Consider the following 55,475-nt stretch of genomic DNA (forward strand, 5'->3'; position numbering starts at 1 on the left):
AAGGACCGTGCTCAAAGGCCGGACATATGGACGCAAGCGATCGAAAACGACGCAAAACAACCGTTGCAGGCAGGGCGCCGTCCACATATGGATCCCAGGGTCTTCGCGACGTCGCTTCGCGCCTGCTCCGCCCTGGGATGACGAAGCTGGGGAGGTTTGGCCAATCTCGAAGGTTTTCAATCCCGTCCGATGACACTATGAATGACCGGCCGGGGCGGCTCCAGCTTCAAACAATCACGAGGACATCATGACAATACGCGCTGTCGTCTGGGGCGAGAACATCCATGAGCGGACCAACGAGGTGGTCGCCGGCATCTATCCCGAGGGCATGCATGCGACGATCGCCAATGCACTGAAGCTCGACCCGGAGATATCAGTGTCCTGGGCAACGCTGGAGCAGCCGGAGCATGGGCTGCCGGCCGACCGTCTGGCCAAGACCGATGTCTTGCTGTGGTGGGGGCACAAAGACCATCGCGCCGTCGCCGACGAAGTGGTCGAGCGCGTGGCGCGCCGCGTCTGGGAAGGCATGGGGCTGATCGTTCTCCATTCCGGCCATTTCTCGAAAATCTTCAAGAGGCTGATGGGCACGCCCTGCACGCTGAAATGGCGCGAGGCGGGCGAGCGCGAACGGCTCTGGGTGACCAGCCCCAACCACCCGATCGCTGCCGGGATCGGCGAGTATTTCGAGCTCGAGAACGAGGAGATGTATGGCGAGCAGTTCGCCGTGCCGGAGCCGCTCGAGACCGTCTTCATCTCCTGGTTCCAGGGCGGCGAAGTGTTCCGGTCAGGGCTGACCTATCGCCGCGGCGCCGGTAACATCTTCTATTTCAGGCCCGGCCACGAGACCTATCCGACCTATCACGACGCCAACGTCCATAAGGTGCTGCGCAATGCGGTGAGATGGGCGCACAACCCGCAAGGCTCCAATCCAGCCATCCTCGATGCGCCGAACGTGCCGGTGGAAAAGGCGCTCGAGCCGATCGTCGAGCGCGGCGGAAAGCTTCATTCCGCCGGCGAAACCGGCTTCCGCTAGACGACAAATCCATGATCGAACAAGAAGATAAAGCCCTGTCCTAAGGATAAGAATCATGCGTCTGTTGATACTCGGAACCGGCTGGATGGCGGAGGAGCACGCCAGGCAGTTCGGCAAGATCGAGGGCGTCGAACTGATCGGCGCCGTCGATCTCGACCGTATGCGTGTCGACAAGTTTTCGGACATCTACGGTATCCCCAACCGGTTCGCGTCGCTGGACGAGGCGCTGGCATGGGGCAAGTTCGACGCGGTCGCGAACGTGACGCCCGATCGCATCCACCATCCGACCACCATGATGCTGATCGCGGCGGGCAAGCCGGTGCTGTGCGAGAAACCGCTGGCCGAAAATTACCAGAAAGCCAGTGAGATGGCCGCTGCCGCCGAGCGGGCCGGCATCATCAACATGGTCAACCTGACCTATCGCAATGTCGCGCCGCTGCAGAGAGCGCGCGCCATGGTGCTGGCAGGCGAGATCGGCACGGTCAGGCATGTCGAGGCGTCCTATCTGCAGAGCTGGCTGATATCCAAGTTCTGGGGCGACTGGCGCACCGATCCGAAATGGCTGTGGCGGCTGTCGCGCGGCCACGGCTCCAATGGCGTGCTGGGCGACGTCGGCATCCACATTCTCGATTTCGCCAGCTATGGCGCGGCGCTCGACATCGACCATGTGTTCTGCCGGCTGAGATCCTTCGACAAGGCGCCCGGCAACCGGATCGGCGAATACGAGCTCGACGCCAACGACAGTTTCACCATGGCGCTCGATTTCAGCAATGGCGCCTTCGGCGTCGTCCATGCCAGCCGCTGGGCAACCGGCCATTTGAACGAACTCCGCCTGCGCATCTACGGCGACAAGGGCGGCATCGAAGTCGTGCACAATCTGACCGGCTCGGAGCTGAAAGCCTGCATCGGCGACGATATCGAGAACGCCAAATGGCAAGTTCTGAATGCCGGAACGGTGCAGACCAACTACCGGCGCTTCGTCGATGCGGTCCGCAACGGCGTCCAGGCCGAACCGTCGTTCCGCCATGCGGCCGAATTGCAGAAGGTACTCGACCTCGCAGTCGTGTCGGATGAGAAGCGGGCCGAATTGAGCACCGATACGCAGTGATATCGTTCAGGGAATCTTGAGAGGAGCCAGCCATGGTCACGCGGCGCGCCGAATGTTCCTGCGCTCAGCTGTCAGCCACCTGCTCGGGCGAGCCGGTACGCGTCTCGCTCTGCCATTGCTTGGCCTGCAAGCGACGCACCGGCAGCGCGTTCAGCTTCAACGCGCGGTTTGCGGACGGTGACGTTTCTGTCCAGGGCCGCTCTGCGGAGTTCACGCGCATTGGCGACGAGGGCGGCCGCGTCATCTACAGCTTCTGCCCGATTGCGGCACCACCGTCCATTACCGGATCGACACGCAGCCCGGTCTGACCGCCATCCCGGTGGGCGCTTTCGCGGACCCTGCGTTCCCGCCGCCCTTCCTGTCCTTCTACCACGAGAGCCGGCGCTGCCAGTGCGTCGAGGTCCGAACCGAACCTTTGGCGACGTTCGGCTGAAGGCGCTGGTCGCCTCCAGCTGACGTTTCAGGATCAAACCCAATCACTCTGAACGATCGAGTTCGACCCGGTCCGACCGTACAAGGCATTTCAGGCGACGAAGTCGATCCATCACCGTGCGTGACTCGATCGCGCCAAAACAAGGCGTTGTGCGTCGGTTGAGCAAGCTCCGTCACAGTTGCGCTCAAACGGGGCGCGACAAGCGCCGACCATCCAATTGATCGCTGATGGTACTACGTGCTGGCCATGCTAGAATTCAGCGTCCTCGACGTGGTTAAAATCGGGGAATTGCGACCGGTTGACGGCGCGGGAGGTCGACGGACAAACACGAACAGATCACAGGGAGGAAGCAATGTTTCGGACACCAGTTCATCTTGCATTCTTGACAGCGTCGATTGTTGCCCTGCCATCTTACGCGGCCATGGCCGATGACACACAGATCGCGCGCGGCGAATATCTGGTTACGATTGCCGGCTGCAGCGACTGTCACACATCCGGTTATTTCTTCGGGAAGCCCGACATGTCGCGCTTCCTCGGCGGTTCGGACGTGGGCTTCGAGATTCCTGGTCTTGGTGTCTTTGTCGCCCGTAATATCACGCCTGACAGGGAGACCGGTATCGGAAGCTGGACCCCGGAGCAGATCGTCACCGCGATCCAGACCGGCGAACGGCCGGACGGCCGCATCCTGGCGCCGATCATGCCTTGGCGCGATTTTGCGCATCTCACCGCGGATGACGCCATGGCGATCGCGGCATTCCTCCAAAGTGTGAAGCCGGTCAGCCACCAGGTTCCCGGCCCGTTCAAACCCGGGGAAGCGGTGTCGACGTTCATGATGCGGATTATGCCGCCGGGGGAAGCCGCAGCCGCTGCAACGAAGTAGGGCGGCTTTGATCGGAACGAGATTTTTCGTCGAATAATGGGTGAATGTCCGCCTTGGAGATGATGAGGCCGATATCCGAACGGCAGAAATGGGTCGATCGAGCCGTTGCGCGAGGGGAGCTTTTGAGAAGCGCCATGAATGTCGCGATATTGGCGCTACCTACTCGTTCTCGTCGACGAGACGAATGGCAGCATTCCACCCTTCCCGGTCCTCGGCGGCGGACGCGATGAACGGCTCGTTGAGCCCGAAACGAACTTCTGTCACATCGGTAATCTGCCGTCACCTCCTCAGCAAAATATGTGCTATTCTGAGGCTATGCCCGCGCCCTCCGACCGATCGCCCGACAAGTCGCCGGAAGACGGTGCAGTTGCATCGGATCCGTATGGGGAGCTAGCCAATCGCGGCGATTGGTCCAGGCTTCACCGCGAACTGTCAGACAGAAACCGCTGCAGTGAACTTGGCGGCGCCGAGCTCCAGCGCCTCGGGGAAGCCGCCTACATGCTTGGGCGCGAGGAGGAATTCGTTCGGGACTACGAGAGGGCCTTCGAAGAGCATCTCCGGAACGGACGCGAACGATCCGCGGCGCGTTGCGGCTTCTGGATCGGGCTCACCCTGATGTTTCGCGGAGAATTCGCCCAAGGCAGCGGATGGCTGACCCGCGCCAACCGGCTGGTCGAGGATCATACGCAGGAATGTGCAGAACAGGGTTACCTTCAGCTCCCAATGGTCGAACAACGTCTCGCCGCCGACAGGCCGGACGAAGCATTCGCGCACGCAACACGTGCCGCGGAGATCGGACAGCGCTGCGAAGATCCGGACCTCTTGGCTATCGCGCGCCACCTTCAGGGCCGGATATTGATCCTGCGCGGCGACTATGTGCGCGGCTTCGAACTGCTGGACGAGGCGATGGTTTCGGTCACCTCGGGCCGGCTCTCACCGATCGTTACCGGGCTGGTCTACTGCAGCGTGATCGAGATCTGTCAGAAATTTCATGCCACGGGCCGGGCGAGGGAATGGACCTCGGCGCTGGTCGGATGGTGCGCGGGACAGCCCGACATCGTTGCCTTCACCGGCAGATGCCTGATCCACCGGGCCGAAATTCTGATCCTCGACGGCCACTGGGACGAGGCCGGCCGCGAGGCCGGTGTCGCCAGCATCCGCCTTCAGCAGGGGCCCTCGAAACACCACGCCGGTCCGGCATTCTACCAGAAGGGCGAGGTATTTCGACTCCGCGGCCAATGGAACGAGGCCGATGCCGCCTATCGCGCGGCGAGCAGGCTCGGGTTCGATCCGCAGCCGGGGCTGGCGCTTATGCGATTGCAGCAGGGGCACGAGCAGCCGGCCCTTTCGGCGATCCGCCGCGCACTGCAGTCCGTCGACGACCTGCCGGGCAAACTCCGCCTCTTGCCGGCTGCGGTGGAAATCACTCTCGCCGTCGGTTCGGCCGATGACGCTTGGGAGCTGTGCGAAACACTGCACGACTGCGCGCGCCAATATTCCGCGGATGCAGTCCGCGCCGCAGCCGCCGAGGCTACCGCGCGGGTGCTGATCCATGCTGGTCGAGCCGCGGAGGCATTGGCCCATATCCGGCGCGCGGTAGCGATCCTCTGGGACCTTCGGGCGCCCTATCATCTTGCCCGGATGCGGGTGCTGACAGCGCGGGCCTGTCTCGCAACCGGCGATACTGAAGCGGCGCAGACCGAACTGGACGAAGCGATAAGACTTTTCCGCGAGCTCGGCGCGCGCCCCGACGAAGCCGTTGCCGGCAAGCTGCGGGTCACCATGACGGCGACAGGCGGCGAAGTTCTCACCCCCAGACAGACGCAGGTTCTGCGCCTGATCGCGTCAGGCCTGACCAACCCGGAAATTGCCGGCGAGCTCGGTCTGAGCCAGCGGACGGTAGACCATCACGTTAGCGATATCCTGACGCGGCTGAACGTGCGCACGCGCGCGGCAGCCACGGCCTATGCGGTCGAGCACGGCCTGATCGGCATGGTCGTATCTGGGTAATCCTACCCAGGCCAAAATTTCTCGTTGCGTGGGTACTTACGCCGAAGCGGGCAACCGTGGCGCGGGTCTAAACCTCATGGCGTGGTAAAGGCCACAGGAGGTTTTCCCGATGCAAACGAATAATAACAACATGAGCGGGCCGGGCGGTGTCTGGCTCGCCACCGGAACGCTGCTGCTGGCGGCTGCGCTCGTCTTTCACGGGCCACCGGACGCGGATTTGTCTGTTCAGATGCAGAATATCGCCGAGGGCCATGGGCGATGGGCTACGGTCCATTGGACGGCGGCAGCGGCGCTGTTCCTGATCGCCGGCGCTTCGTTCCTGAACCTGGCGCTCAACCCCCGGGTCCGGCATTCGCCGATGCTGAGTTCTGCCTGGATGGTGATGGCTCTCGGCGCCCTGACCACGTTCTCCACCGCAGTCGCCGAGGCATCGGTGGTCGCGGTCGCGGCCGACCGGGGTGACACCAGCGCCTTCATGACCTGGTGGGCGTTTTCCGGCGGCATGGGTAACGGATTCTGGGCGCTCGCCCTGGCGACAGCGCTTGTCGCGTATCACGACGCCCGCGATGACGTCGGGATACTGCCCCGATGGGCCGCGATCGTCGGCTCGGCGTTCGGTATCCTTTCGGCAACCGGGTGGACACTCGGTGAGCAGCTCGGGATCGGCATCGGAGGTCCGATCTGGCTGATTTCCTCGCTTCTCATGTGCCTGTGGCTCGCGTGGTACGGGCTGTCCTCAAGGAGCGCCCGGTCGGGCAAGCCACAGCACAAAGCGCCTGATCCAGCATCATCTTAAGACAGGAGGAAAAAATGTCCCTTCAAACGAAGGAAATCGAAGCGACGATCCACGACGTCCACGAATTCTTCACCGACTGGGTGACGGGCCGATGCCGTGGCGACGATGCGACGTTCAAGAAGAACGCGCTCGACCGGATCAGCGAAGATCTGGTCGCCATCATGCCAGGCGGCAGGGCGTTCGGGAAAAAAGACTTCGCAGGTTACATGAAGAGCATCTACGGATCGAATCCGGCCTTCCGTATCAAGATACGCGACATCCGGATCAGCCATCAAAGCGCCGACCTGGCGGTCGTGAACTACCACGAATGGCAACGCGACGCGAAGGACTCCGATCAACCGAACAATGGCCGGGTCACGACGATGGTGGTCCGCGATCGCGGCTACAGCCGGGGGCCCGAGATCTTGCAAGTTCATGAAACCTGGCTCCCAGCCGATGTCGTTCAGTCCGCGGATTTCGCGTTCTGAGAAGCGTCGGTCCGAAACGGGCAGAGAAAGGAATTGCGCTGGCGGGACCATCGGCTCTGCCGGCGTCATGGAGCCAGAACTGTGCTTCTTTTCAGCCCGTCGGCTGGGTCGAGATCAGCGCCGACCCTCTGGCGACGTTTGGCTGAAGACGCCGGCCACGGCCGGCTGACGTGTTAGGTCAAAACCCAATCATTCTGAACGACCGAGTTGAACCTTCTGCAGACCTCTCGGCATGCTGTGTAAACCACGTCCGTTAGTTGACATTGAGGGCCAGGGACTCGGCCGCTATATTGAAAGCGTGATGCGCTTTCTCTAATTCGCAAGTTGCTTCTTCCGCCTGCTTGCTCGCTATTAACAATATTCTTGTCCGGCTTTTTCGTTTGGGAGGCCGGCATGTCAAGATTGTATATCAATCAATTAGAGCGCCTAAAGACGGCGAAAGGGGAAGAGCTTTTGACTGCGGATCGGTTAGAGGATGGAAAGATTGCTAACGTAGCTCCACCGCCTATCCCGAGTGACAAGCGCATTAAGATTGAGCGTGGCGACAGAGCTGTGACCAAGGTCACGGTGCGCGAGTCCTAAGGTCGATTTCCACTCATCTCGGTCGCAGCCGGCAGTCAGCTAATTGAGTTGTTAGCCCTAATGCCGCAGGATCTTGCTGAGAAAAGCGCGGCTGCGGTCGGTCTTCGGGTGCGAGAAGAACTCGTCCGGCGTGCCGCTTTCGACAATGGCGCCGGCGTCCATGAACACGACGCGCTGGGCGACCTTGCGGGCAAAGCCCATCTCGTGCGTCACCACCATCATGGTCATGCCTTCCTCCGCCACCGCGACCATGACGTCGAGCACTTCCGAGATCATCTCGGGATCGAGCGCCGAGGTCGGCTCGTCGAACAGCATGATCTTGGGGCGCATGCCGAGGCAGCGCGCGATCGCCACGCGCTGCTGCTGGCCACCAGACAGCTGCGCCGGATAGGCGTTCACCTTGTCGGCGAGGCCGACCTTGGCGAGCAATTCGCGCCCGGCCTTCTCGGCTTCAGCGCGCGGGATCTTGCGGACATGGATCGGCGCCAGGGTGACGTTCTCGAGCGCCGTCTTGTGCGGATAGAGGTTGAACGACTGGAAGACGAAGCCGATCTCGGTGCGCAGCCGCGTCATGTTGGTGGCGGGGTCGCCGAGGCGCTGGCCGTCGACCGTCAGGTCGCCGTCGCGGATCGTCTCCAGCCCATTGATGCAGCGGATCAAGGTGCTCTTGCCCGAGCCGCTCGGGCCGCAGACGACGACCACTTCGCGCGGCTCGACGCTCAACGTAACATCCCTGAGCACGTTGAGCTGGCCGAACCATTTGTTGACGCCGCGAAATTCGATCATGCCGGTGCCATTTTTGCTAGGGTTCGACATCACAATTGCACCTCGCCATGCGCCGCGCCCATGCGCTGCTCCAGCCGGCGGGCCAGCATGATCAGGGGGTAGCAGACGATGAAATAGCCGAGGCCGACCAGGAAGAAGACGAGCAGGCCGTTCGGCACACGCTGCACCACCAGCCAGCCGACGCGGGTGAGGTCGGTGAGGCCGATGGCCGAGACGACCGAGGAATCCTTGATCAGCAGCACATATTGCCCGACCAGCGGCGGCAGCACGATGCGCATCGCCTGCGGCAGCACCACCTGGCGCATGCGCTGCCAGCGCGACAGGCCGGACGCAAGTGCTGCCTCGACCTGGCCGGTCGGCACCGAGCGGATGCCGGCGACGACGATCTCGCAGATGAAGCAGGCGGCCAGGTTGGTCAGCGCGATGATGCCGGCGGTGAAGGCGTCGAGCTCGATGCCGAGTTCCGGCAGGATGAAGAAGATCAGGAAGATCTGCACCAGGAACGGCGTGCCGCGGATCAGGTCGACCCAGGCGCCGATCGCGCCGCTGATCAGCCGGTTGCCGCCGGTGCGCAGGATGCCGAGGCCGAAGCCGAGCAGCGTGCCCAGCACCAGGCTGATCAGCGACAGCACCACGGTCATGCCGAGGCCGCGCAAGGCGAGGGGATAGCTGCCGGCGATGCTTTGCAGCTGCTGCCAGATCATGTCCGTGCCCCCGCCAGGCCGAGCCAGCGCCCGGAGAGCGCCGCCAGCCCCTTCAGCCCGTAATAGAGCAGGAGGTAGAAGGCGGCGATGGTGATGAAACCTTCCGCCGGCATGAAGCGGTCGGAGGCGAGCAATTGTCCGGCGCGCGTCAGCTCGGCAACCGAGATCAGCGACAACAGGGCGGAATCCTTGACCAGCACGATTGCCTGGCCGAGCAGCGGCGGGATCGTCACCTTGAACGCCTGCGGCAGGATGACGAGGCGCATGCGCTGGACATAGGTCATGCCCGAAGCAACGCCGGCCTCCACCTGGCCGCGCGGGATCGACAGGATGCCGGCGCGGATGATCTCGGCGACATAGGCGCCGCTGTTCAGCGACAGGGCCAAGATGCCGACGACGAGCTCGGGCAGGACGAAGCCGAGCCGCGGCAGGCCGAAATAGAGGAAATAAAGCTGCGCCAGCAGCGGCGTGGCGCGCACCGCGTCGATATAGGCCTTGGCCGGGACGCGGAACAGCCGGCCGCGCTGCAAATTCATCGCGGCGAGCACGATGCCGACGGCGAGCGCGCCGGCAAAGGAGAGGACAGACAGCCGCGCGGTCGTGATGAGGCCCTGCCCGAACAAGGGCAGATATTCGACGATGGTGCGGAAGCTGAAGTTTTCGAGCATGGTGGGGCGGTGAATGTGAATAGTGAATAGTGAATAGTGAGTAGGGCGTAAGCGAGTAGCGAGTAGCGAGTAGCGAGTAGCGAGTAGCGAGTAGCGAGTAGCGAGTAGCGAGTAGCGAGTAGCGAGTAGCTCTTCCCTACTCCCTACTCCCTACTCCCTACTTACTATTCACCATTCACCATTCACTCTACTTAGTGATCCTTCTTCCAGGCGTCGGAATTCACCCAGTAATCGAGGTTCTTCTGCAGGCGGCCGTCGAGGCTGACCTGGTCGAGGAACAGGTTCATCCAGACCAGCAGGTCCTGCTCGTCATAGCGTGTGGCGAAGGCCAGTGGCTCCTTCGACAGCATATCCGGCATGATGGTGAAGCTGCCGGCCGGGTAAGCGGTCGACTGGCCCTTGACCGCCGAGACGTCGTTGACGCCGCAATCGGCCTGGCCGTTGTTGACGGCGTCGAGCAGCAGCGGGCCGCCGCCCTTGTAGCTCTTGATATCGGCATCGGGGAAGGCGGCCTTGGCTTCCTTCTCGCCGGTGGCGCCGAGCAGCACCGCGATCTTGGTGCCCTTGGCCTTGCAGTCCTCGGTGGACTTGAAGGCGGTCCCAGCCTTGGTGAAGACTGTGCTGCCCGTGTACATGTAAGGCTTGGTGAAGGCGACCTTCATGCCACGCGCCAATGTCGGCGTCATGTCGGCGACCAGAAGATCGGCCTTGCCCGACAGCAGCGCCGGGATCAGGCCGTCCCAGTCGAAGTCGAGGAAGGTGATCTTGACGCCCATTTCCTTGGCCATCAGTTCGGCGAGTTCGACCGAACTGCCGGTGCGCTCGCCGGCAGCACCCACCAGCGAGAAGGGTGGTCCTTGCGTCTGCACGGCGACGCGCAACTCACCGCGCTTGGTGATCTCGTCGAGCGTTCCCGCACTGGCGGCAGCGGTGAGGCCGGCGAGCGCAAGTCCGGCGATGAAAAGCTTGGCAATGTTCATTTGGGCATTCCTCCTTGTTGTCGTTTGTTGTTCCACTTGTTTGCTTCACCCCCATCGAGGTGCTTTTTGAGCGGCAGCGCCGTTGCCGGCGGCAACCACCGTTCGAAAATCTTCAATCCCAGCTCACCGTTTCGGCGACCTTGATGCCGCGCCTGGCCAGCTCATCGAGGAAGCGGCCATCGGGCACATGCAGCAGCGGGTTGAGCAGGCCGGGCGTGGCGATCTCACGCCGTGCCAGCATCTGCGCCACGATGCTGGCGGGATAGCCGACGCCAAGGCTCATGCCGAACAGGCCGGAGGCGAGGTCGCGTTCGATGACCAGCTCTGAGGTCACCGTCTTGCGGCGGCCGCCTTCGCTGCCGACAAAGACGTTGCGCATGACGCAAAGGTCCTTTTCGTCCGCGCCATATTGCAGTTGCGGGCCAAGCAGCCGGCCGAGGAATTCGCGTGGGCTAACGCCGGTGCCGGGCACCTTGTCCTCGGACAGGAGGCCGAGCTGCTTCAGCGGCGCCCAGAACGCCGACCAGCCGGGCCAGCGCAGCGAATAGCGGCCGGAGCGCTGCAGCCCTTTGGCGGCGGCGAGCATGCCGGCATAATGCAGCGCGTCGCCATTGGGAAAGGCCTCCAGCCTGCCCAGCCCGGCGATCTCGATGTCGTGGATGAAACGATTGTCGTGCTGGCGGGCGGCCGGCACATCGACCCGTTTGCCGTCCTCGACCAGTACGCTGTCGCGGTTCTGGCTGACCAGAACCATGTCGAAATTCCAGCTCACCTTGTAGCGCAGCGGCTCGACCACCGCCTTCGGCTCGGGAATGCCGCCGCAGTAGGAATCGATCGCGGTGATGGTGTCGAACTGGCTTGCGGCGCGCGCGTAGAGCACAAGGTCGATGCCGGGGTCGAGCCCGCATTCGGTGACGATCGAGACGCCGGCCTTTTCGGCCTCGGGAGCGAGATCGGCGATGGCCTTGCCGTAATTGGTGGTGACCAGCGGCGTGCGCGTCGCGATCGCCGCCTGCACCGCCTCGCGCATCAGCGGCTGCGGCAACAGGTCGATGACGGCGTCGACGTCCTTCATCACATCGGCCAATGCTGGGCCGATCGCGCCCTCCGGCACGACGAAACGCACCCGGGCAAGGTCGGTCAGGCCGCCAAGCCGCGCAGCGCCGTCGGTTGCGGTGTCGAGGCAGACCACTTGCTCGACGCCGTCGCTGGCAACGAGATCGGCGATCGCCGCCCGGCCTTGCAGGCCGAGGCCGCCGAGAACCGCGATCTTCATGCCATTTCCTTCCGCGTCTCGTCCGACCAGCAGCCTTCCGGCAGGCTGACCCATTTGTTGCAGGACGCCATGACGACGAAGGTTTCGCTGCGCACCACCTCGCCCGGCTCGCCTGCGCCGGGGATCAGCTCGCTGGTGACGCGGTAGAGATCGGCGACATCGCCGGCCACGGTTACGTCGACGATGATGTCGAAGCGTCCGGTGACGACGGCGGCCGAGTTCACGAAAGGCAGTTCGGAGATGCGCTGCGCCAGTTCTCGCGCCCGGCCGCGCCCTTGCGCATTGATGCCGACGATGGCCGAGATCAGCTCGGGGCGTTCGGTCAGGTTGAGCAGCCCGACAATCTTGAGCAGGTTGCGGTCGAGCAGGTTGCGCAGCCGCATGCGCACCGTCGGCACCGAGATCGCCATCTTTTCTGCGAGGCGATTGACGCCAAGCTGCGCATCCTGCGACAGCAGCTTGACCAGTCGCCGGTCGGTCTGATCGAGATGCTCCCGCAAACAGTCAGGCTTTCATAAAGGGAAAGAAACAGTCGTATTTTCTTTCGGATATGAAAATACCTTATGGGAGATTTTTAACAACGGCAAGAGCCATGTCATCCCGCCGTGCCTTGTGCCAATCGGCAGTTTCGTCGATGTCGCCACATTTTGTTCTTGCTTTGTGCCGGCAGCTATGCTACTGATTTGGGTATGGTGCTAATTGGCTCCAACGACCCGCCCGCCGAGGCGGGTTTTTTTGTTTTCCGGATAACTTTGAAGGTTCAGCGCCGCCGGTTGAGGTTGGCGGTACAGCGCCGTTCGGGACGCGCTGTGTTCGAGGGTGAAGAAACAAGTGGCGCAAGAGGTGCAACGCACCTCCATAGCACGCCGACCAAGTTGGTGGGGGCGCAGCCGCAACTCATTGTGCCTTCACCCGATAGGCGGAGAGGCTCATCCGCGATATGGCCAAAAGCGGCTTTTCAATAAAACTGTAGCTGGCCAGGCAGACGGCAATGCAGGCGGTGACAATAACCGCGCCTGCAAGCCATGGTGACAGATTGGTGCTTGCAACGACAGGAGCGGTCGCAAGCAGCACGATAGGATGCGTCAGATAGAGAGAGTAGGAAGCATCGCCCAATATTGCCAGCAGGCGAGGAGCAAAAAGCCGGAAGTAGCTTTCCAGGCTGATGCAAGCCGCGACAAGGATCAACGCCGGGATTCCCTGAGCAAGGGTTCGCGGCAAGTCGAAGTCAAGTACCATCACCAGCACGGACATGATGGCGAACACGATTGCCGAGGCACCCAGGAAAACAGGCAAACGCGTCAGCCCGCGGACCAGGTGGCCGAGAGCCATGCCGGCAAGGAACTCAAACAGGATTGGCGTGGTGTAGAAAAACAGCACAGTCTCGGCGGCGGGTTTGAAGATGATGCGTGCAGCAACGGCGATTGCAAAGACAACGCCGACCGCGGCCATTTGCGTCAACCTGCCAAAACCCATAGTCGCCGCGAACAGAATGTAAAACAGGATTTCCAGATTGAGCGTCCAACCCACGCCAAGCACTGGTTGGACACAGCCGGTGACAGTACCGAGGTAGGGTATGAAAAGCAGGCTATTGGTGATCTGCTCAAGAGACACTGCACGACCGGCAAACGAACATCCGTCGGGCAGAGTTACGGCGAAACACCCAACTCGCGTAACGCAGCGTTGGCGGCACGGTATTCGATAAAATTCTTTGGACAATGGCTGATGGTATGCCTGTAAAGCCATAGGGCCTGATCGCGGTGCCCTTCGAGCCGGCTGAGTTCCGCGTTGTAGAAACTGATCTCGCAAAACTTGCCGTGTTTCTTGGTTGGATCCGGGTCATCGGCGTCGTTCAACGTCGCGGTGGGTGTCTTTTCGCCAAGCAGCATTCGAACCACGGGCGCCGGCCACTTCGTCATGTCGAGCTTGGAAGCTGCCTCCCGCAAATGGCTCGCCGCGCCATTGCGTCGCTCAACAATATCCAGCCATATGGCAAAATAGGCGTAGTGGGGCTCGAGAGCGGCCGCTTTTTCAAAGTCAGCCTGCGCCTTGGCCAGCGAGCCGGAATAGAAATAAAGAACACCCCTGTTTGAGTAGCTGTACGGATAATTCGGATCGAGCAGGATCGCCTGGTCGAAGTCAGCAATGGCTCGACCGTCGTCTGCCTTTCCCATCCAGGCAATGCCACGGTTGTGGTAAATTCTTGCATTTTTCGGATCGAGACCAATCGCCCGGTCGTATTCGGCGATGGCCCGATCGGACTCACCTCGCTTGTTCCAGAGAAAGCCTCGATCGTTGTAGGCGATCGCAAGTGTTGGGTCGATATCGATTGCGCGACTGTAGTCCGCGAAGGCGCGAATATCGTTCCCCTTTGCCACCCAGGCCAAGCCCCGATTATTATATGCGAGGGCTTGTTTCGGGTCGAGCTTGATTACCTGGTCGTAGTCGGCGATGGCGCGATCATTGTCTCCCTTGCTAGCCCAGGCGATACCTCGATTGAAGTACGCTTTGGGGTCTTTCGGATCGAGGCTGATCGCTTTGTCGTAGTCGGCGATGGCGTGGTCATTGTCGCTCTTGCCTGACCAGGCCACCCCTCTGTTGAACCAGATGCTCTCATCGTTCGGATCGAGGCTGATGACTTGGTTGTAGTCTGCGATGGCGCCGTCAAAATCGCCGGCTGTCAGCCGGGCGTTGCCGCGCCGGTAGTAGGCATGCGCGTTTTTCGGATCGAGGCTGATCACCTTGTCATAGTCGGCCAGCGCGCGCTCCTCATCGCCCTTGCTGGTCAACGCATCGGCTCGATCGTTCAGGGAACCGGCGTCGTTCGGGTTGAGCCTGATGGCCCGATCGAAGTCGGCTATCGCGCGGTCGTCGTCGCCTTTGCGTGACCAGATCAGCCCGCGATTGTGGTAATTTCTGCCGTCTCCCGGATTGAGGCTGATTGCCCTGTCATAGTCGGCCAAAGCCCGGTCGTTCTCGCCCTTGAAGGTCCACGCGACGCCGCGGTTGTAGTAGGCATCGCCATATTTCGGGTCCAGGCTGATCGCCTTGTCCAGATCGGCGATTCCCTTGTCGTAGTCGCCCTTGAAGACCCAGCTGATGCCCCGGTTATAATAGCCGCTGGCGACGGTCGGGGCGATGCCGATGAACGCGCTGTAGTCGGCAATGGCGCGGTCATAGTCGCCTCGTTCCGTTAGGGTATTGCCGCGCTTGAAATAGGCAATACCACGGTTTTCGACGGGCTCTGTCGCATCCTCGATCATGCGCGTGCAGGCGGCGATCCGCGTGCTTGCCTCGACCTCGTCATCGCTGACGCAGTCGCTGCTGGCCGCGAACGCCGGCAGGGCCGAAACCGTCAGGACGATTGCAGCGGCCAGTGCCCACCATGAAGGCTTGAGCCACACTCGAACCGGTCCGGTCAATTCGCTCCTCGCATCATCAAATGTCTCGGAAGTTATCTTCACGGAACCACGCCCAGCTCGTGCAGCGCGGCCTTGGCCGCAACGTATTCGTAATATTCCGCGGGGCAATCGCTGGCAGCGACCCGGTAGAGCCGCAAGGCTTCGTCGTCATGTCGTTGCAGCCGATCGAACTCGGCTATGAACAGGTTCGCCTCGCACAGATTGCCGCGTTTCTTGGCCGGGTCCGGGTCGTCGGCTGCCGCCGATACCTCGGCCGGCGTCAGTTCTCCAAGCAGCATGCGAACCGCTGGCGCCGGCCATTTGGTCATATCGAGCTTTTCAGTCGCTTCCTGCAAATGGCCCACCGCACCGCTGCGCCGCTCGGTCATCTCCAGCCAGATCGCAAAATAGGCATTGTCGGGCTTGAGCGTGGCCGCCTGTCCGAAATCGGCTTGCGCCTTGGCCAGCGCGCTCAATAGAAGGAGAGAATGCCGCGGCCAAGATAGGCATAGGCATATTTCGGATCGAGGCTGATTGCCTGATCGTAGTCGGCAGTCGCGCGGGCGTAGTCGCCCTTTGCCGACCAGACGAAGCCGCGGCCGTCGTAACCAGGGGCACCTTTCGGATCGAGGCTGATCGCCTTGTCGTAGTCGGCGATGGCGCGGTCGTCCTCGCCCTTCTTTTGCCAGATCCGGCCTCGGTACCTGAAGGCTTTGGCATGTACTGGATCGAGCATGATCGCCTGGCTATAGTCGGCAATGGCACGGTCATTGTCGCCCTTGCGTGCCCAGGCACTGCCTCTGTTGTCGTAGGCAGTCGGGTCCGTAGGATCGAGCGTGATTGCCTGGCTGAAGTCGGCAATGGCGCCGTCATAGTCGCCCTTGTCAGACCAGACGAGGCCCCGGTTGTACCAGGCATCAACGTTTTTTGGATCGAGGCTGATTGCCTGGGTGTAGTCGGCGACAGCGTGGTCGTCGTCACCCTTCTTCTTCCAGGCAATGCCACGGTTGTTGTAAGCCGTGGCATCCTGGGAATCGAGGCCGATCGCCTGGTCGTAGTCGGCAATGGCGCGGTCGTAGTCGCCCTTGTGTTTCCAGGCAACGCCTCGACTGTCGTATGCATCAGCATCCTGCGGATTAAGGCCGATCGCTTGGTCATAATCGGCGATGGCGCGATCGTAGTCACCCTTGTGCGACCAGGCCAGGCCTCTGTCGTAGTAGGTGCCAGCGTCTTTCGGGTCGAGGCTGATCGCTTGGTCGTAATCGGCGATGGCGCGGTCATTGTCGCCCTTGCGTGCCCAGGCGATACCTCGACCTTGATAGGCATCGGCATCGCGAGGATCGAGGCTGATCGCCTGATCGTAGTCCGCGATGGCGCGATCGTAGTCACCCTTGTGCGACCAGGCCAGGCCTCTGTCGTAGTAGATGCTGGCCTCTTTCAGACCCAGGCCGATTGCCTGATCGTAGTCGGCAAGGGCGCGATCATTATCGCCCTTGCGTGCCCAGGTGATGCCACGATCTCCATACGTGTCGGCATGTTTCGGGTCGAGGTCGATCGCCCGATCATAGTCTGCAATGGCGCGGTCATAGTCGCCCTTGTGTACCCAGACAGCACCACGGTTGCTGTAGGGTCTGGCGTCTTTCGCATCCAGACTGATCGCCTGTTCATAGTCGGCGATGGCTCGGTCGTATTCGCCCTTTTGTTTCCAGGCAACACCACGGTTGTTGTAGGCCCTCGCATTTTTAGGATCGAGGCTGATTGCCTGGTCGTAGTCGGTGATGGCACGATCGTAGTCGCCCTTGTCTGCCCAGGCGTTGCCCCGGTTGCTGTGGGCGTCGGAATGCTTCGGATCGAGGCTGATGGCCTGATCATAGTCTGCAATGGCGCGGTCGTAGTCGCCCTTGTGCTCCCAGGCGAGACCTCGGCCGTTGTACGGCTCCGGGTTTGTCGGGTCGAGGCTGATCACCTGGCCAAAATCGGCGATGGCGCGATCATTTTCGCCCTCCTCGACCATTGTGGCGCCTCTGACATAGTAAGCACCGGCGAATTTCGAATCGAGGTCGATCGCCTGGCCCAAATCGGCAATCGCACGGTCGTAGTCGCCTTGTGATACCCGTGCCTCGCCGCGCTTGTAGTAGGCAGTCGCGCGGTTGGCCACAGGCTCGGTGGGATCCTCGATCATGCGCGTACAGGCGGGAATCCGCACCGCCGGATCGATCTCGTCGTCGCTGACGCAGTCGCTGCTGGCGGGCAAGGCCGGGAGCGCCGAGACCAGCATGACGACGAGGCAAACGAGGAATTGCCGGACTGCCCCGTCCCTTTGTCGAACCCGTCCGATCAAATCGCCCCCCATCGCGGCAAGCCCGCTGCATTGTATTCAACGAAATCCCCGAGACAATCGCTAACGAGTTCACCCGGCAAGAAACGGGTGGTCCGCGCGCGCCGTTTCACCCATCTCAATGACACAGAAGCCACAGGAGGCGAAGCCATGACCATCCATTCGATAGGCGCGAAAGCGGCGGTGAAATCGGCGGAGGGGCGCGTTGCCGGATATGATTGGCGGACGCTGGCCGATGAGCTGGGCGGCTATGGCTGCGCGGTGATGGAAAAGCTGCTGACGCCGCAGGAGTGCCGGCAGATTGCCGAACTTTATTCGGACGAGAGCCATTTCCGCAGCCATGTCCATATGGCGCGGCATGGCTTCGGCAAGGGCGAGTACCGCTATTTCCGCTATCCCTTGCCCGACTTGATCGGCGGCTTGCGCACCGCGCTCTATCCGCGCCTGGCTGCGGTCGCCAACGACTGGAACCAGCGCATGGGTATCGCGCAGCGCTATCCCGACGAACACGCCGCGTTCCTCAGGCAATGCCACGAGCAGGGCCAGACGCGGCCGACGCCGCTCCTGCTGCAATATGTTCCCGGCGACTTCAACTGCCTGCACCAGGATCTCTACGGCGATCTGGCGTTCCCGCTGCAGGTCGCGATCCTGTTGTCGGAACCAGGCAAGGATTTCACCGGCGGCGAGTTCGTGCTGACCGAGCAGCGTCCGCGCATGCAAAGCCGCGCCGAGGTGGTGCCGCTGCGCCGGGGCGATGCGGTCGCCTTCGCGGTCCACAATCGACCGGTCCGGGGCAGCAAGGGCAATTACCGCGTCAATCTCAGGCACGGCGTCAGCCGGCTTCGCTCCGGCATGCGCCACACCGTCGGCATCATCTTCCACGACGCCAAGTAACCGAGCCGCCCGGTCGAGGCCCGGTGGCGGTTACCTGGAAAAATCGCTGCGCACGATGCCGTGGCGCTGGAGCTTGTCGTAGAAGGTCTTGCGCGGAATCCCCAACGCTTCGATCGTGCGCCTAACGTCGCCGTCGTTGCGGCCAAGCGTCTCGCGGATGATGTCGGCCTCGTAGCGCTCCAGCCGCTCCGGCAGCTTCATGGCGGCGTTCGATTCGGTCGGGGCAGGGGGTTGTGCTTCGGCGCCTTCCTCCAATCCAAGCACGAACCGCTCGGCGAAATGCGCCAGTTCGCGCACATTGCCCGGCCAGTCATGGTCGCTCAGATGGCGATGCACCGAAGCCGGCACTGCCGGCACCTGGCGGTGGAAACGGGCGGCGGCGCGCTCGGCGAAATAGAAGAACAGCAGGGCGACATCGTCGCGGCGCTCGCGCAGCGGCGGGATCGAGATCGTCACCACGTTGAGCCGGTAATAGAGATCCTCGCGAAACGTGCCGCGCTGGCGCGGATCGCCGAGGTCGACCTTGGCGGCGGCGACGACGCGCAGGTCGACCGGCCGTACCTCGTTGGTGCCGAGCGGGGTGACCTCGCGCATCTCCAGCACGCGCAGCATCTGCACCTGTGTCGAGACCGGCATGCTTTCGATCTCGTCGAGGAACAGCGTGCCGCCGCTGGCATGCTCGATGCGGCCGATCCGTTTCTTCTGCGCACCGGTGAAGGCGCCGGCCTCGTGGCCGAACAACTCGCTCTCGATGACGGTCTCCGGCAGCGTGCCGCAATTCAGCGCGACGAAATTGCCCTTGGCGCGGCGGCTCCACCGATGCAGAAGGCTTGCCACCACCTCCTTGCCGGAGCCGGTCTCGCCGGTCACCAGCACGTCGACGTCGGTGTCGGCGATCTGGCGTAGCGTGCGGCGCAGCCTGTCCATCGCCGGCGTCTGGCCGATCAGCGGCAGGCCGTCCTGCGCCTCTCCGGCCGCCTCGCGCAACGCGCGGTTCTCCATCACCAGGCGGCGCTTTTCCGCTGCGCGGCGCACGCTCTGTACCAGCCGGTCGGCGGCGAAGGGCTTTGTGATGAAGTCGTAGGCGCCGTCCTTGATCGCCTTGACGGCCATGGCGATGTCGCCGTGGCCGGTGACGAGGATGACGGGAATGTCGGCATCCAGCCGCAGGATGCGATTGAAAAGCTGCAAGCCGTCGATCTGAGGCATGCGGATATCCGACACCACGACGCCGGTAAAACCGGCATCGAGCCCGGCCAGCGCCTCAGCCGCCACCGCAAAGGCGGAGACCGAGAAGCCGGCAAGCTCCAGCGTCTGCACGGTGGCCTTGAGGAGATCGCGGTCGTCGTCGATCAGGATCACCGGCGCGGCATTGTCGTTCGTCATGATGGCTTACGCTGCTGTCTGGAGATGAATGGTGAAGCGGGTGCCGCTGTCGTCGCTTGAAACCTCGATGCGGCCGCCATAATCGGCGACAATGTCCTTCGAGATAACGAGGCCAAGGCCAAGGCCTTTTTCCTTGGAGGTGTTGAACGGCGTGAACAGTGATTTGAGGATCGCGGGTGGAATGCCGGGTCCGTTATCGGACACGTCGACCGTCACGCCGTCCGCGGTCTCCTCGATCGACACCTGCACATGAGCGTCGTCGCGGCCGTCGAGTGCTTCGAGCGCGTTCTGGAAGAGGTTGATCAGCACCTGTTCGAGCCGCACCCGATTGCCCATGACCTTGAGGCTCGGCGGCGGCAGGTCGATGGCCAATGCGTCGAGCCGGCCGGCAAAGCGGCTTCTCAACAGCATGACGGCGCCCTCGACGACGCCGCGCAATTCGACAGGCTCGGCGGCGGTGCGGCCCTTGCGGGCAAATGCCTTCAACTCCTCGGTGATTGAGCCGATGCGTTCGGTAAGGGCTGCGATAGCGCCGAGGTTTTCCTCGGCCGGCCCGGTCTGCTTGCGGTCGAGGAAGGTGCGGGCATTGTCGGCATAGGCGCGTATGGTGGCGACCGGCTGGTTGATCTCATGGGCGACACCGGCCGCGACCTGGCCGAGGATGGCGAGGCGGTTGGCCTGGACCAGATCCTGCTGCACGATTTGGAGCTTGGCTTCCGTGCTGCGGTGGCCTGTTATCTCGGCCTGCAACCGGTCGCGGGCGCGGCTCAAATCCTCGGTCCGTTCGACGACGCGGCGTTCGAGTTCGGTGCGGGCCGCCTGTTCGGCGGCAATCCGCATCTGCGCCGACTGCCGGCGCCACAACAGATACGCGGCAAGGCCGAGCAGCGGGACGACGACGCCGAGCGCAAGAAGCCTCATTTCGCGGACGGCGGCGGCGATCGGCGCTTCGACCGGGACAAGATAGTCGAGCCGCCAGGGGGTCGAAGGAACTGTCGTGGAAAGGCTGAGATACTCCGCGTCGCTGCCGCCGGGCGTCACCGCGTGGACAATCGACACATCCGGGCTGAGCGCCTGCGGGTGCTTGATCGGCAACGGCACAAGCGGCGCGTCGCCGAACTGTTGGCTGTCGCGGATCGCGGCTTGCTTAGGTGCGGCCAGCGGTGCGGTTGTCATGAAGCGCCAGGACGGCACGCTGGTGATCAGCACGACGCCATTCTCGTCGCTGACATAAGCCGGGCGGTTCGCCTCGCGCCAGTCGGCTTCGAGCTGGTCGAACTCCATCTTGACGACCACGACGCCGAGCGGTGCGGCTGCATCGCCGACGCGGCGCGAAATGTAGAGGCCGGGACGCTTGCTGACATTGCCGAGCGCAAAATACTCGGCGGTTCCGGCCTGCATCGCGCCGGAAAAATAATCGCGGAAACGGTAGTCGTTGCCGACGAAGCTGATCGGCTCGCGCCAGTTGCTGGAGGCGATCGCCAGTCCATCGGTGCCGATGACATAGAGTACCGACGCCTTGGTGCCGGAGACCAGCCCCTCGAGCTTGCGGTTCAGCACATCGATTGCCGCGGCATTTTTCTGCGTCAGCGCGTCACGCACTTGCTGGTCTGCGGACAAAAGCAGGGGCAGGGCACGCGGGCTTTCGAGCACGGCGCGCAGCAGCGCGACCTTCAGATTGGCGTCGGTACGCCCCTGCGCCGCCAGGGTCTCGACCTCGGCGGTGCGGCCGTAGAGGCCGGCGCCGTAGAGCGCTGCGGTGACGATCAGCAGGGCGACGGCCGCAAACAGCAACCAGGCTCGGCGCGCCCGCCTGGCGAGTTGCTCGGGCGTCGAAGACAAGGCACCGGCGGGGCGTTGCAGCATCGCCCATTTGTGCATGAACTCGCACAAAACACAATTCGACCTATGCGGAGAGTCGCACTTGACCATGCGTCCGGCAGTGCGGACGTTTGCGAATGCTCAATAAAATCAATGCTGAAGCACTCTTCTGCGTATCTGGCACGGCTGTTGCAAACACGAATTCAGCAGTCGCGAGGCTGCTGGTCTCAAAACAACTGCCCCGGGGAGTCGAGCTTTCGATCGGGGCGCCATGGAGGACGTCATGCAGACAGCAATCGCTGCCGCCGAGCCGCGCGGCAAACTTCCCTTATACCGGCATCTTTATGTGCAGGTGCTGGCGGCGATCGCCGCCGGCGTGCTGCTCGGCCATTTCTATCCCGAAACCGGCGAGGCGATGAAGCCGTTCGGCGACGCCTTCATCAAGCTGGTCAAGATGGTGATCGCGCCGGTGATCTTCCTGACGGTGGCGACCGGTATCGCCGGCGTTTCCGACCTGCAGAAGGTCGGCCGCGTCGCCGGCAAGGCGATGATCTATTTCCTGGTGTTCTCGACGCTGGCGCTTGTCGTCGGCCTGGTCGTCTCCAATGTCGTTCAGCCCGGCGCCGGCATGCACATCAATCCGGCCACGCTCGATACCGCCAAGGTGGCGGCGTATGCCGAGAAGGCGCACGACACAACCATCGTCGGCTTCCTGATGAACATCATCCCCGACACCATCACCGGCGCCTTCGCGCAGGGCGACATTTTGCAGGTGCTGTTCTTCTCGGTGCTGTTCGGCGTCGCGCTGGCACTGGTCGGCGATCGCGGCCGTCCCGTTGTCGATTTCCTGCAGGCGCTGACCACGCCGATCTTCCGCCTCGTCGCTATCCTGATGAAGGCCGCACCGATCGGCGCGTTTGGCGCCATGGCCTTCACGATCGGCAAATACGGCATCGGCTCGATCGCCAATCTCGCCATGCTGATCGGCACGTTCTACTTGACCGCGCTGCTGTTCGTGCTGGTGGTGCTCGGCGCTGTCGCCCGCTACAACGGCTTCTCGATCCTGGCGCTGATCCGCTACATCAAGGAAGAGCTGCTGCTGGTGCTCGGCACCTCGTCCTCGGAAGCGGCATTGCCGGGCCTCATGGCCAAGATGGAGCGCGCCGGCTGCAACCGCTCGGTGGTCGGTCTGGTCATCCCGACCGGCTATTCCTTCAATCTGGACGGCACCAACATCTATATGACGCTTGCCGCGCTGTTCATCGCGCAGGCGACCGACACGCCGCTCACCTACGGCGACCAGATCCTGCTGCTCGCTGTCGCCATGCTGAGCTCCAAGGGTGCCGCCGGCATCACCGGCGCCGGCTTCATCACCCTGGCGGCAACGCTTTCGGTCGTCCCCACCGTGCCGGTCGCCGGCATGGCGCTGATCCTCGGCGTCGACCGCTTCATGTCGGAATGCCGGGCGCTGACCAACTTCATCGGCAACGCGGTGGCGACAGTGGTGGTGGCGCGCTGGGAGGGAGAACTCGACCAGACGAAGTTTGCCGCCGCTATGGCCGGTGACTTGCCGGAGGAAGTCGACCTGTCGCAGCCGGGTTTGCAGGCCGCCTGACTGTTTAGGCCAAACGACTATAAGGCCCGGAGGCGGTTCGCCGGCTCCGGGGCAAAAGCGGCGGCGGTCGCAGTATGCCGCCTGAAACGCAACCTGAAGTGGCCCTGTTTTCGACGCGGGGCTTGTTCCAGCCGCATTTGCAGGCCAGTATCCGCCGTGCCTTCATGGCACCGTCCGCTTCGCTCCCGACCTGATCGCGAGGCGAGACATTTCCGTCGGGCTCGGTTTGCAACATCATCCTTGCCGAACCGTCGGAGCTTTTGCTGCCGACCGCGTTCTGACTATGGCGGCAGCCCTCGAAGGCAATGGCGGCCTCACTGCGAAGTCGCAAGCGAAACGTGACCCGTCTCCTGGTGGAAAGCGCAAGCTTTTCTGAGGGGAACTCGTCGCGCCTGAAGAGGGGCGCTTGAAGAGGGGGCAGGCCCATGAGGGCCTTTGCCGAACCAACGCAAGATGCGAGGTCAAACGCGATGCAGTCTGTCCAAAACAGAATTCCGGTATCCATCATCATCCCGAATTACAACTATGCGCGGTTCCTCAAACGCAGCATCGACAGTGCCCTCGAGCAGGACTACGCGGATGTCGAAGTCATCGTCGTCGACGATGCATCGCAGGACAATTCCACGACAATCATGGAATCGTATCGCGACGAAATCCTCGCATGCCCGCGAGCGCAAAATGGCGGGCATGCGGCGGCATTCAATACCGGGTTTGCGGCGAGCTCGGGCAAGATCGTCCTGTTCCTCGACGCCGACGATTATCTTTATCCAACCGCCGTCTCCACCATCGTCGAAACCTGGGACGAGGCAACCGCCCAGGTCCAGTCCAGACTGCATATCGTCGACGAAGGACAGCGCATCAAGGATGTCTTTCCGCCGCCCGAATTGCCTTTCGACAGCGGTGACGTCATGCCGAAACTCCTGCACAAGGGCCGCTATCAGACGACAGTGACCAGCGGGCTGGCCTTTGACCGCGCAACGCTCGAATCGATCATGCCGATACCGGAGCCGGAGTTCCGCCAGGGCGCCGACGGCTATCTGGCAACGCTGGCGCCGATGTACGGGCATGTCCAATCGATCGACGAATGCCTCGGCGCCTACCGGATCCATGGCGCCAACCATTCAGTCTTCGGTGAAAAGCTCGCCGAGCGGGCACGCTGGCGGGTAACTCACGATTTCCGCCGCATGCAGGCGCTGTCTGACCAGGCCTCCGGGATCGGCCTGACCATCGTGCCGTCGGATGCTGTCCGCCACGATCCGGTCCACCTGGAAGAGCGGCTGGCGTCGCTTTGCGCGGACAGAGACCGACATCCCGTGGCCGACGATTCCCGGCTGGCGCTCGGGGCGGCCGGCGCCGTCGCCAGCCTCGAAATGACCGCATCCCTGCGGCGGCGTGCAATCCTTGCCGCCTGGTTCCTGTCGGTCGGGGTGTTGCCGCGGAAGATGGCGACCGCGGTGCTGTCGTGGAAGCTCGACGCATCGTCGAGGCCGGCATTTTTGAGCCGCCTGTCCAAGACCATCCGCCACGCTATGGGTTAGCGGATAATGCCGTGACATGGGTCCGCCAGGTATTCGGCTGGCCCGGCCCAGCATCCAGCGGGCGTAGTTATTGCCTCCGATGGGCTCGGACCATTCTGTAAATCATTTGCTTACACCTGCTTGACCCGCGTCAGCAATATGCTTACATGTTGCATGGTCAAGTCGTTCAAGCACAAGGCGCTGGCGGATCTCTTTCAAACCGGAAAGACCGGAAAGATAGACGCCAAGATGCATAAGCGCATCCTTGTCCGGCTTGACCGTTTGGAGGTTTCGGAAAGGCCGGATGACATGGACCTGCTCGGCTTCGACTTCCACGCTTTGAAGGGCTTCAACCCGATCCGCTACACGGTGCATGTCAACGGGCCGTGATGCATCACATTCGAATTCGACGCCAATGATGCCGCCCGCGTCGATTTCGAACAGTACCATTGAGACGGCTTAGATTGGAGAATCGATTATGAGCGTGTATGAGCCGATGCGTCCGATGGAGCGCTGCCCATCCCACCCTGGAGCGCTGCTTGACGATATTATCCCGGCAACCGGAAAGACCAAGGTGGAGATCGCCAATCTGCTCGGAATCTCGCGCCAGCAGCTTTATGACATCATCCGCGAAAAGAAGCCGGTGTCGCCGGCTGTCGCTGCCCGTCTTGGAAAGATGTTCGGCGACGGCGCCGCGATCTGGCTCAGGATGCAGGCCGCCTATGATGCGTGGCACGCGGAACGCGAGGTTGACGTCAGCGCCATTCCAAGGCTGCATGCTGCCTGAGATGCAATAGATCGGCCGAACCACCGAGGCTCTCACAAATCGATCACGGTCCCGCCTGCCTGGACCGGTCCTGCGGTTCGACGGCTCGCTCGACCAGGACATGCGCTTCCCGCGCGGCCTCGATGAACGCGTTCCTGGCGGCTTCGGTCCAGCGATCGTCGCTCATGGCGCGGCGGCATGTGCGCAGTGCCACCCCGTGTTTGGCGCTGCCGGTGTCACGCCAGTGGGCTTCCAGCAACGCGACAGCCTGCCGTGCGTTGGAAATGTTGCGGATATCTCCCACGATGCCGACCGCAACCGCAACCGGCTTGGCAAACCATCCTTGGTTCATGGCGGGGCCTTCGACCTGTTGAACCATCTATAACGAAAATCGTAGCCCAAGGTTTCATTCGCGCCAGTCACCACGGCGTGAGGCGGCGTCTACTGCGCCGCGCGCAGCCTGACCACGACGCTTCGCGCCACAAGCACCAGCACGGTGATGACGATCAGGATCACCGAGAGTGCGGCGATCGCCGGGTCGATGTTGTCGCGCAGGCCCATCCACATCAAGCGCGGCAGCGTGATGGCGTTGACCGAGGTGATAAACAGGGTGACGCCGATCTCTTCCCAGGACAGCACGAAAGACAACAACGCCGCGGTGACGATGCCGAACTTGATGTTGGGCATGATGATGCGGGTGGCGCGCTCCCACACGGTGGCGCCGAGGCCGCGGGCGGCGAGGTCGATGCGGCGGTCGAGCTGGCTGAGCGACACCAGGATCAGCACCGTGGCGAAGGGCACCGTCATCACCGCATGCGCCATGGCGACACCCAGCCAGGTGTCATAGCCGAAGAACGACGAGAACCCCGAGATCGAGGTCAGCAGGAAGTAGAGCGTGATTGCCGAGACCACCGGCGGCACCACCATCGGCAGCAGCACAAAACCGACCAATGCTGCCGTGAAGCGCGGCTGGAACATCCAGATGCCGAGGCTGAAGCAGAGCGCCAGCACGGTGGAAAAGGCGCTGCTGACGATGCCGATCCTGATCGAGAGCAGGATCGAATTGATCCAGCGCGGATCCTCGATCAGCGCCCGGTAATGGCGCAGCGACAATTCGCCCGACGGCATCGCCAGCATGCGGCTCGGCGTCAGCGACACCGGAATGACGGCGAGCAGCGGCAGCAGCAGGAAGAGCGCGACCAGGGCGGCGAGGATCAGCGAGACGGGACCGGGGCGGTAGGTCGGCATCGCGCTACACCAATTGCTTTGGTCTGATATAGCGGAAAAGCAGCGCCATCAGCGCGCCGACGAACAGCACCAGCACCACGCTGATCGCGGCACCCAGGCCCCAGTCCGGGCTCTGGAAGATGCGGAGATAGATCAGCTCGGCGATCATCACGCTGCGGCCGCCGCCGAGGATCGCCGGCGTGACGAAGAAGCCGAGCGAAAAGACGAAGACGATCAGCGCCGAGCCGATGATGCCGGAGCGGGTCATCGGCACGAATACCGACCAAAAGGTGCGCATGCGGCTGGAGCCGAGGCCACGCGCCGCCAGCAGCACGCGATCGTCGAGGCTGCGCATCGATGAGGCCAGCGGAAACACGGCGAAGGGAATGAGGAAATGCGTCATGCCGACGATAACGCCGAACTCGTTGCGCACCAGCGCCAGCGGCTCCGAGATGAAGCCGACCGCCTGCAGCCAGGTGTTGATCAGGCCGCGATTGGACAAAAGCGCCACCCAGCCGAAGGCGCGCGTCAGCACCGAGATCCAGAACGGCACCAGGATGCAGAACTCGGCCACGACGCGCTGGGCCGGCGTGCCGCGCACCCAGACAACGGTGATGGCATAGGCGGCGGCAACCGAAACGATCGTCACGATCGCGGCGATGCGCAGCGTGCGGATGAAGACCGACTGCACCAACTGATCCGTGAGCAGCGCATTGTATTGCCCCAGCCCCGGCGTGGGCAGGGTAAAGCTCCATTTAACCACGCCAAGGAATGGCCAGGCGTAGGCCAGCACAAGAAAGAGGAGCAGCGGCGCCATCAACAGCGCCGCGCCCATCCTGTCGGAGAGGTATGCTCTCATCCGGTTATCCCGGCTTGTCAGGCGGAGATGATCTTCGTGTATTCGTCGAGTGCTGCCCCGTAGTTCTTGGCGTACCAATCCATGTCGAGCGGAATCTGCTTCTTCATGTTCTCGGGATCGACCGGGTTGATGCGCTTCTTGTCGGCGGGGATCAGCGCGTCGGCGGCCGGGTTGGCCGGACCCTGACCGAGCTTGTCGAACATGATGAGTTCCTTCTCCGGGTCCTGGGTGCTGGCGATGAACTTCATCGCCGCGTCCTTGCCGCCGGGATTGCCCTTGAGCACGGCGAGCGCGCCGGGCGAGATCAGGCCCTGGTCCCAGATGAACTTGATCTTGCCGCCGCTGTCCTGCTCGATGAGCGAAGCCCGGGTCGACCAGACGATCGCCATCGAGGCCTCGCCATTGAGCAGCACGCTCTGGCTTTCGGCGCCGCCACCCCAATAGGCGACGACGTTTTCCTTGAAGGCGGCGATCTTGTCATGCGCGCGCTTGAGGTCGAGCGGGTAGAGCGAGGCCGGCGCGACGCCGTCGGCGAGCAGTGCCGCTTCCCAGCTCGACACGCCCCATTTGTAGAGCGAACGCTTGCCGGGGAATTTTGCCACGTCGAAGAAGTCGGCCATGCCGGTCGGTGCCTGGCTGCCGTATTTCTCGGCATCGTAGGCGATGACGTAGGAGAAGAAATAGGTCGAGGCAGCGTACTCCCAGCCGAATCCCGGCCGCATCTTCTTCTTGTCGACGACCGCATAGTCGATCGGCTCGAGCATGCCCTGTGCGCCGAGCGTGATGGCCGAAAACGGATCGACGTCGACCAGATCCCAGGTCGGCGCGCCGCTCTTGAACTGCGCCGCGATCGCACCTTCGGTCGGGCCGGAGCCGTCCATCTTGACGGTGATGCCGGTCTCCTTGGTGAAGGCCTGGCCATAGGCCGCGTCATAGGCGGTGATGGCGTCGCCGCCCCAGTTGACCAGCACCAGTTCCTTCGCCGCGGCAAAGGCGCCGGTCGAGCGCAGCAGCATCGGCGTGCCGGCCAGCACCAGTGCGGCCAGCTGCGTGAACTGCCGGCGCGAGATCTCGCCGCGCACTGCCCTGGCGGATAGCGCCTCGATGGAATTTTTCTTGGTTTGGTTTGTCATGTCAGTTCCCCTTTTTTGTCGTTGGTATTTCCTGAATGTCAGCTTGGCGAATTCGCCACGCCGATCGTCATTGCTCTCCATCCGAAAGGAGGAAGCCTTTCTCCGCGGGCCAGGTCAGCCAGACGGAATTGCCCTTGCTGAGGGCAGAGGCGGCGACCTCGTTCGGTACCGAGACCGTCACCTTGGCGCCTTGGCGCGTCGTCAGATCGAGCCGCGTTGCAGCGCCGAGATAGGTCGAGGCGACGGCAGTCGCGGCAATGCCGTTCTCGCCTGCCGCGGCTTCGCGGGCGATCGACATGTATTCCGGCCGGATCGCCAGGATGGCATCGCCACGGACCTTCTCGGCCCTGCAGCGCATGCTGATCGCGCGGTCTTCGCAGAGGCCCGTCGAACCATTGTCGGCCGGGCGCACGCCCTTCAGCGGCAGCATGTTGATCTCGCCCAGGAACTCGGCGACGAAGCGGTTATCCGGCCGGTCGTAGACCTCGTCCGGCGCGCCGACCTGCAGCAATTTTCCATGATTGAAGATGGCGACGCGCGACGACAATGCCAGCGCCTCGCTCTGGTCATGGGTGACGAAGACGAAGGTGGTGCCGGTCTCCTGGTGCAGCCGCTTCATTTCGGCCTGCATCTGGCCGCGCAGGCCCTTGTCGAGCGCCGAAAACGGCTCGTCGAGCAAAAGTACGCCCGGCTCGAACACCAGCGCCCGCGCCAGCGCCACGCGTTGCTGCTGGCCGCCGGACAATTGCGACGGCAGTTTCTTCTCGTGGCCCTTGAGCCCGACGCGCTCGATCATTTCGCCGACGCGGCGCTTGATCTCGGCCGCCGATTTCTTGCGCACCTTGAGTGGGAAGGCGATGTTGGCCTCGACGCTCATATGCGGGAACAGCGCGTAGCCCTGGAACACCATGCCGGCGGCGCGCTGCTCGGCCGGCCGCTCGGTGATGTCGACGCCGTCGCTGTAAAGGCGACCGTCGGTCGGCTGAATGAAGCCGGCAAGGATCATCAGGAAGGTGGTCTTGCCGGAACCGGAGGGGCCGAGCAGGGTAAGGAACTCGCCACGGCCGATATCGAGCGTCAGATCGTCCAGCGCACGGAACGAGCCGAAGCTCTTGCCGATCCCGATTGCCTTGATCTCTGCGGCCCGGCCGGGTTGCTGCATCCTGCCCTTTCCTTAGCGTAGCCGAAATCGTAGGCAGGGCGGCGGCCCACCGCAACCGAATAGTTTTCGCCTGACCGGCAAATTTGATTCATCTATGCGCCAATCTCCCCTCGAGGGGGAGATTAACGCTGGTTCTCCGACAGCTTCGACCTCAGCCACCGCCCAAACGCCTCCAGCACCGGATGCGCCGCCTTGGCGTGCTCGGAAACCAGAAAATACGAGCGCGGGGAATTGATCGCTATGTCGAAGGGGCGGACCAGCCGGCCTTCGCTCAGTGCCCGGCCGCTGGTCAGCTCGTCGCCCATGGCGATGCCCTGGCCGGCGATCGCCGCCGAAAAGACCAGGTTCATGTCGGAAAAGAAGATGCCGCCTTCCGGGTCGGGGTTCTCGACCTTGGACAGCGCCAGCCAGCGCGCCCAGTCCTCGGTATCGCCAAGATGCAGGAGATTGGCGCGCAGCACGTCTGCCGGCTTGGAGAAGCCGCCGATCTTGTTGAGCAGGGTAGGGCTACACAGCGGCGTGAAGGAGATTTCGCACAGCAGCTCGACCGCGCGGTTCGGCCAGTTGCCGACGCCGAAGGCGATGAAGGCGTCGGCCTCGGCGTTGCTGACATCATCGAGACGCCGCGGCGTCAGGATGCGCAGTGCGACATCGGGGTACATCTGCCGGAACTCGCCGATATGGGTGCACAGGAACAGCGAGGCGAAACCCGGCGTGCAACTGACACTGAATGAGCCGCCGATGCCGGTGCCGGCATGGCGTGTCACCGCGTCGCCCAGCACTGTCAGCGCCTTGCGCACGTCGCTGGCATAGCGCTGACCGCGCGGCGTCAGTGCCACGCCCTTGCCGATGCGCTCGAGCAGGTCGAAGCCGAGATCGCGTTCGAGCAGGCGAAGCTGATGGCTGACTGCGCTGCGGGTCAGATGTAGTTCGTCGGCGGCGCGCCAGACGCTGCCGTGGCGGGCAAAACTGTCGAGGGCGCGCAGCGCCTGCGTCGAGGGAATTCTCAAGAGGTGAACCGAATTTGCATGAGCCGGGAAAACATATCACTTTTTGGCGGGGCGCTTCACTGCTTTCTTTGACGGATGAAGATACCGGTGACCTCGGCGCAAGCGACCGCGCTTGCCTGTCTGGACGAAATCCAGCCGTCGCTGTCGGCGTGGACGCGGACCATCTTCGATTTCGGCGAGACCGCCTGGCGCGAATACCAGTCGGCAGCCTGGTATGTCGAGCGCCTGAAGCACGAAGGGTTTTCGGTCGAGGAAGGCTCGGGCGGCATGCCGACCGCGTTTTGCGCGCACTGGACCAACGGGACCGGCCCAACGATCGGCATGTATGCCGAGTACGACGCGGTGCCAGGCAATTGCCAGGATGCGGCGACGGTGAAGCGACCGCGTCCGGGCCTCGGCGAACAGGCCGGTGGCCACACCGATCCGCATTCCGGCCTCGGCATTGCCAGCCTCGGCGGGCTGCTGGCGACCAAGGCTGCGATGCAGCGCCACGGCATATCAGGCACGCTGCGCTTCACCGGCGAGCCGGCGGAGAAGGTTAGGGGATCGAAGCCGATCCATGCCGTGAAGGGCTATTACAATGGGCTGGCGGGCATGATCTCCTTCCATCCTTTTTACATGCTGCCGCTGTGCAACACGGCGCGCTGGGACACACATTGCGGAGCGGCCTATGCGATGATTTACCGCTTCATCTGCGACGAGCCGGAACATTGGGCGAGGGCGGCAGGCGGCGCAGCGCCCATCCCGCAGGCGCATTCGGCGGTCAGGGCGCCCGGCGCTAACGACGCGCTGATGATGATGTACATGGCCTCCAAGGCGCTGCGCGATTCCATGCTGCCGCATCAGGGCGGCTGGTCGATCAGCGAGGCGATCCTGACGGCGGGCCAGGCGACCGCCGACAATCTGCCGGCCGGGCTGGCCGAGATCCAATACATGATCCGCGTGCCGACGCTGGCGATGGCCGAGCAGGTCACCGCCATGCTCGACCGCAATGCGGAAGCCGCAGCCAAGATGAGCGGCTGCCGCTATGAGCGGCACTGGGTGTCGAAGTCGCGGCCGGGGCTTGCCAACCACGCAATGGCCGGCATTGCCTTCGACGCGCTGGCGGCGGTCGGGCCGCCGTGCTGGGACGAGACGGCCAAGGCGATCGCCCGAGAAATCCAGGTCAATGCCGGCGGCGAGGCGACCGACGAGCCGTTCATCGCCGAGCTGGAGCAGTTGATCACGCCGCAGGATGCAGAAGCGATCCTGCGCCGCGACTTGCCGCCGTCGCAGCTCAATTCGACCTCCGACGACTACACCGACATGTCGTGGCACACGCCGACAGCGCGGTTCTACGGCGCCCGCCCGGCGCTGCGTTCGCAGAATGGCCACGCCTATCCATCCTGGGCGATGAATGCGCTGGGCGGCATTTCTGCCACCATCGACCCGATGGTCACCTGCGCAGCAAAGACGATCGCGCTCGCGGCACTTCGCCTGTTGGAAGACAAGGCCGCGCGCAACGCGGCGATGGACGAATTCGTCGCCCGCACCGGCGGCGGCATCGGTGGCTCGAACTGGATCGCGCCGCTGTGCGACTACGAGCCGCCGATTGGATTTCGCTGGCCGGAATATGTCACCACCCCGCGCGGACGGGATTGGTGGATACCAGGCAACCAAGCCGCATGATCAACAGCCCCCATCACGAGGAGAACCCATGACCGTCCATGACCGCATCGTCACCGAGCCGTTCTCGTTGCAGCGCCGCAACCCGGCCGGCGGAACCAAGCCGCTGACCGCCTGGGGCTTTGCCAACGAGACCGACGTGCTGACCGACGTGCTGCTCGGCTCGCCGAATTTCCTGCGCCATCTCTCGACCAGTTCGCTGTCGCGAAAACATCTGCGGGAGGCGCCGTGCAACGTCCAGATCGCGCAGGCGCAGCACAAGGACCTGGTCGCCGCCTATGAGCATTTCGGCGTCAACACCCACTGGCACGAGCCGACGCCGGAGCTGCCGATGCAGGTCTACTCGCGCGATTCCAGCGTCATGACGCCGTACGGCGCCATCATCACCGCCATGTCGCAATGGTGGCGGCGCGGCGAGAACTACGCGGCGATCCGCACCTATGAGAGGCTCGGCATACCGATCTACGACATGGTCACCGCCGGCACGTTCGAAGGCGGCGACTTCAACGTCATCGAGGACGGCGTGGTGCTGATTGGCTGCGGCGGCGCCCGCACGCAGGAGGAGGGCGCGCGCCAGGTCCAGGCCTGGTTCGACAAGGAGGGCTGGGAGACCCGCATCGCCTTTATCGATGAATATTACGTCCATATCGACCTGATGGTGGTGCCGATCGCCGAAAAACTCACCGCCGTCTGCCTTGCCTGCACGGAACCGGGCATCGTCGACTGGCTGAAGGGCAAGGGCCACGAGATCATCGACGTGCCCTTCCAGGACACGATGGCGCTCGGCTGCAACTTCATGTCGCTGGGCAAGGACAGGGTGATCGCCCCGACCTCGAGCCAGACGCTGATCGGCCAGCTCAAGGCGCGCGGCTTCGAGGTAGCGGCCATCGACATGAGCGAGATATCGAAGACCGGCGGCGGCATTCACTGCATGGCGCAGGCGCTGAAGCGCGAGCCGGCCTGAGGGGCCGGCCTTTAGCCCGGCCGCTTGCGCGAAAGCGCCATAGTCAGCACCGTCGATCCCGCCTGGCGCGCGGCGCGCGCCTACAGCACGATGAGCTTTCCCTTGCGCAGACGCCGGGCGCAACGATAGACGAGGTCGGCAGCGACCATGTCTTCCATCGCAATGCCCATCGCCTTGTAGGTGGTGATCTGTTGATCCGAAACGCGGCCCGGCGCGCGGTCGAGCAGCATGGCGCCAAGCTCGGTGCCGAAAGCCGGGTCGAAGCCGGCAAGCTCGCAAGATCCGACCGGGGTCGGTTTGAATGCATCCTTGGTTTCGACAAAAAGACTGGATCTGCCGATGAGCTCGATCGGCATTTCACCGCCGGGCGGCGCCACCCCGACCGAGGAGACATGCGTGCCCGGCTGGACCCAGCCTGCGTCGATCACCGGCTGGTAGGAGTGGGTCGCCAGGCACACCACGTCGGAACTGCGCACTGCCGTCTCGAGGTCGGCGACCGCCACCACCGACGGATGCAGCCGGGCAAGTGCTGCCGCATCGTCGAAGCTCTTCGAAGCGACACGGATTTCGGCAAAATCGCGCACGAAGGGCAACAGATGCAGATGCTGGTTGGCCTGCACGCCGGCGCCGACCACGGTCGCTATCCTGGCATCCCGGCGGGCAAGCGCGCGCACCGACAGCACGGCGGAGCCGGAGGTTCGCACCGCGGTTATGAAGGTGCCGTCCATGATACAGACCGGCAGGCCGGACAGCGGATCGAACAGGCTGATGGTGGCGAGGTGGCTGGGCAGGTTCTTGGCCAGGTTGCCTTCGAAGACGTTGACGATCTTGACGGTCAGATTCATGCCCTCCATCCAGGCCGGCATGGCGAGGCTGTAGCCGGCCCCGGGGATGTCGAGTTGTGGTCGGGGTGGATTGACGACCTTGCCTTGTGACAGCGCCTTGAAGCCGTCTTCCAGAACATCGAGAAGCTGGCTGAGGTCGATGCATGCCATCACGTCGGCTTCGCTCAGCACCAGGATCTCGGTCGCTCCCTTGCTGATTTCCGCCGCACTCCTGCCGGCTGGGCTGAACGCTTGTTTGGTCATCCTGCACTCCTGTGGTCGTCGAAATCGGCTCACCGCGTTTGCTTAGGTGAGTGAGAGAAGCGCAGGTTATTGCTATGTTTTATGTGATGAAATACGTTGTTTTTGGCATCTCTGCGTGAAATAAGCACAAAAATCTCTGAGATAGCGTGGATTGTGGAATGGAGGATCTCGACCAGATAGACCGCAGCCTGCTCAGGCTGCTCCAGGAAGACGGCCGTCGGACGACGCTTGATCTTGCCGGGCGCGTCGGGCTGTCGCCGACCGGAACCAGCCAGCGGGTGAAGCGCCTGTTCCGCGACGGCTTTATCACCGCGGTCAGGGCCGTGCTCGATCCGCGCAAGATCGGCCGGGGAACGCTGGTGTTCATCGAGGTCCGGCTTGACCACACGGCGCCGCACGTCTTTGACCGCTTTGCCGAAGCCGTGGCGAAAGCTCCGGAGGTTCTGGAGTGCCATATGGTGGTTGGCGGTTTCGATTATCTGGTCAAGGCGCGGATCGCCGATATGGCGGTGTTCCAGGATTTCCTGCAGCGTGTCATCCTGCCGCTGCCCGGCGTGCGCGAAACGCACACTTTCGCCTCCATCGCCGATGTCAAGCCGAACGCCCTTTTGCCGGTGTGATCGGGTAGAGGAGGGGAACGCTGTTCAGGGCGACCTGCATCGCATCTTCGCCATCTAATCGCTCCCCCTGGCGCGCCTTCAGGTGCAGAGATGCCGGAGACCGGCTCTAGCCTTGCACGGTCAGCAGGTTTGCGTCGCGCGCGAGCCGCCACTCACCATCCGCCTCCTTGCGCAGGAGCGTCAGCGCATATCCCGATCGATGGACCGGCTCGCCATTCGGCGGGGTCGCGGTCATATCGATGCAGCTGCGGATGAAGGCCCAACTGCCGAGAAGCTGCAGTTCCACGATATCGCTCGTGCCGTCGATGTGAACGCCGGCCGTCTCCTGCGCGGCTGCCGCGAAGATCTCCTTGTCGAAGGGTTCCCGGCCGGGAACCATGAAGATCGCGTCGTCCGTCATCAAGCTGAGGACGGTCGCGATGTCTCCACGCTTGCTCGCATCCATCCACGTCTCGACCAGCTTTCGGATTGCTTTTTCGTCGCCCGTCATCCGTTACCTCCCTAGTATCTCGCCGTCATCGATGCCGCACGGCGCTCCTCCCTCGCTGCTACATAGGGCTTGGATCGCTCTCGTCATCGATTGCAGTGCGTCGCGCCGCGGGTAGCACGGTCCGCGAGCCGGCAGGTTCGCGCCCTCCATGCCTATCGCCAGCCACCGGAGGCGGTGATGCGCTCGCCGGTCAGCCAGGACGCTTCGTCGGAGGCGAGGAACACCGCGACGCGGGCGACGTCGTCGGGCAGGCCGAAGCGACCGAGCGGCGTCATGGCTATAATCTGCTTCTCGAATTCGCTGCCGACGATGCTGATGCGCGCGAGGCCCTCGGTATCGATGCCGCCGGGCGCGATGGCGTTGACGCGGATGTTGCGTGCGCCGAGCTCCCGCGACATCGACAGCGTGATCGTGTCCACCGCACCTTTGGTCGCGGCGTAGACGAGCGAGTTCGGCTGCGGATTGCGGCTGGCGACCGAGCTTATGTTGATGATGCTGCCGCCGCCCGCGCCAAAATGGTTCACTGCTGCTTGCGTGGTCAGAATGATGCCCAACACATTGGTGTCGAACTCGCGGTGAAACTCGGCCTCGGTAATCGCTTCCAGCGGCTCGAATGCGAAGACTCCGGCATTGTTGACCAGTACGTCGAGCCCGCCAAACGCCAATTTCGCCGCCTCGAACAGGCGGCGCACATCAGCCGCTTGCGACACGTCGCCCTGGACGGCGACGGCGCGGCCGCCACGGTCCTCGATCTCGGCGACGACGCGGTCGGCGCCTTCCCGTGACGAGGCGTAGTTGACGACCACTGCGGCGCCGGCCGTGGCAAGACTCTTGGCGATGGCGGCGCCGATACCCTTGGAGGCGCCGGTGACGATGGCGACCTTGCCGTTCAGCTTGCTCATCAAATCTCTCCTTTGTTGACAATGAGCGGTATTTAATCATGATCGAAACGCGTATTATGGTGCCCACAATCCGTTCTTTCGTGCCTGGAATTCCGGAATGACCACCATCCTCGAAAAGACCGCCGGTCTCGTCGCCTTCGTCCGCACGGTCGATGCCGGCTCGTTCCATGCCGCCAGCCGGCTGGTCGGCTCCAGCCCGTCGGCAGTGTCGAAAAGCGTGGCGCGGCTCGAGCGTCGGCTCGGCGTCAGGCTGATCCAGCGCTCGACGCGCCGGCTCGGGCTGACCAGCGAAGGCATCGCTTATTACGAGCGCGTGGCGCCGCTGCTCAGGGCGCTGGACGATGCCGAAGACATCGTCCAGATGGCCGATACGGCGCGCGGCCTGCTGCGCGTTACAGCGCCGGTCGAGCTTGGGCGTGGCCTGATCGCGGCATGGGCGCAAGCGTTCCTTGCGCAGCACGGCGCAGTCAAACTGGAGCTCAGCGTCACCGACCGTCACGCCGATCTGATCCGCGAAGGCTATGACGTTGCGGTGCGCATGGGGCCGCTCTCAGACACCGGGCTCGTCGCGCGCAAGATCGCCAATCTGCCGATCATGCTGGTGGCCTCACCGGCCTATGTCGAGCGGCGCGGCCGTCCGGCATCGGTCGAGGATTTACGGGACCATGAATTCGTCCGCCACCAGATGGCTGGCCGGCCTTATCCGGTCACATTTGCCGACGGTACGATGATCGTGCCGGATGGGCGGCTCGATACCGATGACGGCGGCGCCATCCGCAATGCCGCACTTGCCGGCGCCGGCATCGCGCATCTGATGCGGTTTGCCGTGCAGGACGATCTCGACGCGGGTCGCCTGGTCCGCATCCTGCCCGCGGTGGCGATGCCAACCATGCCGGTGCACATAGTCCATGCGTACGGGCGACAGCTGCCGGTCCGGGCGCGGCTGTTCGTCGATTTCCTTGCAGGCCAAATGGCTGCGCTGACGCGATAGGGCAGGGCTCCGTGGCAAAGACAGCGGCGGCTTCGAGATTACCTGTTAGTAGCACAAGCGACCCCCGCCTTCGTTACCTGTCCATAGAGCTAGAACGTGATCTTCACTGAATCGGCGCTGCGGTTGGCCGCGCCGTGGTGGACGGCCTCGATGTTGTTGCCGTCGGGGTCGAGCAGGAAGGCGGCGTAATAGCCGGGATGGTAGGATCGTTCGCCGGGCGCGCCATTGTCGGTGCCGCCGCCGTCGAGGCCGGCCCTGTAGAATGCGTCGACCATGGCGCGGTCATTTGCCTGGAAGGCCAGGTGGTGGCGGCCGGTCAGCTTTCCTTGGGCCGCCGGGCTGTCGGGGGTGGAAATGAACAGCTCGTCGGCCCAGAAATAATCATTGCCGGCGCCACCGATCGGGATGCCGAGCACGTTGAGAACCGCCTCGTAGAAACGGCGGCTGGCCTTGAGATCCCTGACCACCAGCTGGAGGTGGTCGATGAGACGCCCGCGATGAAGTTCCTGATTTGCCATGCTTGACAGCTCCTGATCGCCGGTTGGAAATCTAGCTTCGAATGGTGCGCGGTCAATCCTGAAAGCCGTGGAATGGCGCCATCGCGCCGACTGGATAAAAAATGCAACCGGATTGTCGGATTCAAGACATGTCCAACGTCCTTCGGACGCAAGCGGCTCGGCGGAGCTCGAAAAGGTCGTGCCGTATCAACGCTTCCGGCATGGGAGAAAATTGAAATGAGCCTTCCCTATCGTTGGGTTATCGTCGCGGCTGGCGCGCTGATGACCTGTGTCGCCCTCGGGGCGATGTTCTCGCTGGCGATCTTCCTCGAACCGATGGCGCTCGACACACAATGGTCGCGCGCCGGCATATCGAGTGCGATGACGCTGAACTTCCTGGTAATGGGCCTCGGCGGCTTCGCCTGGGGCGCCATTTACGACCGCTTCGGCGCCCGCATCGTCGTGATGACCGGCGCCGTGCTGCTTGGCCTGGCGCTGGTCCTGGCCAGCCGCACCGGTTCGCTGTTCGTTTTCCAGTTGGCCTATGGCGTGCTCGTCGGCCTCGCGGCAAGCGCCTTCTTTGCGCCGATGATCGCGCTCACCTCCGCCTGGTTCGACACGAACCGCAGCCTCGCCGTCTCGCTGGTCTCGGCCGGCATGGGCGTGGCGCCAATGACCATCTCGCCCTTCGCCCGCTGGCTGATTTCGGCCTACGACTGGCGCACCGCAATGTTCGACATCGGCATAACCGCGTGGGTGCTGCTACTGCCGGCCGCGCTTCTGGTGCGCCAGCCGCCCAAGCCCGCTGCCGACGGCGCTGCCCCAAGCGTTGCCGCCGAGGGTGCCGGCATGACGGTTCCGCAGGCGCTGCGCTCGCCGCAATTCATCGTGTTGGGACTGACCTTCTTTGCCTGCTGCGCGGCGCATTCCGGGCCAATCTTCCACATGGTGAGCTATGCCATGCTGTGCGGCATAGCGCCGATGGCGGCGGTCAGCATCTACAGCATCGAGGGCCTGGCAGGGCTGGGTGGCCGGCTGCTTTACGGCGTGCTTGCCGATCGGCTGGGCGTCAAGCCGGTGCTGATCACCGGGCTGGCCATACAGGCCGTGGTCATCGCAGCCTATCTGGCGGTCAGCGAGCTTGGTCAATTCTACACGCTCGCCGTCATCTTCGGCGCCACCTATGGCGGCGTCATGCCGCTCTATGCGGTGCTGGCGCGGGAATATTTCGGCCAGCGCATCCTCGGTACGGTGTTCGGTGCAGTAACCATGCTGTCCAGCCTCGGCATGGCTTTCGGCCCGCTCGCCGGCGGCATGGTGTTCGATGCCTATGCCAGCTATTCCTGGCTGTTCATCGGCTCGGCTCTTGTCGGGCTTGGCGCGATGGCGATTGCGATCGCCTTCCCGCCGCTGCCGCGCAGGGAGTTGCAACCGGCTTAAAGCAGGATCGGCGGAAAAGGGCGGCCGCTTGGATGGCAAGCGGCCGCGATCCAAAAATAGCTGGCAGTGTTTGTTCGGCATTATGAAACGCGAATTGCTACGCCCGCAGAGGCACCACCTCGGCGCCGTCAAGCGTGTAGCGCGCATAGCGGAAATCGCGAATTCTCACCAATCTGTCGCCGGCCCATTCCAGCAGGATAAAGTATTTTAGCCCTCCGGCCGAGTCGTCCGGATCGATCACAAGAATGGCTGGCTGCCGATCCACCAGGCCTGGAAGCAGCCGCCAATCGTGGATACCCGCGTAATTGTGGAAGTACCGGCCCACTTTCGTGCGGCCACTCGCCCGGAGCCGGTTGACGAGGTCAAGCCGGACGTCCTCGGCCAGCATGTCGCGGATCGCATCGAAGTCGCGGGCGTTGAACCGCTCTACATAGGCTGCCAGACGCGCCCGTTCGGGCTCGGCCAACACCGGCACGGGCCTATCGTCAGGCTCGCCGGCGACCTCGCGCAGGCGCAGACGGCCGCGATGCAGTGCGGCTTTCACCGCCGGGACGCTGCTGTCGATAATGTTGCCGATTTCTTCGATCGTATAGCCGAGCACATCCATGAGGATGACGCTGCTGCGCTGCGCCGCGGGCAGGCGCATGAAGGTCTGCAGGCTTGCGGCCGCAGTGTGCCGGCCCTCGGCCGACATGCCGGGGTCAGGGATCATATCGATATCCTCAACGATATGCGCGGCATCCAACCTGGCACGACGGCGTAGGTGGTCGAGCGCGGCATTGTGCGCGATGCGAAACAGCCAGCCCTCGACATTGGCTATCGGCCCGGTCCCGGGGAACGCCTCGAGCGCCTTGACCGTAGCTTCCTGGACGACATCCTCGGCATCGATCACCGAACCGGTCATGCGGGCGCAATAACGGTGCAGTTTCGGCCGTAATTCGCCGAGCAGCCGGTCAAATGGCTCCCGTCCTTCTGGCGTGCCGATTGCGGATCCGGTCATCGCACAAGGGTCGATTTCATGCGTATCTCCCAGGCAGAGGCGCCCGCCATCGGGCGCAGCGTCCTATAGACGCTCGACGATGGCAAAAGGATTCGGTCGAAAAAACTTTCTCTAGCTGGAATCCTTTCATGATCCCTACGCGTCTCTGGATCACGGGCCCGTAACCTGGCGGGCCCTTTGTTCAAGCCGGAGGCGCCATAGTCATGAGCAAGCAAAGTGCGGGATCAACGAAGGTCTGGGTTCTCGCCCTCACGTCGATAGGCTCCTTGATGGTCGTTCTCGATGCGATGGTTGTGGCGACCGCATTGAGCACGATGCGGGTCGAGCTCGATGCCTCGCTGGAGACGCTGCAATGGACGATGAACGCCTATAATTTGAGTTTTGCCGTCCTGCTCATGACCGGGGCTGCGCTCGGTGACCGGTTCGGCCGCCGCCGTACGCTCGTTGCCGGATTGGCGTTGTTCGTCGCAGCGTCGGTTGCCTGCGCGCTCGCTGGCAATGCCGGATTGCTGATTGCGGCCCGTGCGGTCCAGGGCGCAGGTGCCGCAATGGTCATGCCGCTGGCCATGGCGCTGCTGAGCGTCGCTTTTCCCCCGGAGGAGCGAGGCAAGGCGCTGGGTATCTTCAGCAGCATCACCGGCCTGGCTCTGATCATCGGCCCGATGGCGGGCGGTGCGATTTCCGAAGGGCTCTCCTGGCACTGGATCTTCTGGCTCAATGTCCCGGTCGGAATCGTTCTCATCCCGCTGGTGATGCGTCGGATTCCGGAGAGTCACGGGCCGGGCACGGCAATCGATGTCCTCGGCGTCGTGCTGGTAACCGCGGCGGCATTCGGAGTGGTCTGGGGCCTGATGCGCGGCAACATCGTGGGCTGGAGCAGCTCTGAAGTGCTGTCGGCGCTGACGGCCGGGCTGCTTCTGGCCATCGCATTCGTCCTTTGGCAGCTGCGTACCCGTGAGCCCATGCTGCCTTTGCGGTTCTTTCAGGCGCGCGCATTCTCCTCGGGCGTAGGGGCGAACTTCCTGCTCTGCGCCGCCATGTACGGGCTCGTGTTCCTGTTGCCGCAGTTTCTGCAGTTTGCCCAGAGCCGTGGGCCGCTCGGCGCCGGCATGGGATTGCTGCCTTGGACCGCCACGCTTTTCGTGGTCGCACCGATCGCCGGCAGCCTGATCAACCGCGTTGGCGAGCGCTGGCTTGTCGTGGCCGGATTGATCCTGCAAGCGGCTGGAATGGCCTGGCTGGCGCAGATCGCAGCACCTGATCTGCCCTATATCCAGCTAGTCGCCCCGCTGATCATTACCGGTGCCGGCGTGTCGATGGCCATGCCTGCCGCGCAGAACGCGGTTCTCAATGCGGTCGCCCGGCCGGAGGTCGGCAAGGCTGCCGGCACGTTCAACACATTCCGCTTCCTCGGTGGCGTATCCGGGATCGCGATCGCCGGTGCGGTGTTCGCCGGCACTGGAAGCTTCTCGTCCACCGACGCGTTCAGCGATGGCTTCACCTCGGCAATCGACGTCTCCGCTCTGCTCTCGCTCGCCGGCGCGCTCGTCGGATTGGGGCTCCCGGAGCGTCGCGCAGTGGTGCTCGCGAATGCCAGCAAGGAGGCGTAACTCGGAGGCGGGAAGCTTGCGCTTGCTCCCACTGTTGTCGCGTTAACAGCAGGCCGCGCCAGCGCAGCAAAAAGGTCGCCGAGCGTCGGTTGCCGGCCGGTCCTGTGGGGGGCATCTGTGTCCAGACCCAGATCTTGCGCGCCCGTGATGGCGGCGAACATGCTGCATCGCAGCACCCTGCCGCCGATATCGGCGGGCCAAGGGAGTGCGAGAAAATCGTCAAAAATGGACAATTCGGGCTGGTTCCTGCTGTTTTTGGCTTTTATTAGCCGTGCCTCACGTTCCTGTTTCAAATGTGTCAACTTTTTGTGTTGCGTTGCACAATGGTGGTCCTATTCTGCGCAAGGGGGGCGCTTCCGATTGGAATGCGCCGTGAACGAAGCCGCTATATTGACCGATTGGCAGTTTCGCCGTCCCGCCGGCGTACGTCACTAATGGGAAATGCGCGCGACACCCAATTGGACGCGCTGAGGGCCATCGCCGTGACGATGGTGCTGTACTCCCATTTCTTCGCGGCTGGAGGGTCCTCGTTCTGGGGCCATATCGGCGTGCGTCTGTTCTTCGTGCTGAGCGGCTTTCTGATCACCCGCCTGCTGCTCGAAGCCCGCTCGGCCGCCGAATTCGAAGCCGGACCGGCGCTGAGATCCTTCTATATCAGGCGGGCGCTGCGGATATTCCCGCCCTATTTCGCCGTGCTGGGTTTCGTCTGGTTGGTGGACCTGGAGCAGTCTAGAGGATCACTGGTCTGGCATGCGTTCTATCTGTCGAATTTCTGGTACGCGGCGCAGAATGAATGGACGCCCTGGCTGCTCTGCCATTTCTGGAGCCTGAGCATCGAGGAGCAGTTCTATATCGTCTGGCCGCTGATCGTCCTGCTGGCGCCGCGCCGGCGCCTGGAATCGATCTGCATCGGCGTTATCGTGCTGTCGCTGGCCTATCGGTTTTATTGGCCGATCGCTGGAACGCCGGGTTTGGCACGCGACCTGCTGCCGCCGGCGTCGATGGACGCATTGGCGTCAGGCGCGCTGCTTGCCGCCTACCGGTCAAGAACAGCCGGCTTGCCGCAATGGCTTCGAAATGGCTGGCCGGGGCTCGCGGCGGCGTTTTTCGTTCTGCAGTGGTTTGCGCCGGCGCCGGCAAATCCGGTGCAGGAATGGGGCCTCTGGCTGCTGTTGCAGATCCTGCCTCTCGTACCGCTGGTGGTCATCGTTGCAAGCTGTTCGACAGGGGTTGGCGGCTATATCGGAAAACTTCTCGAACTGCCGCCGCTGCTTGGCCTTGGCCGCATCAGCTACGGCGTCTATCTCTACCATCCCATAGTGCTGGCGCTGGTCGTCAAATCGCAGCCGTGGATCCCGCTCAACGTCTCGGAGCAAGGGCCCGGGCGGTTTCTGGTGGCGGGAACGGCAACGCTCATGCTGGCTTCGGTCTCGTGGCTGCTTTTCGAGAAGCCGCTCAACAGCCTCAAGCGCCACTTCCCCTATGTTGCTCGAAAAGGCCGCGGCGCCATCCCGGCAGGCATTGACGTGGGCAATGCCGGATGGCTCGCGGCGGGAGCATATCTGGGCAGGCCGCTTGATGGTGGCACTTCACCGTTGCCACGCAAGCTGCGACGAACCGATCGGAGCTGATCATGGCTGCTCCCTTGGTGTCAGTTCTGCTGCCGATCTACAATGCGGGACCTTATCTCGCCGCTGCGCTGGGCAGCATCCTGCGGCAGGATTACGATCGTCTGGAGGTCATCGCCATCGATGACGGCTCGACCGACAACTCGCTGCAGATCCTGCAGAAATACCGCCAGGCCGACAGCCGCATCTCGATCATCTCACGCGAAAACCGTGGCCTGATCGCAACTTTGAACGAAGGCCTGGCCGTGGCGCGCGGCGATCTGGTCGCCAGGATGGACGCCGACGACATCGCCTATCCCCAGCGCCTGTCGCGGCAGGTCGCGCTGTTCAACCAGCAGCCTGACCTCGCTCTATGCGGCGCGGGTTTCGATACCTTGCTCGGCAACCGCGTCGTCAGGGGTTCGCCCGATCCGATATTCCAGGACAATCCGCTGCGTATATTGTCGATGTTCTTCACGATCTTCATGCATTCCACCGTGGTATACAACAGGAATGTCATAGAAGAAGATGTTCTATATTACGATACCAGCTACAAGCATGCCGAGGATTTCGACCTGTTCAGGCGGCTGACCGACCGCTACCCGGCGGCCATGATCCCCGAAAGCCTGATCGCCTATCGTATCCATGACGACAGCGTGACCAACAGGCACAAGCGCGAAATGCGCAGGACGCATTTGAAGATCGTCGCCGAGAACCTCGAGCGCGAAGGGCTCGTACAAGAGACGCAGGACCTCCGCGGCATCGGTGAAGTCCCGTCGATGGACACGGTTCGCCGTGCCGCCGAATGGATCCTTGCGCTTGAAGAAAGGATTGCCGCGCTGCCGGCCGAGACGAGGCCGAGCTACCAGGCTGGCACGCTGAACCTGTTCTATTTCCTCTACCAGCTGATATCGGGGGAAAGGCAGCCGCAGCTGATGCACGAATTCCTGACGCGGACGGCGAAATGGAAACTCATCCGGCGGCGCGAGCAGTACGTGTTTCGCACCGGTGCCTTCGCGCCGCGCTTCAGTCTCGCCTCGATGTCGGTCACCAGGCAGGTGGATGCCTTGTCGCGGTATCTGCAGTCCGTGCCGGCCGCGGCGGTTTTGCCTTCGAACCAGTTGAGCTAGCAGCGCATGTTCGTCAAATCCCATCAGCTCCAGCAGCGCGGCCGCTCGACGGTGCCGGCGGCCATGTCGCCCCGGCCGCAGCACGGGCCGGCACCGGAGGTCAGCTTCATTGTCTGCACACGCGACCGCGTCAACGTGCTCGAGCCTTGCATAAAGTCGATCCAGGCCGCGTGCCGCGCCTACGCTGCCTTCTCTGCCGAACTGGTGGTTGTCGACAATGGCTCGACCGACAGCACGGCCAAACGGCTGGCCGGCATAGCCGAACTTTCGGACATTCCGTTCACGGCCATTCGCGAGCCGCGACCCGGATTGGCGGCCGCGCGCAACGCCGGGCTGGAGCGGGCGCGGGGCCGCGTGCTGGTCTTCGTCGACGATGATTGCGCTGTCCACAAGGATTATCTGCGCGATCTGCAGCGGCACTATGCGGCCGGCGAACGGGTCATCCGCGGTGGCCGCGTCGAGATCGGCGATCCTCGCGACCTGCCGTTCACCATCAAGCGGTCGCCGGTGCGCGCGCGGCTTACGCCGGATGTCCATCCCGGCGGCTTCGTGCTTGGCTGCAACATGACGATGCACCGCGATGTTGCCGCCCGCATCGGCCGTTTCGACGAACGGTTCGGCGCCGGCGGCCCGCTGCGCTCCGCCGAGGATACGGACTATCTGGTGCGGGCGGTGCTGCTTGGGATTCCGGTCGAATATGTGCCCGACATGACCATCTATCACCATCACGGCCGGCGCGACCGCAAGGCCATCGAAAAGCTGCACCGCGACTACAGCATGGGTAATGGCGGGCTTTGCCTGAAACATATCCGCCACGCGCCGTGGCTGCTTCGGCATTGCTACTGGTCGATGAGGGCGGCCTTGCGCGAACTGGTGAAAGGCCCTCTGTTCGACCGTGAACTCAAGCTGTCGCACTGGCCGATCGTCGGCATGAATTTGCTCGGCGCAGCCAAATTCGCGGTGCTTTTGCTGGCGAAATCGCCGCAGCCGGCGCAAATGCGACAGGAGCAACAGGCAAATGCCGAGGCGAGGTGATCCGCCACCATGCGATTGATGCCGCCCAGCCTGCCGATGCTGCGCCGCGCGCTCGGAAGAAAGCAGTTGCGCCTGCTTCCTGCCGTGGTGGTGCTCGGGCTGCTCAGCGCCGCGCTTGAAGGTTTTGGTATCGGCCTGATCATTCCGTTGCTGAACATAATCATGGGGCAACAGGGGCAGACCGGCATGGCTGGCTTCTCCGCCGTCTTCCAGCATGTCGGATCGAGCTTGAGCGAGCGCGACCGGCTGATCGTCATTTCGGTCGCGATTCTCGGCTCGATCGTGCTGAAGAACCTGTTCGCCTTTGCCAACACGCTGCTGACCACCTTCATCTACGGCAAGGCAAGCCATTCGATCCGCAGCGCGCTGTCGGAGCAGCTGCTGCGGGTGGGCTACCCGTTCTTCCTGCAGCAAACCCCCGGACGGCTGCTCAACATCATCTCCAACGAATCCTGGCGGGCCTCGGATGCCATCCAGATCACGCTGGGAGCAATCGTCAACGCGTCGGCCGCAATCATCCTCCTGACCTTCCTGCTGCTCCTGTCGTGGCAGATGACGCTGCTGGTGACGCTGGGGCTGGCGCTGGTCCAGGTCGCGCACGCCGTGCTGTCGGCCAATCTGAAGGCGCCGAGCCGCAGCGTCGCCTCCCGCAACAGCCAGCTCGCATCGCAGATGCTGCATCTGGTGCATGCCGGGCGGCTGATCCGCATTTTTGGCCAGGAGCAACGCGAGAAAGCGGCTTTCGACCAGGCATCCGACGCGGTGCGCCGGGCGGCGTTCGTGCTTTTAACCCGCCAGGGAGCGTTGCCGCCGCTGACCGAGGTTCTGCACGCCATGCTGTTCCTGGCGGTGGTGATCGGCGCCTGGTTCGCCAATGTTTCCTTCCCGCTGATCGTCGCCTTCGTCATCCTGCTCTACCGGCTGCAGCCCTACATGCGGTCGCTGCAAATGGCCTGGAGCCAGCTGCAGGGCCTCAGCGGATCGCTGGAAGAGGTGACGTGGATGCTGGACCCGTCCGACAAGCCCCAGCCGCCGCAAGGCAGCGCAGCGTTCCCCGGGCTCAGCCAAGGCATCAAGTTCGAGGACGTCACCTTTACCTATTCCGGCTCGGAGCAGCGCGCGGTGGTGCTGCATGCGGCGAGTTTCGATATCGGTAGCGGCCGCTCGACCGCGCTGATCGGCCGGTCGGGCGCCGGCAAGACGACGATCGTCAACCTTTTGTGCCGCTTCGTCGAACCGGATAGCGGCAGGATTCTCGTTGATGGATCGCCTCTGGACCGCATCGACCCCAGCCAATGGCGAAAGCACATCGCGCTCGCCAGCCAGGAGCTGGAGCTGGTCGACGGCACGATTTTCGACAACATCATCTACGGCCAGGACGCGGCCTCGGCCGATGACGCCGAGCGCGCGGCAAAACTGGCCGAAGCGCATGGCTTCATCGAGCAACTGCCGCAGGGTTACTGGACGGTCGTCGGCTATCGTGGCGTCAATCTCTCGGCGGGACAGCGGCAGCGGATCGCGCTGGCCAGGGCGCTGGTGCGCGATCCCGATATCCTCATCCTCGACGAAGCCACCAATGCGGTGGACGGCCTGTCGGAAGCGGCAATCGTCGAGACGCTCAAGTCGCGCGCCGGCCGTCGCACCACCATCGTCATCAGCCATCATCGCAGCACCATCTCGTTCTGCGACGACGTCGTGATCCTGAGCCACGGCCGCGTGAAAAAGCAGGCACCGTTCGCCGCCCTGGCGACGCTCAGCATGGACGAGCTTTACCAGCACGAGGCGCTGGAAGGCTGAGGGCGACCCCGCTGCATGCGCGCGCTGGGAGGTCGTCTCGGATGTCAAGCCAGGTCAAGCATCTCAGGGGCGAGGAAGACCTCCGCCATACGTCTCTACGGGATTTCTGGGATGATGAGTGATCCCGAGCTTACCCGCTTTCCATCTGGAGCGTACCGAACCAAGGGTCCGCCTGCCAAATCCAGCAATGGCAGGCGGACCCTAATCAGCGCATGAAGGGACTGATTCTGCGCCGATGTCTCCTCGAGGAGGTGACGCCATCAACTGAAGACGGGCGCAGTTGTTCCCGACGCCGGCCGTACACAAGACCATTGCGCAGGCAGGTCAGACTTAGGTCCCTGTAAACGCGCATCGCTGGCTGGAGTGAACATCGGATCGGCTCGGTGGTAGCGAAACTTCGGCCGGAGATAGATGCAGCCATTGGGTTCCGGGGCATGACCGGCTCGGCGCTGATGATGGGCGGCGATCGATCCCCGCACGACTGATGCCGAGGGGCGCTTGCAGTCCTGCGGAATACGCATCCACCGGCGCCAGTGAAGTTGTCCAAGCGGTACGGGCTCAGCGGTCGTCAAGCTGTTGCTAATATGCAGCACAGGCAGCGCTCTATGAACGGGGTCGCTTGGAACCGCTACCTCCGACCAACCGTTAGTGTCACAATGACAAACCAAAAAGTGAGGCTGATGATGGACCCGATGCAAAACAACACGTTGGAGATCTGGTGTCTTGCGGCCGTTCCGCTATCACTACTCCTTACGGTATTATTAGCCGGATTTATCCTTTAGCTGGACCCAACGAAGCCGGCTGCGGACCGGGGCCCGGAAGATGAAAATGCCGGCCATTTAGGCACGCTAGGCGTCGCGGACACCTCGTAGCACCAGGCCGTGGCAGCCTTTCCAACATTGCCATCATAATCGGCTCTTTCGACCGGTCCGGTCGGCGGCGATTGCTCGCAGGCCCGTTGCGAGGGCGAGCATGCGAGCTCGTACGTTTTTTACACAATCTGTGATTGGTGGACTCGCCCGCCGCCATCGACGTTAATTTTGCGTTAGCGACAGGAGGGGGGAGATCGCTAACGGGAGGAAGAAAATGAAAGAAAACTACGATCTGACGATCGATTACGACGAACCTTACGACAACAAGCCTTACGATCTAGCCACATTCGCAAGGAAGCACGGGCTCAACATTCGAGCCGCCGAGCTTCTTCTTTTCGCCAAAGGCCCGTCTCGAGCGGCCTGCGATGCCGCGGCGAGGGCTTTTCTCGCGGCGGTAGCCGCACAAGCTATGAGACAATCGGCGCGGTAGGTCTCACAAAGCCATTGCTGACACGGCCTGCCGTGTCAGCAACTCAACGGACAGCGCTGGAAATTCCGGGCCGTTTCCAACAAGATGCCTGAGCATCCGGGAACGGCCTGAAATGTGCAATCTTTACAATATCACGACCAGCCAGGAGGCCATCCGCCAGTGGACCCGCGCCTTGCGCGACATCCTCGGCAATCTCGAACCCTCCATCGACATCTATCCCAACCAGCCAGGCCCTGTGGTGCGCAACACGCCGGACGGCGAACGCGAATTGGCCAACCTGCTGTGGGGCATGCCGACGCCACTGGAGCGGGTCAAGGGCAAGGCCGACTATGGCACCACCAATATCCGCAATCCGCAATACGGCCACTGGCAGCAATATCTCGGCATCGAGAACCGCTGCGTGGTGCCCGTCACCAGCTTCGCCGAGCCCAGCCCGACGCCCGGCGACAAGGACCCCGAGACCGGCATTCAGCGCAACTACTGGTTTGCAATCGGCGAGGACCGCCCGCTATTCTTCTTTGCCGGCCTGTGGACGCGCTGGCATGGCCTTCGCAAGGTCAAGGACGGCCCCGCCGATCACCAGGTCTATGGCTTCATGACGACCCAGCCCAACGCGCTGATCGCGCCGATCCACGAGAAGGCGATGCCGGTGATCCTGACCACGCCGGAAGAAACCGAGGCCTGGCTCACCGCGCCGTGGTCGGAGGCAAGGCACCTGCAGCGCACGGCGCCCGATGACGCGCTGGTGATCGTCGAAAAACCGGCGACACAGATCAAGTTTCCGCAGCAGGCGCCGGCGCAAGGCTCGTTGTTTTAGCGCTTGAATTTCTGCAGCACCCAGATGTAGCCCTTGGGTGGATGGTCCTGGTCGATGAACTGCGTCTTCACCGTCGTGTCCTTGCGGCTGCATCGCTTGCACCTGAACCTGATCGCTTCCAGCGGCTTGTTCCAGCCCACCACCTGGGCCACGTCATTCGCCCTGAAGCGTCCGACATGGTAGCAATGGCCGCACTCCACGATGAGCAGCATGTTGGCCTTGGCGGCACGCCCAACGCTGTCCATCGGCCCGGCCATGGCTCATTTCCGGGTCGAGTAATCCTCGGGCAGCGGAAGCAGGCCAAGCTCCGCCATCCGGTAATCGGGCTCCTTCTCCGCGACGCTGGCCAGCACCTCGTGCAATTTCTCGACAAGCCCGCAAAGCTGCCAGAACAGCTCGCCATGCGCCTTCAGATGCAGCTGCGACGACAGCACCGTCTTGCGCAGGCTCAAAGTGTCCCTGATGATCGCCTCCGCATCCCTCGCCGACAGCCTGTCAAACCGGCTTTTTCGTCTGCCCATCGCGGCTCTCCTCGATTTGCGAGCAACCGCCCCGCCTAGTGACAAATAGGAAGGCATTCCTCGCAGAGTCAATTCGCTCTTGACATTTTTGTTCCCGTTTTGTTCAATTTCAACGGAGGCACCGCCAAGGACCACATCGTGACGCTGGACAGCCGCCAGGAGGCTGCCCTCCGGCGCGGCTGCCTGGGAAGCGACAGCACGCCGCCTCAATGCCTCTTGAAATACTGCACCTCGCGTTCGTGCTTTTCGGCGGCCTCGCGGGTATCGAAGGTGCCGAGATTGCGGCGCTTGCCGGTCTTTTCGTCCTTCTTGCGCGAATAGAGGCGGTATTTTCCGTCTTTGAGTTTTCTGATCATCTGTCACTCCCCGAGCCGCTGCTTCCCCTTGAGGTTGCGTGCGGCTTGTTCGATAGCCGCCCTGTCGTTTCCCAGCCTGTCGATCAGCTCCTGCGCCTGTTCGCCCGATATGCCGGTGCGCACCGCCAGGGCCTCCACCGTCAAAACGTCGGAGCTCGCGACCTCGCGGGTTTCCGGCAGGGCATCACCTGCCGTCAGTGGCAGGGCTGCCTCCCGGTCGATCTCGGCCTCGGCCTGGTGCCAGTGCCGCTCGGGATCGCCATGGATCCCGCCTTCGCGTTCCCAGATCTGGTATGCGCGCTCACGAATCTTGTCTTCCCGGTCGTCGCCCATGTTGATTTCTCCTTGGGTATCGGATGAACGCCGCGCCAACCCGAACGATCCAAGAAATCTGCGTGATCGTTGGGTGGGGTCGCACAAGGCGCCATGCACTGCGGCCGCCAGCAACCCCCCGGCCTGCCTACTCGCACTGCCTGCGCGGCCCCCCGGAATACGGCTGATAGCTGTTGTCCTCCGGTCGATATGACCGGTAGCGGCTGAAGCAGTATTGCACGTGATCGGATGAGAGCTCGGCGGCGCCGGTTTCGTCCGATGGCGGGTAGCCCTCCACTGACGACCTATCGCTCGCCTCGACGTAGCTGCCGTCATCGGCGGCGCCGGCGTCGAGATAGGGCGAGATGCAGGGGCGCTGTTGTCCGCTGTAGGACGTGTAGCGGTTGTCGTCCGGCCGGTAGGAGCGGTAGCGGCTGGCGCACCATTCGACATGGGCAGCGGGCAGGGCCTGCTGCTCTTCTACCGCCGGTTTGATGGAGCCGGTGGCGGTGGTGTCGGGTGTCGAAGCTGCGGCGGCATCGGCGGGTTTCGAGGTGCGATCGACTTCCGAGGTGCGAACGGGGACCGGGCGGGCCGGGAGGCGCTCCAGGCGCTGCGAGGCCGGGTTCACCGGTCGCGGGTCCCTGGTCCACAGTTCGGCGACGCTGGAGACCGGGGCGGCCGGCCGTACCGGCTTGGCTATTAGAAGCCAGGTGGCGAAGGCCAGGCCGCTGGCGAATACGGCAAGCGTCAGCACGAAGCCGCCAAAGATTGCGAACAAGGCTTTCATGCCGCGCTCCTTCGCCTCCCGGTTAAGGAAATGCGGGGGTGGGGAATCCGGTTCCAGGAAAGTGCACGGGGAGGGCAGGGGCTCTCAAAGGAGGGCCCCTCTCCGTCCCGGCTTCGCCGAGACACCTCTCCCCGCTTTGCGGGGCGAGGACCCAAGGTCCCTTAGGCGGCTTTCAGTGCAGCCCGAATTCGCGCAGCAGTTCTTCGCGGTAGCGTACGAAGCGGCTTTCGCTGCGCTCGCGCGGGCGGGGCAGGTCGATGTCGATCAGCCGCGCCGCGCCGCCTTTCTCCTTCGGCAGGATCAGCACCCGGTCGGCAAGGTAGATCGCTTCCTCGAGGTCGTGCGTCACCATCACCATGGTGACGTTCTCCTCGCTCCAGATGCGCGCCAGTTCCTCCTGCATGCCGATCTTGGTCATGGCGTCGAGCGCACCCAGCGGCTCGTCGAGCAGCAGGATTTCAGGCTGCACGGTCAGCGCGCGGGCGATGCCGACGCGCTGCGCCATGCCGCCCGACAGCTGCCGGGGAAACGCATCGCTGAATTCGGCGAGGCCGACGAGCGCGATATAGAAGCGCGCCCGTTCCTCGGCCTCGGCCTTTGGCACGCCGCGCACTTCGAGACCGAAGGCGACATTGCCGAGCACGGTTAGCCAGGGCAGCAGGCGCGGCTCCTGGAAAATCACCGCACGCTCGGCGCCGACGCCGTGCACCGGCTTGCCGTCGATGGCGACGCCGCCGCTGTCGGCGGCCTCCAGCCCGGCTAGGATGCGCAGCAGCGTGGTCTTGCCCGATCCGCTGGCGCCGACGATGACAAGGCATTCGCCCGAGCGGATGTCGAGGTTGAGGGTCCTCAACACGGCGAGCGAGCGCCCACTGATGCTGAACGATTTGGACAGGTCGCGTATGCTGACCTGACCGCCGCTTGTGCTGCTCATCGCACTCGTCTCCCAACTGGTTGGTCGGTTGCTTTTGTCAGTTGGTCTTGGTTTCGCCCAGCCGGTAGAGGATGTCCGCTGCCTTCAGCTTACCCTTTGGCAGATGGCCGTCGCGCTCGAGCACGCTGACCCAGAAGTCGATGTCGCGGTCCGTCGCCTTGGCGCCCTGGCGCAGGCCGAAGCCGGTCCAGTAACGCGCCAGCTCGCCGTTTTCGCCGCGCTTGTCGAGGATTGTGGCGAGCACCTTGCGCGCTTCGTCGGGGTTCTGCAGCGACCAGTCGGAGGCGCGCGCCGATTGTTCGACGAAGTTGCGGGCGGCGTCGGGATGCGCGGCGATGAAGTCGCGCCTGAGCACGACGAAGCCGCCGGCCAGCTCGCCCAGCACGTCGGTGTCGTTGAACACGCCACGCACGCCGCCGTTGTCCACGAGGGCGCCGGCAAACGTCGCCTGCCAGTAGCCGAGCGCCGCGATGTCGACCTGACGGGAGCGCAAGGTCTGTTCGAGCTGCGGTCCGGGCACGACGACGAGATTGGCGGCATCCGGCGGCAGGCCGACGCTGTGCAGCGCCTCGCGCACGGTGTAGTCGAGATGGGCGCCGAGCGTGTTGACGGCGATGGTCTTGCCGGCAATGTCGGCGATCGATTTGATCGGGCTGTCGTCGAGCACGTAGAAGACGCTGCGCACCTTGCTGTTGATGCCGTTGCTCGGATAGACGGCGACGAAGTCGTTGCCGCCGGAGATCGAATTGATCACGGCGGCGGTTGCGGCCGATCCGATATCGACGCTGCCGGAGGCGAGCGCGAACAATGATTCCGGGCCGCCGCCGGAATAGCCGACATTCTCCACCTCGATACCGAGGCCTTTGAAATAGCCGAGCTCGCCGGCCAGCTCATGCGGAGAGATGCTGCCACGGCTGGCGAGGGAGCGGAACTTGACGGGTGCGGCTTCGGCAAAGGCGAAGCGCGGCAGGCCGGCGGCGAGAAGGCCGGCGGCGAAGGGCGCGCCGGCAAGCAGGGAACGGCGGGTGATTTTCATGGTCCGGGTCTTTCCTGATTTGAGTTCTGGCCTGGTTGAGATTGGTAAGGGCGGGTGGTCAGTCGACGGCATTGCTCCAGCGGCAGAGCCGGCGCTGCAGGCTGACCAGCGCCTGGTTGGCGATCAGGCCGAGGCCGGCGAGGATGACGATTGCCGCAAACATCAGCGGGATCTGGAAGTTGTACTGCGCGTTCATCACCTGAAAGCCGATGCCCTTGTTGGCGCCGATCATTTCGGAGGCGATCAACAGGAGCAGCGCCGTGGTGGCGCTGAGCCTCAGTCCGACGAAGATCGAGGGCACAGCGCCGGGCAGCACGACGCGGCGGAAGACGGTGAGCTGCCTGGCACCATAGACGCGGGCCATCTCCAGCAGTTTCGGATCGACCTGCTTGACGCCGCCGATGGTGTTGAGCAGCAGCGGGAACAGCGTCGCCCAGAAGATGACGAATACCTTGGACGCCTCGCCGAGCCCAAGCAGCAGGATAAATACGGGATAGAGCGCCAGCGCCGAGGTCTGGCGGAAAACCTGCAGGATGGGATCGAGCGCGGTTTCGACTGTGCGCACCTGACCCATGAACAGGCCAAGTGGGATGGCGACCAGCACGGCGGCCGCGAAAGCGAGACCGGCGCGCTGCAGGCTGATGGCGATGTCGCCGAGCAGAGTGCCGCCGGCCAGCCCCTTCCAAAGTGCTGCGACAATCATGTCGATCGGCGGCAGCACGGCCGCGTTGACCCAGCCCGCGCTGCTCGACACTTGCCAGATTGCGAGGAAAGCGATGAGGACGCCGTAGCGCGACAGGAAGCGGATGCCCGCCTGGCCACCGAGGCGCAGGAGGTCCGTGCCGAGGCTTGTCGTGCTGTCAGGCGTGCCGAGGCTGGCGGCCTGTTCGATGTGCTGCAAGGTCATCGTCTTGCCTCCTGCTTGGAAAATATCGGGCTTCTCGGGATTATTCGGCGGCCAGCACCGCCGAGCGGGCGGCGGTCCAGGGGTTTTCCGGCCGCCTGAGGCCGAGGTTCTCGCGCAGTGTCCTGCCTTCATAGGCGGTGCGGAACAGGCCGCGGCGCTGCAGTTCGGGGATCACGAGCTCGACGAAGTCGTCGAGCCCGCCGGGCAGCCAGGGCGGCAGGATGTTGAAGCCGTCGGCGGCTTCGTTGCCGAACCATTCCTCCAGCTGATCGGCGACCTGCGTGGCGCTGCCGATGACGGTATAATGGCCGCGGGCCGTTGCCACCCATTGGTAGAGCTGTCGGATGGTGAAGTTGTGCTCGTCGGCAATCTGGCGGATCAGCGCCTGGCGGCTCTTCATGCCTTCGGTCTCCTTGCTCGGCGGCAGCGGTCCATCGAGCGGATAGCCGGTGATGTCGAGCGTCTGGCCGGCCAGCCCGTTGAGCAGGGCGACGCCGTCTTCGGGCAGGATGAGATCGTTCAGTTGCTGGTACTTGGCGCGCGCTTCTTCTTCGGTGCGGCCGACGAAGGGTGCCACGCCCGGCATGATCAGCACCTGCTCGGGATTGCGGCCGGCGGCCGTCACGCGCGCCTTGATATCGCGATAGAATTCCTGCGCCGACGCCAGGTTCTGATGGGCGGTGAAGATGACTTCCGCCGAGTGGGCGGCGAGCTTGCGACCGTCTTCCGATTGCCCCGCCTGCACCACGACCGGGTACCCCTGCACCGGGCGCGGCACGTTGAGCGGCCCTTTCACGCTGAAATGCGCGCCC

The 55,475-nt window shown here is 63.3% G+C and carries 56 protein-coding genes and 1 pseudogene (1 of these 57 running past the window's edge); 24 read left to right on the forward strand and 33 right to left on the reverse strand.

Translation table 11 applies throughout. The features are described 5' to 3' along the window. The first annotated feature begins 247 nt into the window (after nt 1-247). The 4 genes from NKI59_RS19790 to NKI59_RS19805 all read left to right on the forward strand — a co-directional run bounded on the left by NKI59_RS19790 (nt 248) and on the right by NKI59_RS19805 (nt 3,454). On the forward strand, nt 248-1,033 hold the full coding sequence (locus NKI59_RS19790) for a ThuA domain-containing protein (protein ID WP_352706246.1): 786 nt from the start codon (nt 248-250) through the stop codon (nt 1,031-1,033). Between the two features lie 55 nt (nt 1,034-1,088). After that, nucleotides 1,089-2,141, forward strand: coding sequence for a Gfo/Idh/MocA family protein (locus NKI59_RS19795; protein WP_352706249.1), 1,053 nt, complete (start codon nt 1,089-1,091; stop codon nt 2,139-2,141). 32 nt (nt 2,142-2,173) lie between these two features. Continuing rightward, nucleotides 2,174-2,449: a GFA family protein gene (locus tag NKI59_RS19800; protein WP_352706251.1), complete on the forward strand. Its 276-nt coding sequence runs from the start codon at nt 2,174-2,176 to the stop codon at nt 2,447-2,449. Nucleotides 2,450-2,926: 477 nt separating this feature from the next. After that, nucleotides 2,927-3,454, forward strand: coding sequence for a c-type cytochrome (locus NKI59_RS19805; RefSeq protein WP_502893757.1), 528 nt, complete (start codon nt 2,927-2,929; stop codon nt 3,452-3,454). A 432-nt stretch (nt 3,455-3,886) separates the two neighbouring features. On the opposite strand, the gene NKI59_RS19810 is transcribed toward NKI59_RS19805, so the two are convergent. Continuing rightward, on the reverse strand, nt 3,887-4,189 hold the full coding sequence (locus tag NKI59_RS19810; RefSeq protein ID WP_352706253.1) for a hypothetical protein: 303 nt from the start codon (nt 4,187-4,189) through the stop codon (nt 3,887-3,889). Between NKI59_RS19810 and NKI59_RS19815 the strand changes: the two genes are divergently transcribed. The 3 genes from NKI59_RS19815 (at nt 4,178) to NKI59_RS19825 (ending at nt 6,727) form a co-directional block, all read left to right on the forward strand. After that, complete coding sequence (locus NKI59_RS19815; RefSeq protein ID WP_352617282.1) at nt 4,178-5,464, forward strand: LuxR C-terminal-related transcriptional regulator; 1,287 nt, start codon at nt 4,178-4,180, stop codon at nt 5,462-5,464. The genes NKI59_RS19810 and NKI59_RS19815 overlap by 12 nt on opposite strands. Before the next feature lie 109 nt (nt 5,465-5,573). Next, nucleotides 5,574-6,260: a hypothetical protein gene (locus tag NKI59_RS19820; RefSeq protein ID WP_352706256.1), complete on the forward strand. Its 687-nt coding sequence runs from the start codon at nt 5,574-5,576 to the stop codon at nt 6,258-6,260. A 14-nt stretch (nt 6,261-6,274) separates the two neighbouring features. Continuing rightward, nucleotides 6,275-6,727 (forward strand): nuclear transport factor 2 family protein, encoded by a 453-nt coding sequence (locus NKI59_RS19825; protein WP_352587213.1) that lies wholly within the window; start codon nt 6,275-6,277, stop codon nt 6,725-6,727. Nucleotides 6,728-7,366: 639 nt separating this feature from the next. Here NKI59_RS19825 and NKI59_RS19830 read toward each other — a convergent pair. The 10 genes from NKI59_RS19830 to NKI59_RS19875 all read right to left on the reverse strand — a co-directional run bounded on the left by NKI59_RS19830 (nt 7,367) and on the right by NKI59_RS19875 (nt 17,465). Next, on the reverse strand, nt 7,367-8,095 hold the full coding sequence (locus tag NKI59_RS19830) for an amino acid ABC transporter ATP-binding protein (protein WP_352679106.1): 729 nt from the start codon (nt 8,093-8,095) through the stop codon (nt 7,367-7,369). Nucleotides 8,096-8,124: 29 nt separating this feature from the next. Further along, entirely contained in the window at nt 8,125-8,799 is a 675-nt protein-coding gene (locus tag NKI59_RS19835; RefSeq protein ID WP_023677250.1) for an amino acid ABC transporter permease, read from the reverse strand. Next, nucleotides 8,796-9,467 carry an amino acid ABC transporter permease gene (locus NKI59_RS19840; RefSeq protein WP_352706261.1) on the reverse strand — a complete coding sequence of 224 codons (672 nt, stop codon included), beginning with the start codon at nt 9,465-9,467 and terminating at the stop codon, nt 8,796-8,798. The genes NKI59_RS19835 and NKI59_RS19840 overlap by 4 nt, the downstream gene beginning before the upstream one ends. A gap of 191 nt (nt 9,468-9,658) precedes the next feature. Then, a complete protein-coding gene (locus tag NKI59_RS19845) occupies nt 9,659-10,447 on the reverse strand; it encodes an ABC transporter substrate-binding protein (protein WP_352455419.1) in 789 nt (262 codons plus the stop codon). A 112-nt stretch (nt 10,448-10,559) separates the two neighbouring features. Further along, nucleotides 10,560-11,723, reverse strand: a complete 1,164-nt coding sequence (locus NKI59_RS19850; RefSeq protein WP_352706264.1) for a saccharopine dehydrogenase family protein — start codon at nt 11,721-11,723, stop codon at nt 10,560-10,562. After that, on the reverse strand, nt 11,720-12,223 hold the full coding sequence (locus NKI59_RS19855) for an Lrp/AsnC family transcriptional regulator (RefSeq protein ID WP_023677254.1): 504 nt from the start codon (nt 12,221-12,223) through the stop codon (nt 11,720-11,722). Before NKI59_RS19855 ends, NKI59_RS19850 begins: the two co-directional genes overlap by 4 nt. 397 nt (nt 12,224-12,620) lie before the next feature. Further along, entirely contained in the window at nt 12,621-13,337 is a 717-nt protein-coding gene (locus NKI59_RS19860) for an acyltransferase family protein (RefSeq protein WP_352706266.1), read from the reverse strand. 35 nt (nt 13,338-13,372) lie between these two features. Continuing rightward, nucleotides 13,373-15,145: a tetratricopeptide repeat protein gene (locus NKI59_RS19865; RefSeq protein WP_352706268.1), complete on the reverse strand. Its 1,773-nt coding sequence runs from the start codon at nt 15,143-15,145 to the stop codon at nt 13,373-13,375. A 38-nt stretch (nt 15,146-15,183) separates the two neighbouring features. Then, nucleotides 15,184-15,600, reverse strand: coding sequence for a hypothetical protein (locus NKI59_RS19870; protein WP_352706270.1), 417 nt, complete (start codon nt 15,598-15,600; stop codon nt 15,184-15,186). After that, a complete protein-coding gene (locus NKI59_RS19875) occupies nt 15,597-17,465 on the reverse strand; it encodes a tetratricopeptide repeat protein (protein WP_352706272.1) in 1,869 nt (622 codons plus the stop codon). The genes NKI59_RS19870 and NKI59_RS19875 overlap by 4 nt, the downstream gene beginning before the upstream one ends. Before the next feature lie 147 nt (nt 17,466-17,612). Here NKI59_RS19875 and NKI59_RS19880 point away from each other — a divergent pair, with 147 nt between their 5' ends. Beyond that, a complete protein-coding gene (locus NKI59_RS19880; protein WP_352706274.1) occupies nt 17,613-18,356 on the forward strand; it encodes a 2OG-Fe(II) oxygenase in 744 nt (247 codons plus the stop codon). Between the two features lie 30 nt (nt 18,357-18,386). Here the strand turns inward: NKI59_RS19880 and NKI59_RS19885 are convergent, their stop codons facing one another. Further along, nucleotides 18,387-19,742, reverse strand: coding sequence for a sigma-54-dependent transcriptional regulator (locus tag NKI59_RS19885; protein ID WP_352706277.1), 1,356 nt, complete (start codon nt 19,740-19,742; stop codon nt 18,387-18,389). A gap of 6 nt (nt 19,743-19,748) precedes the next feature. Further along, nucleotides 19,749-21,608 (reverse strand): sensor histidine kinase, encoded by a 1,860-nt coding sequence (locus NKI59_RS19890; RefSeq protein ID WP_352706279.1) that lies wholly within the window; start codon nt 21,606-21,608, stop codon nt 19,749-19,751. A gap of 238 nt (nt 21,609-21,846) precedes the next feature. Between NKI59_RS19890 and NKI59_RS19895 the strand changes: the two genes are divergently transcribed. From NKI59_RS19895 to NKI59_RS19910, 4 genes and pseudogenes are all read left to right on the forward strand, one after another. Continuing rightward, nucleotides 21,847-23,178: a dicarboxylate/amino acid:cation symporter gene (locus tag NKI59_RS19895; protein WP_352578468.1), complete on the forward strand. Its 1,332-nt coding sequence runs from the start codon at nt 21,847-21,849 to the stop codon at nt 23,176-23,178. Nucleotides 23,179-23,648: 470 nt separating this feature from the next. After that, nucleotides 23,649-24,716, forward strand: coding sequence for a glycosyltransferase family 2 protein (locus NKI59_RS19900; RefSeq protein WP_352706282.1), 1,068 nt, complete (start codon nt 23,649-23,651; stop codon nt 24,714-24,716). A gap of 153 nt (nt 24,717-24,869) precedes the next feature. Next, a pseudogene (locus NKI59_RS19905) lies at nt 24,870-25,148 on the forward strand (type II toxin-antitoxin system RelE/ParE family toxin). 25 nt (nt 25,149-25,173) lie between these two features. Beyond that, nucleotides 25,174-25,482 (forward strand): HigA family addiction module antitoxin, encoded by a 309-nt coding sequence (locus NKI59_RS19910; protein WP_352455430.1) that lies wholly within the window; start codon nt 25,174-25,176, stop codon nt 25,480-25,482. A gap of 43 nt (nt 25,483-25,525) precedes the next feature. Here the strand turns inward: NKI59_RS19910 and NKI59_RS19915 are convergent, their stop codons facing one another. From NKI59_RS19915 to NKI59_RS19940, 6 genes are all read right to left on the reverse strand, one after another. Further along, nucleotides 25,526-25,813, reverse strand: a complete 288-nt coding sequence (locus NKI59_RS19915) for a DUF982 domain-containing protein (RefSeq protein WP_352451481.1) — start codon at nt 25,811-25,813, stop codon at nt 25,526-25,528. A gap of 89 nt (nt 25,814-25,902) precedes the next feature. Next, complete coding sequence (locus NKI59_RS19920) at nt 25,903-26,709, reverse strand: ABC transporter permease (protein WP_352706285.1); 807 nt, start codon at nt 26,707-26,709, stop codon at nt 25,903-25,905. A gap of 4 nt (nt 26,710-26,713) precedes the next feature. Further along, nucleotides 26,714-27,547, reverse strand: coding sequence for an ABC transporter permease (locus NKI59_RS19925; RefSeq protein ID WP_352706288.1), 834 nt, complete (start codon nt 27,545-27,547; stop codon nt 26,714-26,716). A gap of 17 nt (nt 27,548-27,564) precedes the next feature. Further along, nucleotides 27,565-28,680 (reverse strand): ABC transporter substrate-binding protein, encoded by a 1,116-nt coding sequence (locus NKI59_RS19930; RefSeq protein ID WP_352706291.1) that lies wholly within the window; start codon nt 28,678-28,680, stop codon nt 27,565-27,567. Between the two features lie 67 nt (nt 28,681-28,747). Beyond that, entirely contained in the window at nt 28,748-29,842 is a 1,095-nt protein-coding gene (locus tag NKI59_RS19935) for an ABC transporter ATP-binding protein (protein WP_352706294.1), read from the reverse strand. A 122-nt stretch (nt 29,843-29,964) separates the two neighbouring features. Further along, a complete protein-coding gene (locus NKI59_RS19940; RefSeq protein ID WP_352617243.1) occupies nt 29,965-30,852 on the reverse strand; it encodes a LysR substrate-binding domain-containing protein in 888 nt (295 codons plus the stop codon). Between the two features lie 75 nt (nt 30,853-30,927). Here NKI59_RS19940 and NKI59_RS19945 point away from each other — a divergent pair, with 75 nt between their 5' ends. Together NKI59_RS19945 and NKI59_RS19950 are read left to right on the forward strand one after the other, a co-directional pair. Further along, nucleotides 30,928-32,520: a zinc-binding metallopeptidase family protein gene (locus NKI59_RS19945; RefSeq protein ID WP_352706297.1), complete on the forward strand. Its 1,593-nt coding sequence runs from the start codon at nt 30,928-30,930 to the stop codon at nt 32,518-32,520. A gap of 28 nt (nt 32,521-32,548) precedes the next feature. Continuing rightward, nucleotides 32,549-33,481, forward strand: coding sequence for a dimethylarginine dimethylaminohydrolase family protein (locus NKI59_RS19950; RefSeq protein ID WP_352706300.1), 933 nt, complete (start codon nt 32,549-32,551; stop codon nt 33,479-33,481). A gap of 80 nt (nt 33,482-33,561) precedes the next feature. Here the strand turns inward: NKI59_RS19950 and NKI59_RS19955 are convergent, their stop codons facing one another. Further along, nucleotides 33,562-34,569 carry an ornithine cyclodeaminase family protein gene (locus NKI59_RS19955; RefSeq protein WP_352706302.1) on the reverse strand — a complete coding sequence of 336 codons (1,008 nt, stop codon included), beginning with the start codon at nt 34,567-34,569 and terminating at the stop codon, nt 33,562-33,564. 158 nt (nt 34,570-34,727) lie between these two features. Here NKI59_RS19955 and NKI59_RS19960 point away from each other — a divergent pair, with 158 nt between their 5' ends. Further along, nucleotides 34,728-35,189: an Lrp/AsnC family transcriptional regulator gene (locus NKI59_RS19960; protein WP_352569119.1), complete on the forward strand. Its 462-nt coding sequence runs from the start codon at nt 34,728-34,730 to the stop codon at nt 35,187-35,189. A gap of 106 nt (nt 35,190-35,295) precedes the next feature. Here NKI59_RS19960 and NKI59_RS19965 read toward each other — a convergent pair whose 3' ends face one another. Further along, complete coding sequence (locus NKI59_RS19965) at nt 35,296-35,679, reverse strand: YybH family protein (RefSeq protein WP_352706305.1); 384 nt, start codon at nt 35,677-35,679, stop codon at nt 35,296-35,298. Nucleotides 35,680-35,831: 152 nt separating this feature from the next. Beyond that, the gene (locus tag NKI59_RS19970; RefSeq protein ID WP_352706307.1) at nt 35,832-36,581 is read right to left on the reverse strand and encodes an SDR family NAD(P)-dependent oxidoreductase; all 750 of its coding nucleotides are present in this window, start codon (nt 36,579-36,581) and stop codon (nt 35,832-35,834) included. A 97-nt stretch (nt 36,582-36,678) separates the two neighbouring features. Between NKI59_RS19970 and NKI59_RS19975 the strand changes: the two genes are divergently transcribed. Then, the gene (locus NKI59_RS19975) at nt 36,679-37,572 is read left to right on the forward strand and encodes a LysR family transcriptional regulator (protein ID WP_352706309.1); all 894 of its coding nucleotides are present in this window, start codon (nt 36,679-36,681) and stop codon (nt 37,570-37,572) included. Nucleotides 37,573-37,661: 89 nt separating this feature from the next. Here the strand turns inward: NKI59_RS19975 and NKI59_RS19980 are convergent, their stop codons facing one another. Beyond that, nucleotides 37,662-38,090, reverse strand: coding sequence for a VOC family protein (locus NKI59_RS19980; RefSeq protein WP_352706311.1), 429 nt, complete (start codon nt 38,088-38,090; stop codon nt 37,662-37,664). Between the two features lie 216 nt (nt 38,091-38,306). On the opposite strand from NKI59_RS19980, the gene NKI59_RS19985 reads away from it, so the two are divergent. Then, nucleotides 38,307-39,509 carry an MFS transporter gene (locus NKI59_RS19985; RefSeq protein ID WP_352706314.1) on the forward strand — a complete coding sequence of 401 codons (1,203 nt, stop codon included), beginning with the start codon at nt 38,307-38,309 and terminating at the stop codon, nt 39,507-39,509. Nucleotides 39,510-39,606: 97 nt separating this feature from the next. Here the strand turns inward: NKI59_RS19985 and NKI59_RS19990 are convergent, their stop codons facing one another. Continuing rightward, nucleotides 39,607-40,509, reverse strand: a complete 903-nt coding sequence (locus NKI59_RS19990; RefSeq protein WP_352706316.1) for a sigma-70 family RNA polymerase sigma factor — start codon at nt 40,507-40,509, stop codon at nt 39,607-39,609. Nucleotides 40,510-40,712: 203 nt separating this feature from the next. On the opposite strand from NKI59_RS19990, the gene NKI59_RS19995 reads away from it, so the two are divergent. From NKI59_RS19995 to NKI59_RS20025, 7 genes are all read left to right on the forward strand, one after another. Beyond that, entirely contained in the window at nt 40,713-42,119 is a 1,407-nt protein-coding gene (locus NKI59_RS19995; protein ID WP_352706319.1) for a DHA2 family efflux MFS transporter permease subunit, read from the forward strand. A gap of 434 nt (nt 42,120-42,553) precedes the next feature. Beyond that, complete coding sequence (locus NKI59_RS20000; RefSeq protein WP_023677284.1) at nt 42,554-43,750, forward strand: acyltransferase family protein; 1,197 nt, start codon at nt 42,554-42,556, stop codon at nt 43,748-43,750. A gap of 2 nt (nt 43,751-43,752) precedes the next feature. After that, nucleotides 43,753-44,856, forward strand: a complete 1,104-nt coding sequence (locus NKI59_RS20005) for a glycosyltransferase family 2 protein (RefSeq protein WP_352645517.1) — start codon at nt 43,753-43,755, stop codon at nt 44,854-44,856. A 6-nt stretch (nt 44,857-44,862) separates the two neighbouring features. Continuing rightward, nucleotides 44,863-45,891 carry a glycosyltransferase family 2 protein gene (locus NKI59_RS20010; protein WP_502894491.1) on the forward strand — a complete coding sequence of 343 codons (1,029 nt, stop codon included), beginning with the start codon at nt 44,863-44,865 and terminating at the stop codon, nt 45,889-45,891. Between the two features lie 9 nt (nt 45,892-45,900). Next, on the forward strand, nt 45,901-47,688 hold the full coding sequence (locus NKI59_RS20015; protein ID WP_352706321.1) for an ABC transporter ATP-binding protein: 1,788 nt from the start codon (nt 45,901-45,903) through the stop codon (nt 47,686-47,688). 1,086 nt (nt 47,689-48,774) lie between these two features. Next, nucleotides 48,775-48,990: a hypothetical protein gene (locus NKI59_RS20020; protein WP_023677289.1), complete on the forward strand. Its 216-nt coding sequence runs from the start codon at nt 48,775-48,777 to the stop codon at nt 48,988-48,990. Between the two features lie 112 nt (nt 48,991-49,102). Then, nucleotides 49,103-49,807 (forward strand): SOS response-associated peptidase, encoded by a 705-nt coding sequence (locus NKI59_RS20025; RefSeq protein WP_352706323.1) that lies wholly within the window; start codon nt 49,103-49,105, stop codon nt 49,805-49,807. Here the strand turns inward: NKI59_RS20025 and NKI59_RS20030 are convergent. The 9 genes from NKI59_RS20030 to NKI59_RS20070 form a co-directional block, all read right to left on the reverse strand. Next, nucleotides 49,804-50,064: a hypothetical protein gene (locus NKI59_RS20030; RefSeq protein ID WP_023677293.1), complete on the reverse strand. Its 261-nt coding sequence runs from the start codon at nt 50,062-50,064 to the stop codon at nt 49,804-49,806. The two genes, NKI59_RS20025 and NKI59_RS20030, sit on opposite strands and share 4 nt — an antisense overlap. Nucleotides 50,065-50,067: 3 nt before the next feature. Then, entirely contained in the window at nt 50,068-50,328 is a 261-nt protein-coding gene (locus NKI59_RS20035; RefSeq protein ID WP_352621365.1) for a hypothetical protein, read from the reverse strand. Nucleotides 50,329-50,534: 206 nt separating this feature from the next. Beyond that, nucleotides 50,535-50,684 (reverse strand): hypothetical protein, encoded by a 150-nt coding sequence (locus NKI59_RS20040; protein WP_023677295.1) that lies wholly within the window; start codon nt 50,682-50,684, stop codon nt 50,535-50,537. A 3-nt stretch (nt 50,685-50,687) separates the two neighbouring features. Beyond that, nucleotides 50,688-51,017 carry a DUF2934 domain-containing protein gene (locus NKI59_RS20045; RefSeq protein WP_023677296.1) on the reverse strand — a complete coding sequence of 110 codons (330 nt, stop codon included), beginning with the start codon at nt 51,015-51,017 and terminating at the stop codon, nt 50,688-50,690. Nucleotides 51,018-51,144: 127 nt separating this feature from the next. Next, nucleotides 51,145-51,786: a BA14K family protein gene (locus NKI59_RS20050; RefSeq protein WP_352706325.1), complete on the reverse strand. Its 642-nt coding sequence runs from the start codon at nt 51,784-51,786 to the stop codon at nt 51,145-51,147. A 172-nt stretch (nt 51,787-51,958) separates the two neighbouring features. After that, the gene (locus NKI59_RS20055) at nt 51,959-52,720 is read right to left on the reverse strand and encodes an ABC transporter ATP-binding protein (protein WP_352472198.1); all 762 of its coding nucleotides are present in this window, start codon (nt 52,718-52,720) and stop codon (nt 51,959-51,961) included. A gap of 37 nt (nt 52,721-52,757) precedes the next feature. Beyond that, nucleotides 52,758-53,756 carry an ABC transporter substrate-binding protein gene (locus NKI59_RS20060; RefSeq protein ID WP_352706328.1) on the reverse strand — a complete coding sequence of 333 codons (999 nt, stop codon included), beginning with the start codon at nt 53,754-53,756 and terminating at the stop codon, nt 52,758-52,760. A 58-nt stretch (nt 53,757-53,814) separates the two neighbouring features. After that, nucleotides 53,815-54,663 carry an ABC transporter permease gene (locus tag NKI59_RS20065; protein ID WP_352645507.1) on the reverse strand — a complete coding sequence of 283 codons (849 nt, stop codon included), beginning with the start codon at nt 54,661-54,663 and terminating at the stop codon, nt 53,815-53,817. Nucleotides 54,664-54,703: 40 nt separating this feature from the next. Beyond that, a protein-coding gene (locus NKI59_RS20070; RefSeq protein WP_352645505.1) for an LLM class flavin-dependent oxidoreductase crosses the window boundary here: on the reverse strand, nt 54,704-55,475 show its 3' portion. Its footprint extends 593 nt past the window's final position; 772 of the gene's 1,365 nt are visible here — the last part of the coding sequence; its start codon lies beyond the right edge, outside the window; it ends in the stop codon at nt 54,704-54,706.

This window comes from Mesorhizobium sp. M0598 (genome assembly GCF_040320865.1).
Classification (GTDB): domain Bacteria; phylum Pseudomonadota; class Alphaproteobacteria; order Rhizobiales; family Rhizobiaceae; genus Mesorhizobium.

Coding starts and splice junctions, on each gene's coding strand:
- NKI59_RS19995 (WP_352706319.1), top strand. CDS start 40,713: ATGAGCAAGCAAAGTGCGGGATCAACGAAGGTCTGGGTTCTCGCCCTC.
- NKI59_RS19955 (WP_352706302.1), bottom strand. CDS start 34,569: ATGACCAAACAAGCGTTCAGCCCAGCCGGCAGGAGTGCGGCGGAAATC.
- NKI59_RS19960 (WP_352569119.1), top strand. CDS start 34,728: ATGGAGGATCTCGACCAGATAGACCGCAGCCTGCTCAGGCTGCTCCAG.
- NKI59_RS19975 (WP_352706309.1), top strand. CDS start 36,679: ATGACCACCATCCTCGAAAAGACCGCCGGTCTCGTCGCCTTCGTCCGC.
- NKI59_RS19795 (WP_352706249.1), top strand. CDS start 1,089: ATGCGTCTGTTGATACTCGGAACCGGCTGGATGGCGGAGGAGCACGCC.
- NKI59_RS19845 (WP_352455419.1), bottom strand. CDS start 10,447: ATGAACATTGCCAAGCTTTTCATCGCCGGACTTGCGCTCGCCGGCCTC.
- NKI59_RS19840 (WP_352706261.1), bottom strand. CDS start 9,467: ATGCTCGAAAACTTCAGCTTCCGCACCATCGTCGAATATCTGCCCTTG.
- NKI59_RS19930 (WP_352706291.1), bottom strand. CDS start 28,680: ATGACAAACCAAACCAAGAAAAATTCCATCGAGGCGCTATCCGCCAGG.
- NKI59_RS19915 (WP_352451481.1), bottom strand. CDS start 25,813: ATGAACCAAGGATGGTTTGCCAAGCCGGTTGCGGTTGCGGTCGGCATC.
- NKI59_RS20025 (WP_352706323.1), top strand. CDS start 49,103: ATGTGCAATCTTTACAATATCACGACCAGCCAGGAGGCCATCCGCCAG.
- NKI59_RS19895 (WP_352578468.1), top strand. CDS start 21,847: ATGCAGACAGCAATCGCTGCCGCCGAGCCGCGCGGCAAACTTCCCTTA.
- NKI59_RS19850 (WP_352706264.1), bottom strand. CDS start 11,723: ATGAAGATCGCGGTTCTCGGCGGCCTCGGCCTGCAAGGCCGGGCGGCG.
- NKI59_RS19800 (WP_352706251.1), top strand. CDS start 2,174: ATGGTCACGCGGCGCGCCGAATGTTCCTGCGCTCAGCTGTCAGCCACC.
- NKI59_RS19835 (WP_023677250.1), bottom strand. CDS start 8,799: ATGATCTGGCAGCAGCTGCAAAGCATCGCCGGCAGCTATCCCCTCGCC.
- NKI59_RS20065 (WP_352645507.1), bottom strand. CDS start 54,663: ATGACCTTGCAGCACATCGAACAGGCCGCCAGCCTCGGCACGCCTGAC.
- NKI59_RS19970 (WP_352706307.1), bottom strand. CDS start 36,581: ATGAGCAAGCTGAACGGCAAGGTCGCCATCGTCACCGGCGCCTCCAAG.
- NKI59_RS19900 (WP_352706282.1), top strand. CDS start 23,649: ATGCAGTCTGTCCAAAACAGAATTCCGGTATCCATCATCATCCCGAAT.
- NKI59_RS19880 (WP_352706274.1), top strand. CDS start 17,613: ATGACCATCCATTCGATAGGCGCGAAAGCGGCGGTGAAATCGGCGGAG.
- NKI59_RS19790 (WP_352706246.1), top strand. CDS start 248: ATGACAATACGCGCTGTCGTCTGGGGCGAGAACATCCATGAGCGGACC.
- NKI59_RS19965 (WP_352706305.1), bottom strand. CDS start 35,679: ATGACGGGCGACGAAAAAGCAATCCGAAAGCTGGTCGAGACGTGGATG.
- NKI59_RS20000 (WP_023677284.1), top strand. CDS start 42,554: ATGGGAAATGCGCGCGACACCCAATTGGACGCGCTGAGGGCCATCGCC.
- NKI59_RS19825 (WP_352587213.1), top strand. CDS start 6,275: ATGTCCCTTCAAACGAAGGAAATCGAAGCGACGATCCACGACGTCCAC.
- NKI59_RS19935 (WP_352706294.1), bottom strand. CDS start 29,842: ATGCAGCAACCCGGCCGGGCCGCAGAGATCAAGGCAATCGGGATCGGC.
- NKI59_RS20010 (WP_502894491.1), top strand. CDS start 44,863: ATGTTCGTCAAATCCCATCAGCTCCAGCAGCGCGGCCGCTCGACGGTG.
- NKI59_RS20015 (WP_352706321.1), top strand. CDS start 45,901: ATGCGATTGATGCCGCCCAGCCTGCCGATGCTGCGCCGCGCGCTCGGA.
- NKI59_RS20060 (WP_352706328.1), bottom strand. CDS start 53,756: ATGAAAATCACCCGCCGTTCCCTGCTTGCCGGCGCGCCCTTCGCCGCC.
- NKI59_RS19985 (WP_352706314.1), top strand. CDS start 38,307: ATGAGCCTTCCCTATCGTTGGGTTATCGTCGCGGCTGGCGCGCTGATG.
- NKI59_RS19945 (WP_352706297.1), top strand. CDS start 30,928: ATGAAGATACCGGTGACCTCGGCGCAAGCGACCGCGCTTGCCTGTCTG.
- NKI59_RS19910 (WP_352455430.1), top strand. CDS start 25,174: ATGAGCGTGTATGAGCCGATGCGTCCGATGGAGCGCTGCCCATCCCAC.
- NKI59_RS19805 (WP_502893757.1), top strand. CDS start 2,927: ATGTTTCGGACACCAGTTCATCTTGCATTCTTGACAGCGTCGATTGTT.
- NKI59_RS19815 (WP_352617282.1), top strand. CDS start 4,178: ATGGTCGAACAACGTCTCGCCGCCGACAGGCCGGACGAAGCATTCGCG.
- NKI59_RS19950 (WP_352706300.1), top strand. CDS start 32,549: ATGACCGTCCATGACCGCATCGTCACCGAGCCGTTCTCGTTGCAGCGC.
- NKI59_RS19890 (WP_352706279.1), bottom strand. CDS start 21,608: ATGCTGCAACGCCCCGCCGGTGCCTTGTCTTCGACGCCCGAGCAACTC.
- NKI59_RS20045 (WP_023677296.1), bottom strand. CDS start 51,017: ATGGGCGACGACCGGGAAGACAAGATTCGTGAGCGCGCATACCAGATC.
- NKI59_RS20055 (WP_352472198.1), bottom strand. CDS start 52,720: ATGAGCAGCACAAGCGGCGGTCAGGTCAGCATACGCGACCTGTCCAAA.
- NKI59_RS20050 (WP_352706325.1), bottom strand. CDS start 51,786: ATGAAAGCCTTGTTCGCAATCTTTGGCGGCTTCGTGCTGACGCTTGCC.
- NKI59_RS20040 (WP_023677295.1), bottom strand. CDS start 50,684: ATGATCAGAAAACTCAAAGACGGAAAATACCGCCTCTATTCGCGCAAG.
- NKI59_RS19820 (WP_352706256.1), top strand. CDS start 5,574: ATGCAAACGAATAATAACAACATGAGCGGGCCGGGCGGTGTCTGGCTC.
- NKI59_RS19990 (WP_352706316.1), bottom strand. CDS start 40,509: ATGACCGGATCCGCAATCGGCACGCCAGAAGGACGGGAGCCATTTGAC.
- NKI59_RS19885 (WP_352706277.1), bottom strand. CDS start 19,742: ATGACGAACGACAATGCCGCGCCGGTGATCCTGATCGACGACGACCGC.
- NKI59_RS20035 (WP_352621365.1), bottom strand. CDS start 50,328: ATGGGCAGACGAAAAAGCCGGTTTGACAGGCTGTCGGCGAGGGATGCG.
- NKI59_RS20005 (WP_352645517.1), top strand. CDS start 43,753: ATGGCTGCTCCCTTGGTGTCAGTTCTGCTGCCGATCTACAATGCGGGA.
- NKI59_RS19980 (WP_352706311.1), bottom strand. CDS start 38,090: ATGGCAAATCAGGAACTTCATCGCGGGCGTCTCATCGACCACCTCCAG.
- NKI59_RS19925 (WP_352706288.1), bottom strand. CDS start 27,547: ATGAGAGCATACCTCTCCGACAGGATGGGCGCGGCGCTGTTGATGGCG.
- NKI59_RS19830 (WP_352679106.1), bottom strand. CDS start 8,095: ATGATCGAATTTCGCGGCGTCAACAAATGGTTCGGCCAGCTCAACGTG.
- NKI59_RS20030 (WP_023677293.1), bottom strand. CDS start 50,064: ATGGCCGGGCCGATGGACAGCGTTGGGCGTGCCGCCAAGGCCAACATG.
- NKI59_RS20020 (WP_023677289.1), top strand. CDS start 48,775: ATGAAAGAAAACTACGATCTGACGATCGATTACGACGAACCTTACGAC.
- NKI59_RS19920 (WP_352706285.1), bottom strand. CDS start 26,709: ATGCCGACCTACCGCCCCGGTCCCGTCTCGCTGATCCTCGCCGCCCTG.